The sequence below is a fragment of the Streptomyces sp. SolWspMP-5a-2 genome (assembly GCF_900091845.1).
Lineage (GTDB): Bacteria > Actinomycetota > Actinomycetes > Streptomycetales > Streptomycetaceae > Streptomyces > Streptomyces doudnae.
This window is the reverse complement of sequence record NZ_FMCI01000206.1, coordinates 1-56,717: the sequence shown is the minus strand read 5'-3', so window position 1 is coordinate 56,717 and position 56,717 is coordinate 1. Positions and strand designations below refer to the sequence as shown.

Sequence of the window (56,717 nt, the reverse complement as noted above, 5' to 3'; positions counted from 1 at the left end):
CGAGGAGGAAATCACGCCGGAAGTCCGTGTATACATCAACTGCCGAGCCGCGTTTATGGCCAGTTCACCACCCTTTCCGCCGGGGAACGGCGGTCGCCCGCACTCCGGATCAAGACTTTCGCGGTCTGGTCCGCACTCTCGGTGGCATGTACAGTCAGGCGCTGCCGCAGGGGTGAAAAGGCACTCCTGAGCGCTCGTCACCGGTTCAGGCCCGTGCCGTGCGGCCCGGTCGCCGCCGAGCCCGCGGGCGCGGAAGACGGACACGTCACGGAGTCCGGCACGCGTTCCCGGCGGACGGCGGTGGAAGTGCGAAGCGGAGAAGTACGGAAGTCGGCCCCTGACGCGGCGCATTCCGCGCGGGAGGCCGATGAGTTCAGCGAGGCGCCGTGCGGGGCGATCCACTGCCGCGCGCGGTGGCGGACCGCACATCGCGCGAAGGGGTGTCAGTGGGACGGTTCGACTTCGAGGTCTTCGGGACCGCCATCTCCCCCAGGTCCGACGACCACGACCCCCTGAAACTCGTCACCCGGAACGCCGACCTGGCGGAGGGCAACGGGCTGGACGGGCTGCTCATCTTCTACAACCACACGACCTTCGACCCCTGGATCACGGCCGGTACGATCCTGCACACCTCGCGCTCCCTCACCCCCATCGTCGCGCTCCAGCCCTACGCGACCCCGCCGTTCACCGCGGCCAAGACGATCCACAGTCTGGTGCGCCTGCACGGACGGCGCGTCGACGTGAACCTGATAACCGGCGCGGCCCGGGAGGAACTCGACCAGGTCGGCGAACCGCTGGACCACGACGGGCGCTACGAGCGCGCGATCGAGTACGCGGGCATCCTGCGGAGCCTGCTCTCGGCGGACCAGCCCCTGACCCATGAGGGCCGGTACTACCGGTACCGGAATCTGCGCGCCCACGCCCGGCTCGCCCCCGACCTGACGCCGCGTGTCTTCGTGGCGGGCTCCTCCCCCTCCAGCCGGAGGGCCGCGGCGGCCGTGGGCGACGTCGCCATCACCCACCCGGAACCCGTGGAGCGGTTCTCCTCGACGTTCCTCGACGGACCGGGACCGCGGCCGGGGATCGGCATCCGCGTCGGCATCGTGGCGCGGGAGACCGGGGACGAGGCGTGGTCGGCGGCGCGCGCCCGCTACCCGTCCGACCGCCGCGCCGAACTGCAGGTCGCGATGAAGCGGCGCTCGGAGTCCGACTGGAGCCGTCGGCTGGCCCGTCTCGCCGGGCCCGACGGCGTCCATGACGAGGTGTACTGGACCGGCGCCTACCGGTCGGGGAAGGGCTCCACCCCGCTGCTGGTCGGCGCGCACCGCGAGGTGGCCGACTACCTGGAGCGCTACCTCGCGCTCGGCGTCGGCACCGTCATCCTCGGCGGTGCGCTCGACGAGGAGGAACTCCGCAACATCTCCCGCGTCATGGCCGACCTGCGCGGTCGCTGAACCGGCCCGGTCGGCGCAGGGGGCCGGGCGCGACGCGTCATCGGAGCCCACGGACCGCCTGCCGCCTGGTACCCGCTACCTGCCCTGCCGCCTGCCGCCTGCCGCCGCACGAATCCACGGAGGAGCATCATGGTCCAGCGCGAAGATCTCCTGACACCGGACAACGATGTCGTGGCCCCGCCGCGGGAGGGCGCCAGAGCGCCGCTGATGTGGTCCCAGGAGATGTACTGGTACGCGTACCATCTGCCGCTGCCCGTCGTCGACAGTGCCAAGATCCAGTTGACGGTGCCGCTGCCGGATCCGGGACTCGCGGAGGACGTGGTCCTGGACGCCGTCCGGCGCCTGATGACCCGGCACGAGGCGCTGCGCACCCTCTATCCGACGGATCCGACCGGCACGCCCTACCAGTTGGTGGTCGACCGGTTCGACGATCCGGTGCCGCTGCGTCGGCGCGGGAACGAGCCCGAGGACGTCGAGGCCGTCTTCCACGATCTGTTCCTGTCGCCCATGGACCAGGCCACGGAGCTGCCCGTGCGCGTCGGCTGCACGCTGAACGGGGAACGCGTGGCCACGCTCGTGCTGCTGCTGAACCACATCTCCGCGGACGCGGCCAGCCTGCCCCTGCTGCGCGCGGACCTCAAGCGGTACCTGGGCCTCCCCGACGGACAACCGCCGACGGCACCCGAGCCCGCGGGGGCCACGGCGACGCAGCCGGCCACCGTGGCGCGACAGCAGCGGTCGGGGACACGTGACTCGGCGCAGCTCAAGGCCCTCCGGTACTGCCGCGGTGTTCTGGAGTCGGCTCCCGGCGTGCAGTTCCCCCGCTTCCGAACCGTCTCGGTCGTCGACCCGGCCAACGGCATCGAGAGCCACTACCGCCGGGTCTCCCTCCAGTCGTCGCAGCTCTTCGCCGCCTTCCGGAGGATGCGCGAGGGCACCGACTTCAGCGTGCCCGCGCAGATATCCGCCGCGTTCACCATGGCCGTCGCCGCGCTGTCCGGCAATCCCCGGACCGTCGTCAAGATGAACCTGTCCAACCGCTTCCGCGAGGTCAGGGACTCCGTCGGCTGTTTCTTCCAGGAAGCCCTGGTGTCGGTCGACCCGCTGCCCGGGGCGACCGTGCACGAGCTGATGGCCGCCACCAAGAAGCGGATCTTCGTGGGAGCACGGCACGCGCAGTACTCCTATCTGGCGTTCCGCGACCTGAAGGCGGAGGTGGAGTCCGAGCGCGGCCGTACCGTCCGGCTGGGGACGATCCTCAACTGCAGCGACCAGTTCGCCACCAGGCTGGCGAACCCGAACGTCCCGGAGGGGACGCCGGAGATCCGCCCCCGTCTGCTGAAGAACCTCGAGTGTCTGTGGCGCGACGAGTACACCGACCTCTGTCTCAAGAGCTTCGCGGCGGACGGGGAGGTGGTCCTGGATCTCGTCGCGCACAGGTCGGTGATCGAGCAGGACGAGATCGAGAGGATGCTCGTCGGGATGGAGCGGTTCCTGATCGCCCTGAGCGAGGAACCGCACCTGGCGGACGCCACCGTCGCGGAGGTCGTCGAGCGCTTCGGGTTCCCGGTCGCCTCCTACGGCGAGGAATGGGTGCACGTCGACCACAGTTGGGTGGACACGGCCAAGCTGGCCCGCGTCATCCGCTCGGTCGCGGGGGTCGGGGCCGCGTCGGTGGGCCTCGTGGAGCGTCCTTCCGGGGAGCCCGCTCTCGTCGCGCGTCTCGTCGCGGACCCGTCGATCCGGGCGGAGGTGGAGGCGCACGTGCTGGCCGTGGCGCGTGAGGAACTGGACGTGATGTGCCCGCACGCGTACGTGTGGTGCGACGCGCTTCCGGACGCCGACGCCTCTCCCCCGGCCGAAGAAGGCGAGCCCGCGGGTACCGGGACCCCGGCGGAGGCGGGGTCCGGATCCGACCGGCCCGGCGCCGAGGCCCGTGACCGGGCGTTCGCGGCGGCCGTGTCGCTGGCGCTCCGCGGCGCTCCGGTCGACCTGGACTCCTGCTACGTCCGCCAGGGCGGCACCGCGGTGATGGCACCCGCGGTGGTACGGCGGCTCGATCGACTGGGGTACACCGGCCCCACCCCGGACGACCTGCTGGGACCGTGGCCGCTGCGGGTCGTGGCGGGGCTCTGCGTGCCGGGCCGGGACAAGACCGCCGGCTGAGCCGACGGAGCCCTGCCGGGCACAGGATGTGGCACCTGGGGGCCGTCGCGCGTCAGGAGTTCGTGATCGCGCGCAGGTCGGCCGGGGTGAGGTGCCGTCCCTCCGCCTCGGCCACGAGCACCGACTCCGCCCCGCGCAGCAGGGCCTCGGTCGCGGGACGGCTCACGGCGCGGCCGTCGCCCCGGGCGAAGAAGCCGATGTGGTTCCGGTAGGGGCGGATGCCGAGGTACAGGTCCGTGGTGCCCGGCACCGGTCGCGCGATCCGGCGGAAGCGGGAGTGCGTCACCTCCGCCATCGGCTCCCCGATCCCGGGATCGGGGTCGGCCGACAGCGCTCTGCTGTTGGTGAGGTTGAGGAACAGGCGTGGGGCGGCGGGCTCGGTCCCTTCGCTCCGCAACCGCTGCCGCAGCGCGTCCAATGCCTCCGGGGCGTACGCCGCGTTGCGGTAGGCGGGCAGCAGGGCTCGGGCGGTCGCGTCCAGCACGGCTCCGAAGCTCCCGTCGTCCGTGTCGACGCCGACCGTGACGGACTGGGAGAGCGGGCCGACCATGCCCCGGGTGGCGCGTGCGAAGCGGTTGTGGACGTAGACGCCGAAGTGGTGCCGGGTCACCCCGTGCCGGGCCGTGAGCGCGGTGAGGACGGCGGCCGTCAGGACCGCGTGGACGGAGACGCGGCGGCGGGCGGCCGCCTCGCGCGCCGCCCGGTGCGCGGCGGGCGACTCGAAGACGGTCTCGTGGAAGGGGTGGCCGCCGGGCGGCACGGCGGTGTCGGCGTGGCCGTCCGTGAACAGCGGCGGCGCGGGCAGCGTCAGCGAGCGGCTCCAGTACTCCATCGCGCGCTCGGACCGGCGTCGGCCCTCGGGGCTCCGCTCCCAGGCGTGCTGCTGGGCCAGTTGCCACGGATCGGGCGTCAGCGCGCCCTCCCTGCCCCACAGCAGGGCGAGCAGCTCCTCCTTGAACAGGCTGAGCCCCCAGTCGTCCAGGGCGATCGGGCTGAAGAGCACGGCGACGCGACGGACCGTGTCGCCCTCGGTGAACAGCGCGATCCGCAGCGGCCGCGCGTCCAGGGTGAAGAGTTCCTCGCGCATCTCCCCGTAGAGGTGGCGGTGGACCCCGGCCGCACCGTCCTGCGGGACCGGCGCGACCTCGACGGGCAGGCGCCCGCTCCCGGCGACGGTCGCCAGGGGGACGCCCTCCGCGTCCGCGCCGAAGGTGGTGCGCAGCGTGTCGTGACGGGTCACCACCGTGCGCAGGCTGCGCAGGGTCTCCTCGACCCCGGGGCGCAGGGGCGCGGGCAGGGCGAGGTGCAGCGGCACGTAGACGTGCCGTCCCTCGGGGAGTTCGAGCATCATCCGCCGGAAGCGCTGCTGTCCCCAGGTCAGTCCGTGGGTGCCCCGGCCGGCGTCGTCGAAGGCGAGGTACCGGGTCGACGACCGGTGTGCGGCGTTCACGTCAGGGTTCCTCCTTCCGGTCCGCCTCCGGGAGCGTGTAGCCGCGTGCCTGGGTGGTGAAGAGTTTCCAGTAGCGGCCCCGCCGGTCCATGAGGGCGTCGTGGGTGCCCTGTTCGGAGACGCGGCCCTTCTCGAGGACCACGATGTGGTCGGCCATGTACACGGTGGAGAAGCGGTGGGTGACCAGCACGGTGACGCCGGACTCGCGTCCGCCGGTCTCCTGGGTGAACCGCTCGTACAGGTCGTGCTCGGCCTGGGGGTCGAGGGCGGCGGTGGGTTCGTCGAGCACCATCAGGGCCGCGTCGCGGCGGACGAAGGCGCGGGCGAGGGCGACGCGCTGCCACTGGCCCCGGGAGAGTTCGACGCCGCCGTGGACCCGGCCGAGCTGGGTGTCCCCGGCGTCCGGGAGGGCGGCGACGAAGCGGTCGGCGCCCGCGCGGCGCAGCGCGTCGTCCACCGCCTCCGGGGGCGCGCAGGTGTCGCCCGGGGCGCCGACGGCGACGCTCTCGCGGGCGGTCAGCTCGAAGGCGACGAAGTCCTGGAACGCTCCCGTACAGCGGTCGCGCCACGACTCCGGTGCGATCGCGGTGACGGGGACGCCGTCGACGGTCATGGTGCCCCCGGTCGGCTCGTGCATCCCGATGAGCAGGTTCACCAGCGTCGACTTGCCCGCGCCGTTGTCGCCCACGAGCGCCACGGTGGTGCCCGGCCGCAGGTCCAGGTCGATGCCGGTCAGGGCGGGCGTGGCGGCACCGGGGTAGGTGAAGGACACCGCGTCCAGGCGGATCCCGCCGGTCAGGGTGCGCGGGGCGCTCGCGCCGGAGCGCCGCGCCTCCCGCGCGTACGCGCGCAGCCAGAGGTAGTGGCTGAGGGCCTGGCACGCCTCGGAGACCTTGCCGAGGCTGTCGACGGTGATGCGGACCTGGGAGCGCAGCCTGCTCCCCAGGGTGAGGGCGAGCATCAGGTCGCCGAGGGTGGCGGAGCCCTGGAGCGCCAGGTGCAGGACGAGGGCGAGCGCGCCCAGGTAGCTGACGGTGAAGCAGGCCCATCCGGCCAGCCGCCAGCAGGAGGCCACCAGGTCGGCGCGGTAGAGGGTGCGGACCGACGCCGTCCACGCGCGGTCGGCCTCCTCGTCGAGGACGGCACCCGCGCCGGTGATCCGCGCCTCCTGGCTGGTCGCGGAGTCCACGCACAGGTGGTGCAGGCCGCGTTCCAGACGCTGGTGCTCGGCGCCCGCGTCCCTGGCCGCCCGGAGCACGGCCTGCGCGCGGTGCCCGGTCCACAGCGGCGGCAGGGTCAGCAGGGCGAGCAGGCCCATGAGGACGGAGACGTCCATGAGCAGCCAGACGGAGATCACCACGCTGGTGACGGTGGCGGCGGCGTCGGCCAGCCGCCAGGCGGAGGCGGAGAGCGCGGGGGTGCCGCGGCGCAGCACGCTGAGGCGGTTGAGGAGGCCGGGGGTCTCCAGGTGGTCGAGGGAGGGGATGGTGGCGACGGACGTCAGCACCTCCTCGCTGATCTTGACGTCCACCCGGTCGGAGAGGTCGACGAGGATGTTCGCCTGGACGCGTCCGCAGGCCGCGGTGAGGGCGTAGCCGACGGCGCCGGCGGCGACCGCGCCCACGAGTCCTGAGAGGGTGTCGAGGCCGACCGAGTCCACCAGCCAGCGCTGGCTCAGGCCGGTCAGGGCGACCGCCACCGTCTGGCTGAGCATCAGCGCCGTCAGCAGGAGCGTCATCGTGCGGTCGGTGCGCCAGGTCAGGCGGACGAGGTGGCCCAGGACGAAGACGCGTCCGGCGAGCGGCGCCGTGCGGGTGGTCCGTGGTTCGGTCATCGGTGGGGCCCAGCCAATCGTGAGAACCCGTCTGCCGGGTCGGGTCGACGCGGATGCGGTGCGGTGCGCTGTGCACGGGCGCGGGCGCGGGCGTGGAGGGGGCGGGCGCGGAGGGGGCGGGTGCCCGTGGCCGGGCGGTCCCGCCGCTCCCCCGGCCGGACGTCACGTCGTGGCACGGCGGCCGGGTCCGGGGCGGGACGCCGGGGTGTCGGGACACCGCCCACCGGAGACGGGTGGGCACACAACTGCGCGGCCCGTTGGGCTCGTCGGCCGGTCGGACGCCCCGGGCACGGGCGGTTGCCGGTGGTCGGCTCCCGGCGCCGGTGCCCCGCGCACGGTCCGTGCCCCCGGCGGACCGCCGCCCCGGCCGCGCCTCACGGCGTCGACCTCGCGGGATCGCGGTCCTGGCCGGTGGTCGCGCCGCGGCCCTGCGCGGGGAGGGTGGCGCGGTCCGCGCCGAACCGGGCGGCCTGGAGGCGGAACAGCCGTGCGTAGCCGCCGTCGGCCGCCATCAGGGCGTCGTGCCCGCCCTCCTCCACGACCCGGCCGTCCGCGATCCGCACGATGCGGTCGGCGCGGCGGATCGTGGACAGCCGGTGGGAGATGAGCACGACGGTGGTGCCGCGGGCCGCCGCGGTGATGCGGTCGTGGAACTCGGCCTCCGAGGTGACGTCCAGGTGGGCCGTGGGTTCGTCGAGGACGAGGAGGTCGCGGCCGTGGTCGATGGCGAACAGGGCGCGGGCGATGGCCAGTCGCTGCCACTGGCCCCCGGAGAGGTCGACGCCGTCGCGGAACTCCGAGGAGAGCCGGGTGGCCCGCCCCGCCGGGAGGCTGTCGGCCAGGTCGGCGGCGTCGGCGCGGCGCAGGGCGCGGTCGACGCCGTCGAGGTCCTGGCGGTGCTCGGGCGCGCCGAGCGCGACGTTGTCGGCGAGGCTCAGCGGATAGCGGTTGAACTCCTGGAAGACCACGCCGATCCGGCGCCGCCATGCCTCGGCGTCGAACCCGGCCAGGTCGGCGCCGTCGACGGTGACGCGGCCGGACGTCGGGGTGTACAGGCCGGTGAGAAGTTTGATGAGCGTGGTCTTGCCCGCTCCGCTGTCGCCGACGATCGCCAGCGTCTCACCGGCGCGGATGCGCAGGTCGATGCCGTCGAGGACGGGCTGTCGCGCGCCCGGGTACCGAAAGCGCACCCCCTCGAAGCGGATGTCGGCCGGGGCGGGTCCCGGCCGGGCCTTCCCCTCGGCGGCGCTCTGTGCGGTGTCGCCGACGGCAGCCGCGGCCCGCAGGGCGTCGAGGGCACGCACCGCCTCCAGGCCGTGCGTGATGTCGTAGGCCTCCATGCCCATCGAGCTGATGCGGAAGACGACGGTGACGGCGACCAGGCAGGTCACCAACTCCCCGGTGCTCAACTCGCCGTGCAGCGCCGCGAGTCCGGGGACGCCCATGCCGAGGGCGGCCGAGGAGAGCGCGAGCAGAATGGTGATCCACTGCCGGGACAGGACCGTGCGGCGGGTCAGCCAGACGTCGCTCGCCCAGGCCAGTGCCTCGCGGGTCCTGCGGCGGACCACGAAGCCGCCCAGGGCGAAGAGGCGGACCTCCTTCCCGGCCGCGCGGCCCGCGCTGATCTCCGACCAGTACCGCGTGCGGCGTGCCTCGGCCTCGCGCGCGTTGCTGACGGCGGCCAGGCCCATCCACTGCCGTCGCACGACGGCGCGGGCGGTGAGCGAGGCGGCCAGCAGCAGCACGGCGGTCACCGGGAAGAACCGTGCCAGCAGGGCGGTGGCGACGACGGCGGACAGGAGCCGGAAGGTCAGGGTGAGCTGGCCGACGGCTGCCGCTCCGGGTGAACGGCGCGCGGTGGGGCCGATGTCCGAGGCGCGGCTGATGTCGTCGGCCTCGGTCAGCGGGAGGGTGGCGTCGGCGGCCCGCAGGACGAGGCGGCGCGTCTCGCGCAGGGTCTCGCCGTCCAGGCGTCCGGCCACCAGCCGCTGGATGCTGTCCCGGAAGGCGACCGAGACCTCGTCGGCGAGCAGGAGCGCGCCGAGCACGGCCAGGGGCCAGCCGACGGAGGCGAGCGAGGCGCCGTGGCCGAGGACGGCCGCCGCCTCGGCGGCCAGCCAGCCGGTGGCGAGCGCGTTGACGGTCGGCCAGAGCATGGTCAGGGTGTGACTGGCGACGAGGGCCGCGGTGAGGCTGATCGGGCGGGCGCCGAGCGCCATCCGCAGCAACCGCGTCCGCTCGGCGGCGAGTCGGGCGGCACCGGCCAGTCTCCTGGTGGGCCCTGGGTGGGTCTTCCCGTCGGTGTTCGCGGCGACCACTCCTTGTCTGACCTTCGGTGAACGGAACCGCCGGGCCGTCCGGTCGCCCGGCTCGGCCTCCCGCGGTGCACGGTCGGCGCCCGGGGCCGAGGCGCCCGCGCTGTCCGTGGCGGGCGCGGCGTCCGTGGCGGGCGCGGCGTCTGTGAGGGGCGCGGTGTCGCAGGTGCCTGGGCCGACCACCGGCTCGTCCGTGGCGTCCGCACGGGCCGTCCGGTCCGGCGCGGGCGTGGCGCGCGGTGTGTGCTCCGGGGGCGGGTCCGGACGCGGGTGCCCGCTCATGAGCGGTCGGTCGGGTCGGGACCCGCCAGGTCCGTCGTCGCGAGGTACTCCTCCAGGGGCCGGTCGAGGCAGAGGTCCGCGGCGGCACGGGCCGCGGGCGATGAGCCCTGGACCGCGATGCCGAGGCGGGCGCCCGCGAGGAGACCCGCGTCGTTGTCCCCGTCCCCGAAGGCGACCACCCGGGAGAGGCCGTCCCGTTCGCCGAACCGGTCCGTGAGCAGGGCGGCCAGGCCGACGGCCTTGCCCCGTCCGGCCGCGGTGAGCAGGGTCGCGCCGAAGCCGCGGAGCGCGCGCCCTTCCGTGCCGGGCGGTTCCGGTGGCTTCTCGCCGAAGACCATCAGCCGGGTGCTCGGACCGGTCGGCGGCCCGATGCCTATCGCGTCGCGTGGGACGCCGTGGGCCACCGCGTACGCGACGGCCGCCCGGCGGGTCGAGGCGAGCAGACGGCCGTCGCAGGACGCGACGACGTCCGCGCACGCGCGCCGCACCCGGGCGACGGCGTCGGCCGGCAACGCGGCCACCGCCCGGTGCCGGTCCTGTCCGCGGTCGTACACGAGGTCCCCCTCCTCCAGAAGCACTTCGGGGTGGCAGAGGTCGAGCACGCGGTCGGCGTCCCGCCAGCGGCGGAAGGAGGGCAGCGAGCGTCCCGTGACGAGGACGGGCAGCAGTCCCCGGCCGCGCAGGCGCGCGATTCCGGCCACCGTCGCGCGCGGGATGCGTCCCTCGGCGTCGAGCAGGGTGCCGTCGAGGTCGAAGGCGGCGTAGCGCGGAACGCCGCTCTGGCGCGGCGCCGCCGGAGCGGGGTCCTCCGTCGCCGGTCCCGTGAGGTCCGGGAAGTCGGTGCTGATGGCGTGCCTCCCTGCTGGGTCCGGATCCGGTCGGTGCGGCGCCGGATCCTCACCCGGCGGGGAGAACTCCGGGCCGTCGCCCGGCACATTCGGCGGGCGCGGGGAAAACGCCGGAGAAACGGCGACAATCGGCCGACATTCGCGCGTCGAATGCACGCGCGGCCCGCGGTGCGCCATCGGCACAAAATGCCCCATTCATGCGTCCGCCCCGGATGATTCGGATCGGTGGATTCGGGCATCATACATGCTTGGTGGTGCCAACTTCCAGGCATTGCAACCCAGTTAGCGTGTACGTATCCTCGACTGCCTGGGTATGCATGAGGTGTGAGCGCGTGACAGCAGAGGTCGAATAAGAAACCATCGCGAGGACTTCATGAGCAGAAGCGACATAGACGACAAGGTTCGCCAGCAGGTGGGCTCCGCTCTGGGCAAGCCCGCCGATTTCCCGGGAGGCGACCTCCTGGCCGACCGCGGCCTCGATTCCCTGACCAGCATTCAGTTGACTCTCTCGCTGGAGGACGACTTCGACATCGTCTTCGCCGACGACGAGATCAGCCTGGAACACTTCGCCACCATCGACACGATCGTGCAGCTGCTGGAGACGAAGATCGACGGCTAGGACGCCCAATTCGCAGGTCAGGACCGTGTGTTCGCTGTCGGCACGGTGTCCCACGCGCGGCCCGCGGCGGCTCGCGCCCGTCGCCCGCTCCGCTTTCGGCGCGTCCGGTCCCGTGGAGGCGGAGCGGTCGGCGGTTGCGCGCGGGCGCCTTCCCGCCACCGCGGTATTCCTTCCGTGCGGGCCACATCTTTTGGCGTTCTTTCGCGTTCCGATTCGGCGTGCTGCGGGAACGGCCGTCCCATCTCGCCCGCGTCTTTTCCGCGTGACTCTCCCGCCGTCCGGGGGAGAAAGAAAGCTGGGCGCGCGGGAATAGGGGGCTGTCGCGGCACGGTCCACGACCGGCGAAGTCAGTAATCCTTCTCACGGTGCCGTGGGGCAGGGTGCACCGAAAGACCGGGCAACTGAGGGAGACACGTGACTGCGGAAAAGGATCCGTCCATCACCGGGCGCCCCGGGGACGACGTGTGGAGCTTTGTCGAACTGATCGCCACCCATCAGGGGATCGACGCGCCACCGGACGAACGCGCGGAACTCATCAGGCGTCCTGATTTCGACCACGGACGGCTCGTGGAACAGGCGATGCGGCACGGGCTGCTGGCCGCGCTCGCCGATCTCCTCAACCGCCACGGACTGCGGCGCGATCTGCCCGCGCGGCTGCGGGCGCCGGTGATGGCCGCCCTGCGCCACAACGAGTACCGCGCCCACTTCCTCACCACCGAGGCGGCGCGGCTCGCCGGGACGCTGGCCGAGGCGGGGCTCACCTGTGCCTTCACCAAGGGCGTGGTGCTCCAGAACAGCCTGTACGCGGTGCCCGGCATCCGGAACTTCAACGACGTCGACCTGATGATCGCGCCCGGTGACCGCGAGCCCGTGCGGGCCGCCCTGCTGGACGCCGGTTTCACCGCGGGCACCGACTTCGACCCGGGGACCAAGGAGCTGCGGCCCCTCTCCCGCGGCGACGCCCGGATGTACCAGATGTCCCCCGACCACTGGCCGCACTTCCACCGTCTGACCGGTGACCTGGGCGTGCCGGACGTCGCGGTGGACGTCGCCAACAGCCTCACCTGGCACGGCGGGCCGTGGCAGGTCCCGATGGACGGGGTGATGGCGGGCGTGGTGCCGGCCCGGGTCACCGACGAGGTCACGCTGCCCACGCTGTCGCCCGTGGACACCTTCCTCTTCCTCTGCCTGCACGTCTTCCGGGAGAGCTGGATCGTGCGCACCGCGCGCCGCAAGGACGTGTCGCTGGCCCAGTTCGTGGACGTCGTCCGCCACTGGACGCTCCAGCCCCCGGGGACGCGCGCCGAGATCGCCGCCGCCGTCGCCCGGCTCGGACTGGCCGACCCGATCGCCTGGATCTGCGGCCACACCGACACGCTCTTCGGCAGCGGGATCGTGGCGGAGCTGGGGCTGTCCGGCCACGCGCGGCCCGAGTGGCTGGCGAGCGCGGGCGCGGGGCCCGGACAGCGGCTCGTGTGGAGCGGGGACATCCGCGAACGGCTGCGGACGCCCGCGCCGTGCGACTTCACGGCCGCGGTGGCGTCGTAGCGTCCACGGTGCGTCCCGGCGGCGCCGGGCCGTCCGCCTGACGTGCTCACCGTCCCGGCGGCACGGCAGTGTCCGCCGGACCTCCGCACCCTCCCGGGGACGCCGGAAGGTCCACCCGGCCGCACCGAACCGGCGGCGCCGCTGAGGCCACCGCCCGTCCCCACCAGCCCCGCGGCACAGCGACGTCGGCCGGGCCGCAGCGTCCCGGCGGCACCGGAACGTCCACCCGGCCCCGCCACCCCCGCCGCACCGGAGCATCCACCGCGCCTCCCCGCCGGCCCCGCGCCGCCGCGACGTCGGCGCGTCTTCCGTGCCGTCCGTTCTCCGGTCCCCGGGCGTGTCACGTTCTGCCCTCCCCTACAGCAGGGTGACCGCGCGGTCCGCCCAGGAGAGCGTGCCGTTGGCGGTCCACAGGCGGTCGTTGGAGTAGTTGAGGGCGGCGGAGCGCAGGTCGCGGAAGGTGCGTTCGAGGGGCAGCGGCGACTCGGCGCCGTAGCCGGTGGCGAGCCCGGCGAGCTGCACCATCCGGTCCGCCGCCCTGAACGTCAGCTCGGACGCGGCGAGTTTGAGGGTGTTCAGATGGATCTGGACGGACGGCACGTCGAGTCGGCCTCCGCGGGCGCGGATCCGGCTCACCTCCTCGGTGACCTTGCCCAGGTACGCGCTGACCAGTTCCAGGTCGAGGCGTATCCGGGCGATCCGCTCCTGGACGAGCGGCGAGGCGGCGTCCGGGCCCCCGGCCGCCGTCCGCGCGCGGTGATCCAGCGGACGAGCCCCGCGAGGGCCGCGCGGGCGGCGCCCAGCCAGCAGGCGCTCCACGCCAGGTGTCCGACGGGGACCATGCTGTCGGCCGCCGCCTCCCGGAACCTGCCCCGCTCCCCGATCACGCACTCCGGTGCCACCCGCCCGGTGAGACGGAGCCCCACGCTGTCCGTGCCGCGCATGCCCATCGTCCGCCAGGCGCCGGTCTGTTCGACCTTCAGGTCCTCCCGTCCGGCGTAGAGCAGGGTCACCTCGTGGGCCGCCGCGTCGGGGCCGTCGCGCAGGGTGATGAGGAATCCGTCCGCGTGCAGTCCGCCGGTGACCACCGGTGCCTCGCGCTCGACGGCGAGGCCGTCCCCGGTGCGCAGGGCGTCCCGCGCGGTGAGCAGGTGGCCGCCCTTGCCCGCCTCCGTGGTGACCGAGGCGAGGTAGACCTCCCCGTCCGCGATCCGCGGCAGCAGTGAGGCCCGCAGTTCGGGTGTGGCGTGCCGGACGACGAGGTCGGTCTGCTGGCAGTGCATGGCCCAGTTCATCGCCGTGGAGAGGCAGCCGCCCGCGAACCGCTGGGCCAGCGAGGTCAGTTCGGCCAGGCCCGCGCCCATGCCCCCGTACTCCGCGGGGACGAGGAGGCCGAGGTAGCCGCGGCGGCGCAGCTCCGCGAAGCCCTCGGCCGGGAAGCGGCCGCGCGCGTCCACATCGGCCGCGTGCGCGCTGAGCACGGCCACCACGTCCGCCACGTCGCTCTCCGGCACCGGTTCCTCTTCTCTCTGGGTCATGGACGCGTCTCCGTCAGGCCGAGGCGGCGGACCGAGGTCACCGTGCCCGCCTCGTGCACGACCTCCACGGGCAGCGGATGGCTCAGGAAGCCGACCAGGCTCGCGGTCAGGCCGTACGCGCCGACGTTCGGCACGGCCAGCAGGTCGCCGGTCCTGGCGTCCCCGATGTCGGCGGACCGGTTCAGCACGTCGAGGGGCGTGCACAGCGGGCCGACCAGGGAGACCGGCGACGGTTCCGTGGGGAGCGGCCCACCGGCGGCGGGCGCGAGGCGGTAGGGGCGGGCGTCGGGTGCCCGCAGCCGTCCCAGGCCGGAGAGGCCGCCGAGGGTGTGCACGCCCGCGTCGAGGACCGCGAAGGTCCGCCCGCGGGTCTCCTTCACGTCGAGGACCTCGGTCACCAGGGTCCCGGCGGCGGCGACCAGGTAGCGCCCGGACTCGAAGGCGAGCCGCACGGCGTCCCCGGCGCCGGGGAAGTGGGCCGCGACCGCGCCGCGCACGGCCTCGGCGAGACCGGGATGGCGGCCCGCCTCGCCGGGTACCGCCTGGGGCGCGGCGAAGCCTCCCCCGAGGTCGAGCAGATCCGGGACGAAGCCGCTCTCCCGGCAGACGGCCGCCGACGTCCGCACCGCCTGCTCGAACTCGGCGAGCAGCCCCTTCTCGTCGGCGACGTTGGTGGCGAAGTAGGTGTGGGTGCCGATCGGGCGGGTGTGCTCGGCGGGCGTCAGCAGCGAGCGGATCGCCGCGCCGTCGGCGACGTCGACCCCGAAGGGCGAGGCGGCGCCCGTCATCCGCAGCGAGCCGCTCTCGCTGCCCGCCGGGCCGTTGAGGCGGACCAGGTAGGAGCAGACCGTGTCCGCCTCCCGGGCGAGGGTGTCGAGCCGGGCCCGGTCGGTCGGCGACTCGACGGAGAAGGTGCGCACCCCGGCGGCCAGCGCGGCGCGCAGCGCTCCGGTGGACTTGCCGGGTCCGGTGTAGAGGACGCGGTCCGGGGCGTGTCCTGCGGCACGGGCGGCGTGCAGTTCGCCGACCGAGCTCACCTCGGCCTCGCAGCCCTCGGCGCGCAGCGCCTCCACGACGCGCGGATGGGGGTTGGCCTTGAGCGAGTAGTAGACGCGCGCGCCGGACGGGACGTCGTCGCGCAGCGCGGTCGCGGCCCGGCGGACGGCCGCGAGGTCGTAGGCGTACAGCGGTGTGCCGTACCGGGCGGCGAGTTCTCTCAGAAACTGGTGGTCGGTCACCTTCCGCCTCTCTCTTGCAGTGCCGCCCGGTCGACCTTCCCGTTCGGGGTGAGCGGCAGACGGCTCAGGGTCAGGCACCGGTCGGGGCGTCCGGCCGGGCCGAGGCGCGCGGTGACGCCCTCGACGACCGTGTCCGGCTCGGCGGTGCCCGTGATCCAGAGGGTGAGCCGTTCGCCGGGCGGTTCCGGCGGCAGGCAGGCGGCCTGTGCGACGCCGGGGACGTCGAGGGCGGCGCTCTCGACCTCCTGGCAGCTCAGCCGCAGGCCCCGGCGCTTGAACAGGTCGTCGCGCCGTCCCTGGAAGTACAGCCGTCCCTGGGCGTCGAGCCGCCCGAAGTCGCCGGTGCGCAGGGCCCGTCCGGCTCCGTCCGGCGCGGGGACGAAGCGTTCGCGCTGGCGGGCCGCGGCCTCGTCGCCCCAGTAGCCGTCCATCACATGGGGTCCGGCGACGACGATCTCGCCGGTGGCGCCGGGCGGGACCGGCTCGCCGTCGGGGCCGAGCAGGAACAGCCGGGTGCCGGGCAGCGGGCGGCCGACCGTCCCGGGGTGGGTCAGGTCCTCGTCCGGTTCGGCGACCGTGATGCGCTTGCACTCGCTCATGCCGTACATGCAGATCAGCGCGGCTCCGGGGAACGCGGCGCGGACCCGGGCGGCGTCGGGTCCGACGAGGGCGGCCCCGGTGTTGGTCAGCAGCCGTACCGCCGTCGGGCGGCGGTCGCGGTCGGCGAGCTGCGCCAGGAGCAGCCCGAGGGTGGGGACGACGGGGACGACGGTGGCGCCGCTGCGCCGGATCTCGACCAGTTCGCGGGCGGAGGCCCGGCCCGGCGGGTACACCACCTCGGCTCCGGCGAGCACGGTGAGGAAGAGCTGGTAGAGGCCGTAGTCGAAGGAGACCGGCACCCGGCAGTGGACGATGTCGGCCGGTCCGTAGCCGACGCGTGCGGCGATCGCGCGCGCGGCCCAGACGACGGCGCGGTGCGGGCAGACGATGCCCTTGGGGCGGGCGGTGGTGCCTGAGGTGTAGAGGAGCATCGCCGGGTGGTCGGGGGGCACCTCGGGCAGGTCGGTGGCGGGCGGGGTCCCGGCCCAGTCCGGGGCGGTGACCGGGACGTCGGTCAGCGGGGCGATCCGGGCGACCCTCTCCGGGGCGGCGACGACCGCGGCGGGCCGCGCGTCGTCGAGCAGGTGGCGCAGTTGGTAGGCGGAGGCGTCCTCGGCGACCGGGACGACGACGACACCGCGGGAGAGCGCGCCGAACAGCAGCGCGGCGAAGTGCCGTCCGCCGGGCAGCGCGCACAGCAGCCGCTCGCCGTGCCCGGCGCCGAGGCCGTCGAGCCAGGCGGCGGCGCGCCGTGCCTGGTCGGCCAGTTCGGCGTACGTCCAGGCGCCCTCGTGGTCGCGCACGGCGGGGCGTCCCGGACGGGTGCGCGCGGTGTCCGCGAGGAGGTCGTGGACGCACCGCGCCCCGGTGTCCGGCGCCGCGACCCCGCTCACGGCCGCTCCAGGAGCGGCGCCCGCCCGGCGCCGGCCGCGAGCGCTCCGACGACTTCCCGGACGCTCTCGCGGACGGTCCTCGCCCCGTCCGCCGCCCAGCCCAGGTACCACCGCAGGGCCGCGAGGTCGGTCGCCGCGAGCTGGCGCACGTAGCGCGGGGTGGGGACGAAGTACAGCTCCAGGACCGGGACGACGGCGCGTAGTTCGGCCCGGGTGAGGGGTCGTCCGCCCGCGGCGCCGAGCAGCAGGTCGGTCCCGAGGCGGTGGTGGACCCGGAAGCTGCCCCGGCCCGCCCGCGCGAGGAACAGCAGGCCGCGGGCCAGGTCGTAGACGCGGGGCCGGACGTCGACGCCGTCCCAGTCGAGGAGGGAGACGAGGGTGCCGTCGTCGTCGAAGACGAGGTTGGAACCGGCGAGTTCGCCGTGGGTCAGGGTGGTGGGCAGCGCCTGGTAGGAGGCGAGGTCGAGTTCGGCGCGGGCGCGCCGGTGGGCGCCGCGGTAGGCGTCGGCGGTCTCCTCCCAGAGGGCGGCGCCGACGAGGTCGCGGACCAGGGCACCGAGCCGGTCGAGGGCCTCCGCGTCGGCGCCGAGCCAGAACTCCATGTCCTGGATCGGGTTCCCGCCGGCTTCCGGCAGTCCGTCGAGCGGCACCGCGTGGACGGCGGCGATCACCTCGGCGGCGGCGCGCAGGTCCGCGGCGTCCCCGTCGGCGGCGGGGCGTCCGGCCACGTAGCGGCGCAACTGCCACAGCGCGCCGTGCGCGGCGGCGGTGGGACGGCCGTCCGCGGTGCGCAGCAGCGGTTCGACCGGCACGCCGTGTGCCGCGGCCCGGAGCACGGCCGCGTCCTGGAAGGCCAGCCAGCTCTCCTGACCTGGTCTGCCGAGGCGTTTGAGGGTGTAGGGGCCGTCCGCCGCGGTGAAGCGCCAGACCTGGTTGGGGCTCTCGCGCACCAGCAGCTCGACGGACCGGGGTTCCAGGCCGTACGCCGTGCCGACGACCTCGGGCACGGTGGGACCCGGGTCCGGCCGCCAGGCGCTCATGCGCCGACCGTCGCGGTGCCCGAGGCGTCCATCGCCGCGACCAGGTCGTGCAGGCGTCCGTCGCAGTGCCGCGCCGGGTCCCACCGCAGCCGGAAGACCGGGCGGGTGCCGACGAGTGCGGCCAGGTCGGATCGCGCGGGCGCTGTCGGCCCGGGTGCCGGGTCGGCGGCCAGCCACCGGCTCCGGTAGTCGGGGTCGGGGTACAGCAGGTAGGGGGCGAGGGCGGTGACGGCGTCGGCGGCGTCCAGCCGGGTGAAGGCCGGTTCCGGGCAGGCGGCGCGTTCCAGGACGACGAGGACGTCGGGGCGGGTGACCGGGGTGAACGGGGCGCCCAGCAGGTCGTGCACCTCGCTGTTGCTGAGCCAGACCTTGTCCGCGCCGGGCGCGGGCCGCTCGGGTGCGGGGGCCGCGTCCGCGCGGAACGGGTTGATGGCCCGCACGGGCGCGTGGCCGCGCAGGGCGTCCAGGATGCCGAGCGCGGAGACGGCGCCCGCCCCGAGCCGGGTGGACATGGGCAGGCCGACGGCGTGGGGTCCGTCCGGTGCGGGGACGAGGAGGGCGCGGTCGGTGGCGACCACGCGGCCGCCCCCGCGGCCCAGCCACACGGCCGACGAGGTCTTTCCCGCACCGGCGTCGCCGACGAGGAACACCCCGCGCCCGCCCGGCCGTCGGGCCGCGGCGCCGTGGAACATGAGGCCGCCGTCGCCGAGGACCGCCTCGCGCACCAGCTCCCTGATCGTGCGGCCCGCGAGGAGGCCGAGGTGCGCCGGGTCCCGGGCGACCAGGGCCCAGGAGCGGAAGTCGCGGGTGATCAGCGTGTGCGGACGGGCGGTGGGCCGCGCCGCGACGAGGACGGTCTCGCCGTCGGCGCCGCGGTGTTCGTCGTACCACTCCCCCGTGAAGGCCTGGCGGCGGCCGGTCGGTGGGCCCGGGGGCAGTCCGGCGGACGGGTCGGGTCCGGGCAGGACCCACAGGTCGGCCACCGGCAGCGGCGCCGGGGGGACGAGGTCGGGTGCGACGGTGTGGTGCTGGCTGGCGAGGTGGTCGCGGACGCCCGGGTCGGTGGTGCGCACCCGCAGCCGCAGGCGGTACCAGCCCACGTCGAGGGGTGGGAGGGTGGTGCTCCGTTCCGCCCGGCCGGTCAGTGACGCGTAGAGACTCATGCAGTGCCCGATTCCTGGAGGCGGCGGAGGTTCAGACGAGGCCGGCGTCGGCGAGCTGGGCGCGGATGACCTCGAACTGCTCGACCGTCATCCGGCGCCTGGCGACGTCCGCCTCCGTCTGGTCCTTGCGGCCCAGGCCGAACCAGAGCTTCCCGGTGTGCGGGTCCATCCGGCGCGACACGCTCTTCTCCGCCGGTCCGCGCACCAGCAGCGAGACGGTGCGCGCCTGGGTGGTCGTCGCGTGGACCACCTCGTGGTGGATCGTGTACGAGTCACCGGCGCGTTCCGTGGTGCGGAAGCGGGGCTCGAAGGCGGGGGCCGCGCCCTCCTGGGAGGTGTCCTCGACTACCTGGTAGAGCATGTGGTCGTAGCCGCCGGTCAGCAGCCGTGTGGTGAAGGACCACCGGTGGTCGTGCGGGGCGGCGACCTCCATGTCCGACCAGACGTGCAGACGGATGCGGAAGTTGCGGTCCGGGGCGTCGTGCAGGACGAGTTTGTCGAAGAGGCGGTTGTGCTCGCACATGTCCCACAGGAGCGGGTCGGTTCGGACCCCGTCGACCAGGCGCCGCAGGGCGTCCTTGTCCGACGCGAGCGCCGCGAGGAAGGCGGAGTTGTTCTGGTGGGCCTTGTCCAGGTCGGACCAGTCGACGTGGTAGGCGGCGAGTTCGTCGAGCATGTCGCATTCCTCTCGTCGGGAAGGCTTCAGGAACGAGGAGACGGTGCGTCGTGCGCGCACAGGAGGATCTGGGTGGCCGAGTCCTCCGTGGGCGGGGTGCGGTCGAAGTCGCCGTACGCCCGGGTGAGGCGCAGGCCCGCGCGGGCCAGCAGGGGGCGCAGGTCGTCGGTCGTGTACATGCGGCTCGTGCGGTGGGCGTGCTCGGTCCTGCCGTCGGCCGTGAAGGTGTAGTCCATGTCGTCGGTGAGGATCCGGGTCGCGGGGTCGTAGCGGCGGCGGCCGCGGACCGCGATGTCGGCGCCGGTGGCGGGGTCGGGGTAGCGGAAACGGTCCTTGAGGACGCCGTCGGCCCGCGCGGCCTCGTGGGCGGGTGTCGCGACGTCGAGCGCGAAGACGCCGTGGGGCGCCAGATGGGCCGCGACGGCGGTGAAGCAGCTCACCGCGTCCGCGTCGTCGAGCAGGTGGCAGACGCTGCTGCACGCGAGCATCACCAGGGCGAAGCGCCGTCCGAGGTCGAAGGAGCGCATGTCCGCGACCCGGAAGGCGGGCGGTCCGGTGGGGCCGCGCTTGGCGAGGGCCTGCTCGATCATGCTGGGCGCCACGTCGAGGCCGACGACGTCGAGGCCGAGGCGGGCGAGCGGAAGGCTCAGCCTGCCGGTGCCCGCGGCGAGTTCGAGGACCGGGCCCCCGGTGTCGTGCGCGAGATCGCGCCAGAAGTCGATGTCGTGGGTGTAGGTGGCGTAGCGCCGGTCGTAGTGCGGACCCCGGTAGTAGATGTTGCTCACGTGCCGCAGCGCGCTGCCGTCGGTCTGCCGCTCGCTCACCGGGCCGCCACCACCTCGTCGAGCAGGTCCGCCAGCCGCTCCCGCGCGCCCAGGCCGGTGAGGCTCTGCCGGAGGGCGAAGGCGGGGACCTCGGCGGCGAGATTCCGTGCCCTCTCGGCCAGTTGCTCCTCGGACGGCGCGTCGAAGCGCGCGGTCAGCTCGCTGTCCTTGACCGGCGGGGTGAGGAGGTTGGCCTGTATCCGCCGCGCGGCCTCGCTCACGTCGAGCCGCCGCAGCGCGAACGCGTCGTCGTCGGTGAACGACGGGAACAGGACAGCCCGCAGGGGCGCCCGGGGCGTGACGCGGCAGCCGACCATGCGGGCGATCTCGTGCGGCATCAGCAGGTGCGCGTCGGTGCGGTGGTGGTTCGAGGGGTGGGAGGTGGCCGTGGGCAGGGTCAGGCCCAGCGGGGCGAGGGTGTCGAGGCGGACGGAGACGGAGCGCGGCCAGCCGTGTCCCGAGCGGCCGTCGCCGCCGTGGTGCAGGGAGAGGTCGTCGTTGCTGACGAAGTCCGCGCCGGCCGCCGCGGCGGCCAGGACGGTCGACGTCTTGCCGCTCCTCTTGTCGCCCGGGACCGCGATCCCGTGTCCGTGCCACGCGACCATTCCCGCGTGCAGGAACATCGCGGAGGGGTCGGATCGCGCCACGTCGAGGCGCAGCAGGGTCCTGATGTTGCGCACGACATGGACGGGCGCGTAGGCGGACTCGGTATCCGCGGTCAGATGGACCAAACGCCTTTCGGCATCGATTTTCCGCCAGACAAGAGTGTCATCATAATCGCCGTAATGCGCACCCCTTGTCTGGATTGCGCCCGACTCCATGGAAAGCACGACCCGCCAGAGATCCCGGGGTTTATCGACAGGTCTCACGTCGATGTATCCGGACAGATGACCCTCGATTACCGGCCATACCGCGGGCGGCACCTCCAGTACGACCGACCGCGCCGCCGCACCCGTGCACAGAACAATGACGGCAACTTCCGAACTCACCGATAAATCCCTTCGTGGGGGAGTCGGCGGTGCGCCGATGCCGAGATACCCTAGTCCATGCTCCCGCATGCTGGATAGCCTCGACCGGCTTCCCGACTTGGCGGTCTTGTTTGCCAAAGGAGGCAATGCGACACTCCTGGAAGTGCACCGGGCAGCCTCGGCGGGCAACGTTTATGCGCGAGCCGCGCATGAGTGTGGGGAGCTGATGGAATACACACATCTCGGACACACCGGACTGAGTGTCAGCCGACTTGGATTAGGCACCATGAACTTCGGTTCACACACCACGGAGTCGGACAGTCATGTAATGATGGATCGTGCACTCGGTCTGGGACTCAATTTCTTCGACACGGCCGACATCTATGGACGCAAGGCTGCTCCCGGCGGGACGGAGGCAGTCATCGGACGGTGGTTCGCCCGCGGCGGCGGCCGCCGGGACAAGGTGGTACTGGCCACCAAGGTGTACGGACGGACCGCCGAGGGACCCAACAACAAGGGGCTGTCCGCCCGCCGCCTCATCCAGGCGTGCGACGCCTCGCTGAAACGACTCCGCACCGACTGGATCGACGTCTACCAGATGCATCACGTCGATCGCTCCACCCCGTGGGAGGAGATATGGGAAGCCATCGGAACGCTCGTGGCCCAGGGCAAAGTGCGCTATGCCGGATCCTGTAATTTCGCGGGCTGGCATCTTGTCTCCGCACAGGCCGCGGCGGAGAACAGACACCACTACGGACTGGTCTCCGAGCAGTGCCACTACAACCTGCTCGCCCGGGACGCCGAACTCGACGTCATCCCGGCCGCGACGGAACTCGGTCTCGGGGTCCTGCCGTGGTCGCCCCTGCACGGCGGACTGCTGTCCGGTGTGCTCGGACGGGGTGCGGCAGGCTCCGCGGTCCGCTCCACGAGCGCCCGTGTCAGCGGTGAACTGGCGCGCAGGAGACGGGCGCTGGCGGGGTACGAGGCCCTGTGCGCGGAGCGGGGAGTGCACCCCGCGGTGATGGCGCTGGCCTGGCTGCTGGGGCGGCCCGGCGTGACGGCGCCCCTGGTCGGGCCGAGGACGGCGGAGCAGTTGGACCTGTCGGTCGGCGCCCTGGCGGTGACGCTCGACGGGGAGACCCTCGCACGGCTCGACGCGCTCTTCCCGCCGGTCGGGTCCGGCGGCCCGGCGCCCGGGGCGTGGCTGGACCGGTCCGGGTACGGGGAGCCGCCACCCGCCTGTTCCGGCTCGTCCGCCGCCGCTCCCCACGAGTACGCGCGCTCCTGAGAGGCGCGCGGGACCGGCACGGATCGCCCGGTACGCCGACGGCCCGACGGGCGGTACCCGCTGCCCGAAACACCGCCCGTGCGCGCCCCTTCCCGCAATTCCGGCCGTGCACACCCCTGCCCTTCCGCAATTCCCGCGCGCCCCTGCGGGACACCGGAAGGACCCGCCCGCGGGGACACCGTCCGGAGAGATCGGCAAATTTTTTCCCTCGACATCGTCAAGCATCATGAAACTGCAACAAGGAGGCCCGCCCATGCGTGGACTGGAAGGGAAAGTCGCCATCGTCACCGGCGGCGCCCAGGGCATCGGCCGGGCGGTGGTCGATCGGCTGGTGACGGAAGGCGTCACCGTCACGATCGCCGATATGCACCCCGAGTTCGGACCCGCCGCCGCGGCCGAGGTGAATTCGGGCGGCGGTCGCGCCTGGCACGCGCAGGTGGACGTGTCCGTGGAGGAACAGGTGGCCGCCGCCGTCGAGGAGACCATGCTGCGTTTCGGCCGTATCGATTACCTGGTGAACTGCGCGGCCGTCTTCATCATGCGCGGCGTGGAGGCGACGGTCGAGGAATGGCGCCGCAGCAATGACGTCAACATCATGGGGCAGGCGCTGTGCGTCAAACACGTGGCGAAGCACATGGCCGTCCAGGGCGGTGCCATCGTGAACATCGCCTCGATATCCGGCCACATCGCGCAGCCCGAATACGTCCTCTACAACTCCGCCAAGGCCGCCGTCGCCAACATGACCCGCTGTCTGGCCATGGACCTCGCCGACCAGGGCATCCGCGTCAATGCCGTCAATCCCGGGACGGTGTGGAACGCGAACAACGAGCGCTTCCACCGCGAGGTGCTGAAAATGTCCCGCGAGCAGGCCGAGGCGGACCCCGAGATCGGCGGACGGCACATGCTGAAGCGGGTGGCCGACCCCGAGGAGATCGCCGGCCCCATCGCGTTCCTCCTCTCCGACGACGCCAGTTTCATCACCGGAGAGAACCTCATGATCGACGGCGGTTACACGGCGATGTGACCCGCGGTCGACCGGCACGGCTTCCCCCTATTTTTCTTCACTGGTCGGAGAGGGTTCATGGGCGAAATCAGGGTTGCCCTCGCGGGTATAGGCTCCTGCGCTTCGAGTCTCGTGCAGACGGCCGAACTCGTCCGGCGGGACGGCACGGCGCTCGACGGCGTCATGTACGAGCTGATCGGCGGCTACCGGGTGGGCGACACGCGGTTCGTCGCCGCCTTCGACGTCGACACCGGGAAGATCGGCCTCGACCTGGCGAAGGCGGTCGTCACCCCGCCGGTCGCCGCGGTGCCGCACACCGACGTCGATCCGACGGGCGTCCTCGTGGAGCCGGGTCCGCTGCTCGACGGGATCGGCGGCAACCTCGTCGGTGTCGTCGAGCCGCATCCGGCGAGCCGGGAGACCACGGTCGACGACGTCGCCGAGCGGCTCACCGCGGTCGGCGCCGACGTGCTGGTCTGTCTCCTTCCGACCGGCGCGACCGAGGCCGTGCAGGCCTACGCCCGTGCCGCGGTGCGGGCCGGGGTCGCCTTCATCAACGCGACCCCCGAGCCGGTCGTCCACGAGCCCTCGCTCGCCGCGGAGTTCACCGACCGCGGGGTGCCGCTGCTCGGCGACGACCTCCGCAGCCACCTGGGCGCCACCACGCTGCACACGGCGCTGATCGAACTGCTCCAGTCGCGCGGCCTGCCCGTCGTCAACACCTACCAGCTCAACGTCGGCGGCAACACCGACTTCCTGAACCTCGCGGACCCCGCGCGCGCGGCCGGGAAGATGCGCACCAAACGCAGCGCGCTGCACGCCGCCGGCATCGACGCCAGCACCGTCTCGGCCGGTCCCAACGGCTTCGTGCGCTACCTCGGCGACGAGAAGGTCTGCATGATCCGCGTGGAGGCCAGCTCCATCCTCAACTCCAGTCTGACGCTGGACATCCGGATGCAGGTCGAGGACAGCCCCAACGCCACCGGCACCCTGGTCAACGCGGTGCGCGTCGCGAAGACAGCCGCCGAGCACGACCGCGCCGGATCGGTCGACGAGGCCTGCGCCTTCCTGTTCAAGAACCCGCGCGTCGGCGCCCCGGAGTCCGTGGGCCTACGGCAGTTCCGCGCGTACGTCGACAGCGTGACCCGGGACTGACCGCCGATGTTCGATCTCCACACGCACCACGAGCGCTGCGGGCACGCGCAGGGCACGCTCCGCGAGTACGTGCTGCGCGCGATCGACGCCGGGCTGGACACCCTGGGCCTCTCCGACCACACGCCGTTCTTCGGGGAGCCCGAGGACCGCCACCGTCCGTGGGTGGCCATGGCCAAGAGCGAGTTCCCGCGGTACGTGGCCGAGGCGCGGCGGCTGCGGGAGGAGTTCGCGGACCGCATCCGCGTCCTCATCGGCGTCGAGTCCGACTACTTCCCCGAGCACGCCGCGCTCTACCGCGACGCGCTGAGCGGCCACGAACTGGACTACGTCATCGGGTCGGTGCACGTCATGGACGGCGTCGACCTCTTCAGGCCCGAGCGCTGGGCGGGCCTGACCGAGGAGGACCTGCTGCGGTCCAAGGAGCGGTACTGCGACCTGGTGGCCCGCTCCGCGCGCAGCGGCCTGTTCGACATCCTCGGCCACATCGACGTCGTCAAGGCCGCGTGCCCGGTGATGTCGGAGCTGGCGACCCCCTCGACCGAGCGGATGCTGCGGACGATCGCCGAGTGCGACGTGGTGATCGAGGTCAACACCTCGGGCCGCACCAAGGCGTGCGGCGGCTGGTACCCCGACCTGGCCGTCCTGGAGATGGCCGCGCACCACGGCGTCAAGGTGACCTACGGGTCGGACGCCCACACCCCGGAGCGGCTCGGCGAGGACGCCGAGGAGGTCCGCCGCACGCTGCGCGACCTCGGCTACCGGCGCTGGTACGTCTTCGAGCGCCGCCGCCGCATAGCCCTCCCCCTCTGACCCCAACTCCCCCACATCGTCCCGAGCTTGGAGAAGACCCGGTGACCGAAACTTATGTCTCCATCGCGTCCGTACGGCAGAGCGGCGGTGGGGATGCGCAGTACGAACTCGTGGAGAGAAAGGGCGTCGGCCATCCGGACACGATGTGCGACGCGATAGCGGAGCGCGCCTCCCGGTACTACGCGCGGTACTGCGTCGAGCACTTCGGCCGGGTCGCGCACCACTGGTTCGACAAGGTGCTCCTCTTCGGCGGGGAGGCCACCATCGACTTCGGCGAGGGCGAGCTGACGAAGCCCTACACCGTGCTGTACGCGGGCAAGGGCGCCTACCGGTTCGGTGACCAGGAGATCCCGCTGGAGGAGATCCTCTTCCGGGCCGCCGCCGACACCCTCGCCGAGGTCACCACGGGGTTCGACCCGGAACGCCATCTCACCGTGCGGTGCGAGATCGTCGACCACCAGGGCTCGGGGCGCGGCCGCTCGCGCTACCGCCCGCTGGGACCCGAGGACCTGACGGAGATCGGTGACACCAGCCTGGTCTCCAACGACTGCAACCTGCTGCACGGCTACCACCCGCTGAGCACGCTCGAAGCGATGGTGTACGAGACCGAACAGCTCATCAACGGGGCCGCGTTCAAGGCCGCGAACCCCGACACCGGCTGGGACGTGAAGGTCTTCGGCAGCCGCCGCGGCAGCGAGTACCGCATGATCGTCAACATGCCGTTCCTGGCCCGCGACATCGACACGATGGAGACGTACCTGCGGCGCAAGGACGAGTGCCGGGCGCAGGTCGCCGCGTTCCTCGACACGGCCTTCGGCATGGTGCCCGACCTGCTGTTCAACCCCACGGACCGCAACAACCGGCCGTACCTGACCGCGCTCGGCTCGGTGGCGGACACCGGCGACGTCGGCGTCGTCGGCCGCGGCAACCGGCTCAACGGCCTGATCACACCGATGCGTTCCATGAGCATCGAGGCACCGGCGGGCAAGAACCCGCTCGACCACACCGGGAAGCTGTACGGCGTGCTGGCCCATCAACTCGCCCGCGAGATCGGCGAGATGCTGGGGATGCCGGTGGACACCCACATCTTCACCTCCAAGGAGGCCCGCCTCGACCAGCCGGACGAGGTGGTGGTCGAGGTGCACGGCGAGCTGGACGAGGAGCACCGGGCCCAGGCGCACGACCACGTGATCAAGCGGCTCGCGGCCATGGGCGACGTGACCCGCAGCCTCGTCTTCGACGGGATAACGATGTGGTGAGCGCCCTCGCTTCGGAGACGGCCGAGGCGGTCCGCGCGTGCGCCGCCGACCCCACGGCGGAGATCGAGACCTGGGTGCGGCCGTACGCGCCGTCGTGGGCCCCCGCCCAGCACCAGTTCCTCGTGATGCTCAAGCCCGAGCTGGTGCTCCCCGCGTCCGGCGACGGCGAACGGCCCCTCGCCCGGGTGCTCGGCGTCATGGCCGAACGCGGGGTGCGGGTCGGGGCGGTGCGGGTCCTGTCCGGCTCCTACGTCGCGCGGCACGCCGTGGTCGAGTCGCACTACCCGACCCTCAACCGCATCGCCCGGCTCGGTCCCGCCGGGCTGACCCCGGCGGCCGTCGCCCGGCTCGACGCGACCTACCCGGGGCATCGCGAAGGGGCGGGCCGGGTGGTCGGGGCCTACGAACTCCTCGCCGAGAGCCCCGACATGACCCCGTTCGCGCTGGAGCTGCTGACCCGGAACCTGCCGGTCAGCAAGCTCGGCACGGGCACCTACACGATCCGGGCCCGGGTGGACGGCGAGGACCTGGTCGTCCTCAACCCGTTCCACCCGCAGCAGGTCGCGCACTTCACCGCGGCGGGCGGCGCGATCGCCCTGCTGGAGTGCTGGTCGGACCAGCCGCTGCCGGAGATCCGGCGCACGCTCGTCGGCGCGACCGACCCGCTGGAGGCCGAACCCGGCTCGCTGAAGGGCATCCTGCTGCGCGAGGCGGCGGCGCTCGGCCTCGGTCGGATCTCGTCCCGGCACAACGCGGTGCACGTCTCTCCCGGCGCGGTCGAGGGGATGGCCACGATCGTCCGGTACTTCTCGGGCGGTGGCGTCGTCATCCGCCCGGAGGAGACCGCCTTCGGGCGACGGCTGCTCGCGGCCGGTCTCTCCGCCGCCCAGGTGGCCTGGGCGGCCGGCGACCCGTACATCGGGACGGGCAAGGACGCGGGGCCGCTGTTCGAGCTGACCGAGGACCTGGACTGGGCGGACGCGGAGCGCTTCGTCACGGGCCTGGAGCTGCCGTGACGGGACACGTGCGCATCTGGGTGATCGGCACCCCCGGCGCGGGGAAGTCCACCCTGGCGCGGCGGTTGGCGGCCTCGCTCGGCCTGCCGCACATCGAGCTGGACGACCCGTTCTGGGCGGCGGGCTGGCGGCAGGAGGACCCGGAGGTGTTCCTCGGCCGGGTCGCCCGGCTGCTCGACGCGGACGCGTGGGTCGTCGACGGCCAGTACGACACCGCGGTCGCCGCGCACGCCGACCGGGCCCACGCGGTGGTGTGGGTGGACCCGCCGCTGCGGGTGAGCCTGCCCCGGCTGGCCCGGCGGACCCTGGCCCGCGCGTGGCGCCGGGAACCGCTCTGGTCGGCTGGGAACACCGAGTCCTGGCGGCACGCGCTGGGCGGCGAGTCGGTCATCTGGTACGCGCTGCGGGTGCACCGCGCGCAGCGCAGGGCGAACCAGGAACTCTTCCGGCGTCTTGCTCCGCTGGGCGTCGAACTGATCCGGGTCCGCAGACCGGACGCGGAGGCCCTGGTCGCGACATTACGGACGGTGGACGCCAGGTGAAAGGAACCGCACGATGAGCGAACTGGCCCTGTACGGCGGGGAACCCGCGGTGCGCGAGCCCCTCGGGACGGCGACGTCCGTCAGCGAGGCCGACGTGGCGCGCGTCGCCGACGCGGCCCGCAGGGGCGAGATCTCCTACGACGCGAGCGAAGGGCTGGTCGCCGAGCTGGAGGGCGCGTTCGAGACCCGCCTCGGGCAGCGGTACGCGCTCGCGACCAGTTCGGGGACGGCGGCGCTGCACTCCGCCTTCTTCGGGCTGGGCCTGAAGCGCGGCGACGAGGTGCTGGCGCCCACGTACACCTACCTCGCCACCGTCATGCCGATCGTGGCGTGCAACGCGACGCCGGTCCTCGTCGACGCGGAACCGGACACGGGCAACATCGACCTGGCCGACGCGGAACGGCACGTCACCCCGCGGACCCGGGCGATGGTGGTGACGCACCTGTCGGGGCACCCGGTCGACATGGAGCGCGCGGTGCGGTTCGCGCGGCGGCACGGTCTGCGGCTGGTGGAGGACGCCTCGCAGGCGCACGGCGCGGCGAGCGCCGGGGCGGAGGTCGGCACCCGCGGCGACGTCGCGGCGTTCAGCCTCCAGGGGCGCAAGCTGGTCGCCGCGGGCGAGGGCGGCATGCTCGTCACCTCCGACACCGACGTGTACGAACGCGCCGTGATGCTGGGCCACTTCGCCGCCCGCTCGGAGCAGGAGGTGCGCACGCCGGGGCGGGTGCCGTTCGCGAAGCTCGGCTACGGCCTCAACTACCGGATGCATCCTCTGGGCGCCGCGCTGGCGCTGGGTCAGATGGAGCGTCTCGACCGGTCCCTCGAGCTGCGCGCGGCGACCTTCGCCGCCTACGACGCGATCCTGCGGGAGATCCCGGGCCTGGACCCCGCGCCGCGCCAGAGCCATGTCACCCGTCACGCGGGCTACAGCTACCAGCCGCTGTACGACCCGGCGGCGTGGGGCGGGCTGCCCCGTTCGGTGTTCGTCGGGGCGCTGCGCGCGGAGGGGGTTCCGGCCTCCGTGCCGTCGTCGCCGCCCCTGCACCGCGAGCCCTTCTTCACCTGCGCCGAGACGGGCGTCGAGACGTTCGCCGTCGATCCGGACCGGCATCTGTACCGGGCGGGCGAACTGCCGCGCGGCGAGGAGTACGTGGCGTCGGCGTGGCGGCTGCCGGTCCCCGCGCAGGCCCTGCCGGCGGACGTGCTCGCGGGGTTCGCGGAGGCGTTCCGCAAAGTGGCGGCCGGGGCGGAGGAACTGCGCAAGAAGGGCGCGGTCGGGACGTGAGGGCGGCGCGGAATTTCCCATGCTGACGTCGAGCCGCCATGATGTCGGGAAGGCGGGACGGGGTGAAGCCCCTCGCCGCGGGCGACAACCCGCGGTACGTGAACGCGTGACGGAACAGGCCGCGGACGACGCATTCTCCGGCGTTTCGATTCATGCTGCACACAAGGGGCACGGCATCGCGTCGTCGGCGCGGGCCGTTCCTCCGCGCTCGCTCCCCCGGCTTCCTTGCGGGGACCGCGGGAGTTCACGGTTCGGATTCGAGACAGATGGGTCGATCATGCGTGTACGGCGCTCCGCGCGCGGGCTGGTGCTCAATGACCGGGACGAGGTCCTCCTGTTGCGCGCGGAGGACACGGAGCCGGTCGATCCGGCCAACCCGCACCTCCTGCACTACTGGGTGACCCCCGGCGGTGGCGTGAAGGACGGCGAGAGCGTCGAGGCGGCGCTGGCAAGGGAGTTGCACGAGGAGACCGGCATCACGGAGGTGACGATCGGCCCGGAGCTGTGGCTCCGCGAGCTGGAGCTGCACCTGCCGAAGCAGGGGCGGGTGCTCAGCCACGAGCGGTATTTCCTCTGCCGCACCGAGGAGCGCGAGACTTCCCGCGCTTTCCTCACCGAGAACGAGCGCGGGGTCATCAAGGAGACCCGGTGGTGGCCGCTGGCGGAGTTGTCGGCCTCGGCCGAGGTGGTACGGCCGCCGGAGTTCGTCGCTCTCGCGCGGGCCGTGCTGGAACAAGGACCCCCCGAGGCTCCTGTCCGCATTTCCTAGGCATTCCGCGGAATCCGGTGCACACCGCGATTTCGACTCCGTGCGTGAATCCCCGTGCGAAAAACGCGCGGGGAACCGGCAATCGACATTTCGATAAGGTACAGACATGAGCTTCCGGCTCGCGGCGTATGCCGTGTGTGTAGAGAACGACCGCGTCCTGCTCGCCCGTCACGTGGGGTCCGACGGGGAGAGCACCTGGACCCTCCCGGGCGGCCGCGTGGAGCACACCGAGGATCCGTTCGACGCGGTGATCCGGGAGGTGGCGGAGGAGACCGGCTGCGAGTCGGTGGTCGAGCGGCTGCTCGGGGTCGACTCGCGGGTGATCCCGGCGGAGTTCGCGCGCGCGGGCGTGACGCACCAGAACATCGGCATCTTCTACCAGGTGCGGATCACGGGCGGTGAGATGCGGCCCGAGCCCAACGGCGAGACCGCGGAGTCCGTGTGGACGCCGTTCGAGGACGTGGCCGCGCTGGGCCGGTCGTCCCTGGTCGACGTCGGCATCGCGCTGGCCCGCACCACCCCGGCGACCGGCCACGTCCCGCAGGTCCCGGTCGGGGACCTGGTCCGGTACTGACCGTCCCGGCGGCGGTCGCGCCGGAACCGGGAGAGCCGCTCCCTACAGCTCGAACTCCAGGTGTTCGACGTCGGTGAAGCGGACCTCCTCCAGGCTCCCGGCGCGGCGGCCGCCGTCCTGGAAGTACACCTTCTTGAGCGCCTCGGCCGCGATCTCGCGGAGGCGGGCGTCACCCGCGCCCTGCTCCTGGGCGTCGAAGAGACGGGCGGCGTACTGCGGGGGCAGGGCGACGGTGAGGTGCCGGACGCGGTCCTGGTCCGTGGATCCGATCGGGGCGGTGTAGCCCATGCGGGCGCGGGCGTCCAGGACGATGCCGCTGACGGTCGCCGCCTTCTGCCGCGCCCTGGCCCTGACCTGCGGCTGCCACCGCTTCTTCACCTCGCGCTCCAGGCGCGCGGCAAGGTCCGGGCGCGGCTTCCTGATCTGGTCCTTGACGTACCGTTCGACGGTGCGCTGGGAGACCCGCAGCATCCGGGCGACCGCCCTGGTGCCGCCCAACTGCTTGACCAGGTAGCGCATCTGCGGGCCCGCGGTCTTGGGCGCGGGGCGCGTGAACGCCTTCTGCACGGCGGCGTCCAGGCCGTCCCCGAACATGCTCATGGCCTGTTCTCCTCGCTACTCGCCGTTGTCGGCGTCGGTGACGGTGCCGTCCTTGATGTAGCGGGCGAGGTTGAGTTCCGGCGCGTCGAACCGCTCCCGGACCTCCTCGCCCCACAGGACGGACTGGGTGCCCTCGTGCTTGACGAGGCCGGGGTTGACGCCGAGTCTGAAGCCGCCGGGCAGCGCCTTGCCCTCCCGGTAGGGCAGGAAGTCCAGCGGCGAGGTCCCGGCCGCGGCGTAGACGACGCAGTCGGACAGCACGGCGACCGGGTACTGCCCGGTGAACGCGGCATGCTTGACGATCTTGCGGTGCAGGTTGACGCGGGTGCGGGAGATGACGGCCGCGCGGATGTCCGGCCGCCACGTCGGACGGGCCAGCGCGCGCCAGGGCTCGCCGGGCCGCCAGCCCTCCCCGCGCGGGCGCTCGCGCAGCTTGCCGAGACCGCCCTTGACCGTCGCCTTGACGGCCGCGACGACGATCGCGAGTTCCGGGTCGCGGTCCCGGTGGCCGTCCATCGCGGCGAGGAACGCCTCCGGCGGCAGGTCGGCGGTGACGCCGAGGTCGGCCATCGTGGCGAGGTAGGCGTCGCGCAGGCGGTTGTACCAGCCGTCCAGATAGCGGCCGCTGTCGTGCCGCACCCACGCCTCCAGCGGACGCACCTCGTAGCCGAGTTCCACCGCGTACGCGACGGTCGGCGTGGCGTACCAGGCGGGTCCCTCGGGCCGCTCCCCCTTCGGGGTGAACGGGGAGGGCAGCAGGGAGCCGTCGAGCGTCACCCACTCCTTGCCCGCCTTCACGCGGGACAGGTCGACGTGGGACAGGTCCACCAGCCAGCTTCCGGGCAGCTTGGGGTCGAAGGCCGGGGCCTCGACGCGGGTCGCGGGGCCGAGTCCGACGGGCAGACCGTTGGCACCGGCCGCGAACGCCATGTTGACGTCGATGCCGACCAGGTGACGGAGGGTGCACTCGGCGTCGGTCATCGGCCGCGCCCAGTCGTACGCCTCCTCGAACAGCTTCTCGGCCGGGCCGCGCACGTGGAAGCGGGGCAGGTCCCGCAGGACGGGGTGGCCGTCGGGGGCCTCGCAGGGCGCCGGGTCGACCGGGTCCTTGCCGAGGCTGCCGGGGTTGTGCTCGGAGTGCCGCCTGCCGTCGGCGCCGGGGGCGGAGGCCCGGGTGGGCGGGTGGAGGGCGGTCATCAGTTCGAGGCCGGTCACGGCGGTGGAGCCGCGCGGTGTCATCACCCGCGACGCGTACACGCCCAGGACGCGGGCGAGCCCGCCCGGCGGAAGCTGCGCCGCCGCGCCCCAGTGCCGGGCGTCGAGCGCGTGCCAGGACGGGACGCAGAGCTGCACACAGGCCCGCTCCGAGCCGGTCGCGGGCCGGTAGATGCGCGCCCAGGGCCCGAAGCCCCGTTTCGTCAGCTTCCACTGCGCGCGCGCCAGTTGCCTGACGACCTTGTGGCTCTCCGGGAGGCGTCCGGCGAGCCGCTCCTCGTCGGTGAGGGCGGCCGGGAGGCCGTACCGCTCCAGGGCCGCCTCGGTGAGCACGAGCAGCGGGTCGGCGTCCTTGCCCGGCCCGGCGAGCCTCGGCTGTCCGAGCCCGGCCTCCCGCAGCGCCCACTCGACCAGGGCCGCGACGCTCCTGGCGGGCACCTCCAGGACCAGCCCGCCGGGGCAGAACGCCAGCACCTGTCCGTCCGGGTCGACGTCGACGACGGCGAGCGGCCCGTTGGGGAACCGCGGATCGGCCCCACCCGCGGAGGCACCGCCCGGGTCCGCCCCGCGCGCCCCCGGGCGCCGCGACGGCGAGGGCTCGGCGTCACGCGCGGGACGCGACGCGGTGTCGGGAGCGGGGGTGACGGGGTCGGCGGCGTCCGGAGCGGCGGCGCCCTGAGCGGGGACGGGGTCCTGGGGCTGCTCGGGGACGGTGGGCGCCGCGCTCCGGGCATCCGCGTCCGCGGCCTCCGCGGGGGCCGGGGGCCGGGGGGCGCGGGGGCGGGTGCCGGATACAGCTCGGCGAGCTGCCTGAGCAGCCGTGCGTACGCCTCACGTTCCGGGCCGCGCGGCTCGGTCGGCTTCTTGACCGACTCCCAGGCGGACACCGTGGCCCGCCGTACCTTCAGGGCGCCCGCGACGTCGTCCAGCGTCAGTCCGTGCGCGACCCGCAGCCGCTTGCGCTCCTCCGCCGACGGCAGCGCGGCCCGGGACGCGACCAGCGCGTCGACCGCGTCGAACATCTCGGACATGGATCACCTCCGGACGGCACTCTAACCCGCGAACCGTACGGTCCCCGTGCTTCGACCGCCCAGTTACCGTACGGATCGCTCCCGGCGTGCCGAAGGGCCCGTCAGCGCGTCGCCACCTCCGGCGCGGCCTCCACCGTCACGTCCAGGTAGTCGATGCCGCGCAGGCCGTTGTTGATCAGCGGGCGGGACTCGACGATCTCGAAGCGGGCGACCCGGTCGGCCAGGCGTTCCAGGAGCGCGGTCATCTCCAGGCGGGCGAGGTGCATGCCGACGCAGACGTGTTCGCCGCGTCCGAAGGCGAGGTGGTCCGAGGGGCGGCGGGTGATGTCGAAGCGGGTGGGGTCCGGGTAGTGGCGCTCGTCGCGGTTGGCGGAGGCGTAGAGCAGCGCGACCCGGGAGCCCGCGGCGAGGGGGACCCCGCCGACCTCGTGGTCCTCGGTGAGCACCCGGCTGAACTGCGGCACCGGAGTCTCAAGGCGCAGCGACTCGTTGATCGCGTGCGGGATCAACGAGCGGTCGGCGCGCAGCAGTTCCCACTGGTCCGGGTGGCGGGCGAAGAGCGAGACGGCGTTGGTGATGGCGAGGATCGTCGTGTCGAGGCTGGGGGTGACGTAGTCCAGCATCATCACGGGACACTTCCCATGGGGTATCTCGCCCCGGTCGGCGGCCTGGTAGAGCTGTGCCGCCCAGCCGTCGGGGGTGATCTTCCCCGGTACGGCGTCCGTCGTCGCGAAGGCCATGAACTCCTCGACGACGGGTCCGGCCGCGGCCGCGCGACCGTCGGCGGGGCCCTGGGTGTCCCAGATGGCCGCGGCCCACTCCAGCATCTTCTCGCGTCCGTGGTCGGGGAGCCCGACCAGGTCGGAGACGACGGTCATGGGGAGGTGTTCCGCCAGTTCGGAGACGACCTCGAAGCGGCCCATGCCGACGACTCTGTCGACGACCTCGTCGGCCTCGGCCGCGATCCGCGGGTCCACCTCGCGCATCCGGTCGGGACGCAGCGGACGCCCCAGCACCGCGCGCATCGCCGTGTGCTCGGGCGGGTCGCTGCACAGGGTGATGCCTTCGAGGCGGGCGTTGACGTCCGGGTCCACGAAGACGCCGCGCGCCGACGAGAACGTCCGCCAGTCCATGAGCGCGGACCGGACCTCCTCGTAGCGGGGCAGCGCGTAGAGGCCGTAGCGCGACAGGTGGACGACGGGACCCAGTTCCCGCAGCCGGCTGTAGAGGGCGTAGGGATCGGCGCGCGCCGACTCGGAGTAGAGGTCGACGTCGCTTGTGGGTATGTGGGGCAACGGTTCTCCAGGGGAGGGGCGGGGACGCCGCGGCTTCCGGCACCGGCAGCGCGCGGCCCCGGGCCGGCCCCGGAGATCTCTCGCGCCACAGCGGTCCCTCGCGTCGGTGAGGAGCGCGTGTCCCGGGATCCCGGGGCCGGGTCTCCTCTGTGCGGTCGGTCGCTCCTGCCCCGCGACCGCGCGGGTGAAACACCGGCCGCGTGATGCGCGCCGACCCGAACGGCCTTTCCTGGGGCGGACGGTGGGGGCATGAGCCGTCGCGGACCACTGAAGATCCGGGGACGCGGCACGGGAGGGCCCATCGCCTTCGCGCAGGACGGCGTCCGCGCCGCCGCCGCACGGCGGGACACGGTCGGTGACGCCGTCCTCGACGGGCCCAACCGATCCCCGTCCCGGGCGCGGGCGGAGACCGCCGCGCGCCCCAACGTCCGCCACCGGCACCGGCGTTGCCGCGCGCGGCCGTCCGTCGGGACGTCTCCACCGGCGATTGTCAGACCCCTCCCCTAGGGTGCCGACCATGACCTCGATCACCGACGGCGCACGGCCGGACGATCTCGTGGCGGCCCACTCGGCGCTGCTCGACAAGGCGACACCCACGCAAGCCCGCAAGGCGGTACGGGAGTTGGTGTCCGTCGTCGACGACGGCGCCGCGATGCGACTGGCCGCCCGCCTGGAGCCGGTCGCCAAGCTCGCCCCGGAGACGCTGCTGCGGCTGTGGCCGACGGCCACCGACCCGGACGCCTTCGCCGCGGACCTGCTCGCGCCCGCCTTCCGCCGGACCGGCCGCACCGACCTGACCCTGCGTCGGATGACCTCGCTGACCGGCCTGCGCCACCTCACCATGCTGCGCTCGCTGACGGTGGAACGCTCCAAGGAGATATCCGACCTCACGGACGTCGGCGCGCTCACCGAGCTGCGCACCCTCGACCTCAACGGCTGCGCGGGCGTCGAGGATCTGACCCCGCTCGGCGGCCTCACCCAGCTCACCCGCCTCAGCCTGCACCGCTGCCGTCCGGTCGCGGACATCACGCCCCTGCTCGCCCTCGGCCACCTGCGCGACCTCGACCTCAGCCTCACCCGCGTCACCTCCGCGGACGGCTTCGCCACCGCCTTCCCGCTGCTGGAGCGGCTCGACCTGCGCGGCTGCCGGTCCTTCAAGTCACCGGCGCAGCTCTCCCGTCTGACCCGTCTCACCCACCTCGACCTGAGCTGGACCGCCGTCCGCGACCTGTCCGGCCTGACGGACGTGCCCGCGCTCGCCGTCCTGCGCCTGGCGAGCTGCAAGCAGCTCCGTGACCTGAACGGCCTCGCCGCGGCGACCGCGCTCTCCGAACTGGTCGTCGAGGACTGCCCGCGCTTCGAGTCCTTCGCCGGGCTCGGCCGTCACCCCGGGCTCACGGCGCTCACCGTCAAGGGCTGTGCCGACCTGCGCGACCTGCGCGGCCTCTCCGTCCTGACGGACCTGACCGAGCTGCGGATCGCGGACTGCGAGCACCTCGCCTCCGCCGCGGGCGCCGGGACGCTTCCGTCGCTGGTGGAGATCACCTTCGAGGGCTGCCCCGAGCTGGGCGACTTCTCGCACCTGGCGCAGCTCGCCTCCCTCACCCGGCTCCGGCTGGACGGCCTGGACCTGGTCCGCGACCTCTCCCCCTTCGCGCCCCTCCCCCGGCTGCGCGAACTCGGCCTCACCCGCTGCACCGGGCTCCTCGACCTCACCGGCCTCGGCGCCCGCTCCACCGTGGAGAAGCTCTCCGTCAGCGCCACCGGAAGTCTCGGCTCACCGGGCGAGCTGCTGGACCCGTCCGCGCTGGCGGAGCTGGAGCTGAGCGATCTGCCCGCGCTGACCGACCTCGGCCGCCTCGACGGCCTGCAGTCGCTCGACTCGGTCGACGTGCGCGGCTGCCCCCGGCTCATCGACATCGGCGGGCTGGCCGGGACCCCGGTCCGCGAGCTGACCCTGCGCGGCCTGCCCTCCCTGATCTCCCTCGACGTCCTGGAGGAGTGCGCCGGTCTGCGCGCCCTGGACGTGGAGTCGCTCCCCCGGCTGAGCGGCTTCCCCGTGCTGCCGTCCCTGACCCGGCTGCGTCTGTACGGGCCGGACTGGCGGGACATGTCACCGCTGGCCGGGTTCACCGCGCTGGAGTCCCTGCGCCTGGCACACCTGGACGAGGTGACGGACATCAGCGCCCTGGTCGGCCTGCCCGACCTCTCGGGGCTGTTCTTCGGCAGCCTCCAGTCGCTCTCCGAACTCGGGCCGCTGCTCGACATGAAGGCGCTGGAGCGTCTCGACAAGTCCCTCCAGATGAACGGGGACATCCTGCGGGGCCGACGGGATCCCGTCCTGACGGAACTCGCGGAGCGCGGTCTCGCGATCGACCAGCGCTGACCCGACGGAACGGGGGCTCACTCCGGGTGAGTGGGGGCCGGGTGCGCGGGGGTCCGGGTGCAAGGGGGTCCGGGTGCGCAGGGGCCGGGCACGCGGAGGGGCCCCGCCGCGGCGGATGGTCCGCTGCGGCGGGGCCCCTGTGTCACGCGGGGGCCTGTCACGGCCCGGGAGAGGGCGTCCTCCGGCCGACCCGGGAGAGGGCGCCTTCCGGCCGGTCCTGGGCGGTCGGCCGGTGGCCCTCTCCCGGAGCCGCGTCAGGCCTTGTGCTGCATGGAGCTGCGGGCGGGGTTGCCCTGGTCGGCGGCCTTGGGGTCCTTCTCGTCCGCCTTGGCCCGGACGCCCTCCGCGATGCGCCGTCCGATGCCCTCGTCGATGTTGGTCCAGTAGGCGAAGGCGCGCTGGAGGACGGGCTCGCTGACGCCGTTGAGGAGATGGCCCACGACGTTGTCGACCAGCCGGTCGCGCGCGGCGTCGTCCAGGACGTCCCGCACCATGGTGCCCGCCTGCCCCCAGTCGTCGTCCTCGGGGTGGTCGACGTAGGCGGCGCGGACGATCGCGCCGTCCGCCTCCCAGCTCGGCGGGGTGCCGTAGCGGGCGGTGTCGGCCGCCGGGCCGCCCTTGGAGTTCGGCGCGTAGACCGGGTCGCTGGTCTTGCGGTACGCCATCGCCCCGTCCTTGGAGTACGTGTGGACGTCGACGACCGGGGCGTTCACCGGGAGCTGCTGGTAGTTGCCGCCGATGCGGTGGCGGTGGGCGTCGGCGTAGGAGAACAGCCGGGCCAGCAGCATGCGGTCGGGGCTCGGGCCGATGCCGGGGACGAGGTTGTTCGGCTGGAACGCCGCCTGCTCGATCTCGGCGTGGTTGTCGGTCGGGTTGCGGTCCAGGGTCATCCGGCCGACCGGGATGAGCGGGTAGTCGGCGTGCGGCCACACCTTGGTGAGGTCGAACGGGTTGAACCGGTAGCCCGCCGCGTCCGCGTACGGCATGACCTGCACGTGCAGGGTCCAGCTCGGGAAGGCCCCGTCCCGGATGTGCTCGAAGAGGTCACGCGTGTGGTAGTCGGTGTCGGCGGCCGCCATCTGGTCGGCCTCGTCCTGCGTGAAGCACTCGATGCCCTGGTCGGTCTTGAAGTGGTACTTCACCCAGAACCGCTCGCCCTCGGCGTTGATCCACATGTAGGTGTGCGAGGTGTAGCCGTTCATGTGGCGCCAGCTCCGCGGGATGCCCCGGTCCCCCATGAGCCAGGTGACCTGGTGGGCGGATTCCGGGGAGAGCGTCCAGAAGTCCCACTGCATGTCGTGGTCGCGCAGGTTGTTGTCGGCCCGGCGTTTCTGCGACCTGATGAAGTGCTGGAACTTCATCGGGTCCTTCACGAAGAAGACCGGCGTGTTGTTGCCGACCATGTCGTAGTTGCCCTCGCTGGTGTAGAACTTCACCGCGAAGCCGCGCGGGTCGCGCCAGGTGTCCGGGCTGCCGCGCTCACCGGCGACGGTCGAGAAGCGGGCGACCAGGTCGGTGCGGGTGCCCGGCTGGAACACGGCGGCCTTGGTGTAGGCGCTGACGTCCTCCGTCACCTCGAAGTGGCCGAAGGCGCCGCTGCCCTTGGCGTGCGGCTGGCGCTCGGGGATGCGCTCCCGGTTGAACTGGGCCATCTGCTCGATCAGGTAGGCGTCCTGGAGCAGGATCGGACCGCCGGGCCCGACGGTGAGCGAGTGCTCGTCGCTCTCCACGGGGGCACCCGAGTCCGTGGTGGTCGCTGGTCGGTTCTCCGTCATCTGGATCTTCCTTTCCGGTCCCTCGCGGCTTCCGATGATGGGTGGCCCGGAACGGCGGTGCTGAAACACATGTTCTGCCAGCGGACGGAACGGACGGATGATTCACGACAGCCGCGGCGAGCCGCCGGGATCCCGGAAGACCTCGCGGGACCGCGGGCGGGCAGGCTGTGACAGCGGGGGCACCCGTGACCTGCGGAGACGCGCGGCGGGCTGGGAGGGGCGGCGCCGGGCGTCTCCGCCGGGGAAGCGGCCACGCGGGAGCCGCCATGCGAGGGCGGCCACGTAGGAGCCGCCATGCGGGAGCGGCCATACGCGGGTGGCGATGCCGGACGCCCGCCGGACGATGCCGGGCCGCGCAGGCGCCCCGGCGGGCGGGGTCGGATCGAGCGGCGGGCCAGGTCCAGCGCGAGCCAGACGGCCTCACCGCCCGTGGAGCCCGCGCCACCCACCCGCTCTCACGCCACCCAGCGCACCGCAGCACGCCCAGCGCGCCACAGCAGGCCCAGCCCGCTCGCTACCCCGCCCAACGCGCCACAGCGCGCCCGACCCGCTCGCTACCCCGCCCAGCGCGACGCAGCGCGCCCAGCCTGCTCACACGTGCCCCAGAGCGCCGGGGCAGGCGCCCCACCTGCGCACCATCCGGGGCCCGCCCGAGCACCACCCGCCCATCCCCACCCGCCGGTCCCCTAAGCCGTGCCGTCGCCGCCCTCGCGCAGGGAGCGGACCATGCTCCGCAGGATCACCAGCGCGCCCGCCCGCTCGGCCTCCGTCAGACCCGCGAGCATTCTGACCTCGACGGACCTGACCGCGGCCGACGCCTCGTCCAGGCACCGTCTGCCGTGCGGGGTGAGCCGCGCGGGCAGGGCCTTGCCGACCGGGGCCTCTGCGGGCCTGGTCACGGATCCGTCCCGTTCCAGCGCCTGGAGCAGCACGTTCATCGACTGCCGGGTCACGAACGCGCCCCGCGCCAGCTCGGAGTTGGACAAGCCGGGCCGCTGGGCCAGCAGCTCGAGGCACGAGTAGTGCGTCACCGTCATCCCGAGCGGCTTCAGCACCTCCTCCATGGCGGCGCGCAGCGCGCTCGACGCCTCTTTCAGCAGGTACCCCAGTGACGTCTCCAGATCGACGCCGACACCGTTTTGACTCATGTCAGGATTCTGACATAGGTTGGTGCATGTCAGATAACTGACACGACTGAAGGAGCTGCACCATGCCCGCCACCGGCCCCGACTTCCTCTCGCTCCAGGCCCGCGACCTCGACGCGTCGCAGGCGTTCTACGAGCGCTACCTCGGTCTCGTCCGCTCGCAGGCCGGACCCCCGCACGCCGTCGTCTTCGAGACGAAGCCGATCGCGTTCGCCCTGCGGGACGTGGTCCCCGGCACCGATCTCGACTCCGCCCCGCAGCCCGGCGTCGGTGCCGCGATCTGGCTCCACGCCACCGACGTGCAGGCGATCCACGACGCGCTCGCCGCCGACGGCCACACGATCGTCTCCGCGCCGATCGACGGCCCCTTCGGCCGGACCTTCACCTTCGCCGACCCCGACGGCTACCGGATCACCCTGCACGACCGCACCTAATCCGCGGGGCCCCCCGGATCCCCGTCCCACTGGTTCGCGGCGGGAACGGCCGGTCTTCGCCCGCCCTCCCCCACCGAGCGCTGTCCGGCAGCCCGCTGCGCAACTGGTCGCGGTGATGGGCATCTCCGCCCTCGGGACACATCCGCGCGCCCTGTTCGGCGCTCAACTCCGGGAGTTCGTCACCCAATCACCGCCGTCCGCCCAACTGCCCCCGCACACGATCCAGCCCGCCCGGCTCGACTTCGACTCCTGGACGCGGTTACCGGCACCCGGGCGGTGGAGATCGCCGCCGTCCCCAGCCCCGTCACCGGGTGACTGCCGTCGAACCACCTCGCCGGCAGGCTCTGGTTCCTCAGCGGCGACAACCCGTACCTGTCGTGGGGCAGCAACGGCTCGCACTACCGCGCGTTCGACAGGGGACGCGCTCACCACAGACACCACCTTCACCCGGGAGGCGTCCATGTGGTGCATCTCGTTCGACTGACAGACCGGGGTGAGGACTTCACGTACAACGGGCGGGCCGTCACGACGGCCCGCCCGTTGTACGTCTGATCGGTCCGCGTCGTCGCGAGCGATCCACCCGGTGGCTCAGTGCGCCCCCTTGCGCGCCCCTTACGCGCCACCTGCGCTCGAAAATTGCTCCGTTCGGGAGCGTAGCCGTGTCCGGTGACGTTGAGTCAGAGCAGACGCCCCTGCTGTCCAGCTCGCAGGCACCGTCGCCCCGAGGCGTGACCCTCCGCTCATCCGTGAGCGCGATTCAGCTCTATGCAGAAAGCTTCAGGCATAATGATGGATGCTAAGAGCTAAGAACTTTCTGTGCATGGCCGAAGAGTTCGCGGGTACGTGCGCGGGGATGAGCGGAGCGCTGATGACACGCCAGATCGACCCCAGTCTCAACAGGCGCAAACTACGCCTGGCCCTACGCCACGCGCGGGAGAGCGCGGGCCTGACCCAGCGGGAGGCGGCCGAGCGGGTCGAGTGGTCGCAGTCGAAACTGATCAGGGTCGAAACCGGTACCGTCGGCGTCTCGGTGGTCGACCTCAAGGCGCTGCTGGCGCTGTACACGGTGGCGGACGCCGACACGGTGGAGGAGCTGACCGAGGCGGCCCGCGGCAGCAAGGGGGCGAGTTGGTGGTCCAAGTACCACGAGGTCCTCACCCCTCAGTTCGCCCAGTACCTCGGCTACGAGGGCGCTGCGGCCTCGCTCTCCACCTACCACCCGATCGTGGTGCCGGGGCATCTGCAGACCCGCGCCTACGCCGAGGCGCTGCTGGCCCCGCGGGACCTGGAGGCGGACAAGTTCCGTCAGATCGTGGACCTGCGCATGGAACGTCAGGACCGGATGTTCGACGGCTCCGGCCGACCGCGCTGCGTGTTCGTCCTGGACGAGGCCGCCGTGCGCCGGCAGATCGGGGGCAAGGAGGTCTTCGGCGAGCAACTGGGTCACCTGCTCGCCGTCGCCGAACTCGGCGAAGTCTCCGTGCGAGTGCTCCCGTTCGAGGCCGGGGCGCAGTACAGCACGCTGGGCAGCTTCGTCCTGCTCAGCTTCCCCGACGAGAAGGACCTGCTGTACCTGGAGCACGCCGCGGGCAGCATGACCGGCGGTGAGGACCTCCAACTGCTGGGCCGCTACCAGGAATGCTTCCGCACGATCACCGATCTGGCCCTCGACGAAGCCGCGTCGGCCGCACTGATCAGCCGTATCCAGCAGGACCTCGGAGTCCACTAACAACCGGGCCCGTCGCCGGTGACGGACGCCAGGGGGAAGGCCACCAGTGGTCTCCAGGTCGGTATGGCAGCGCCTGACGGAGTGGTTTCAGGCAGAGACAGGCACACCCGACGACGCACAACCGGAGGATGCCCCGCCGCACGACGGCATCGTGGCCCAGGCCATCCAGGACCCCTCGACCTCCCAGAACCTGATCGCGATAGAGCGGGCCCGCACGGCGAACACGCTCCAGTTGGAGGCGGCTCGCGACAGAACCATGCTGCGGCGGTTGGCTCTGCTCGGAGCGATAGGCATCGTCGCGTTGGTGATCGCCGTCCTGTGTATCGGGTTCGTGGTCGCCAAGGCGGCCAGCCTCAAGCTCTCCATACCGACGCCGGGCGCCACCACGTCGGTCAGCGTGGTGGGGGCGGGGCTGGTCGCCCTCATGGCGAAGTGGGGCCGCACGCGCTACCTGACCCGCCGGGGCGCGGGGCGCCCTAGCGGTGCGAACTCGCCTGCGAACCGCGAGGAAGAGGACCAGGATCCCGGAGTGACGCCGTAGGCGACGCCCCCGCGCGCCACAGACCGGCACTGATCGCGATGATCATGGCCACGACGATCCACACGACGCGTTTGAGGACAACGCTGTCAACCAGTGTCGACGCGACCGCCGCCGCGAAGGTCGCGACGGCTCCCACGGCGAAAGCGAACGTGATGGCCCTGCCCACGGCCGCTGACCGGCTGCGGGCGTTCCTGCCCCGATGCTGAACGGCCGACGCTTCCACCGGGCCCCCTCCCCTGCGCTGCTGGCTCGTCGAGAACGTCACGGGTTCTGTAACTCTCCTGCCCTCACAGCGTCCACGAACTCGGACCAGACGCAGGCGTCGAAGGTGACCACGGCCGCGGCAGGCCATTTCGAGTCGCGGGCCCGGACGCGGCCGGACTCCACCGCGACCTCCACGCACTCGTTCTCGTTGCCACTTCTGCTGCTCCTGCGCCACAAGGGTCTCCCCCCATGCACCACCTCAGATCCTCCAGATCCCCCGACCGTCCGGATGATGCACGGCAACTCTAGTGGGCGGATGCGCACCGTCGCAGAGCAACGGCCGGATCCCCCTCCGCCGTTCACGACAAAGAGCGCCCGAAAGGCTACCTTCGGTCACTGAAATCCAGGTTACGGCCGACTGAACCGGTCGGCCAGACGGGAACAGGCCGATAAAGAGGTTCCCCCGCGCCCGTCGTCGGCTCGGCACAACAGGCGCCCGCCATACGCCAGTTGCCACACACCGAGGCCCCACCGACCGGTCGGGCGAGGTCCGGGGGCCTCGCCCGGGGTCCGTGGGCCCGGGGTTGTGTGCCGTGGTGGTCAGGAGGCCGGCTGGGGCTCCTCCGCCGGTTCGGTCGGTTCCGCCGCCCGGCGGCGGGTGACGATCGCGCTGGCCGCGAACGTGGCGATCAGGCCGCAGACGACCAGACCGATGACGGCGATGTGCCCGGCGTTCACGGCGCCGCCGATCAGCAGGCCCGAGACGCCGAAGTCGGCGTCGGAGAACGTGGAGTTCTGGAGGCCGACGTCGCCGAGGAAGGGCAGGACGAGCAGAGGCAGGAAGGTGATCAGCAGGCCGTTGGTCATGGCGCCGAGGATGGCGCCGCGCCGTCCGCCGGTCGCGTTGCCGATGACACCGGAGGCGGCGCCCGTCATGAAGTGGGCGACGATGCCCGGGATGATGATGGTGCCGCCGACCGCGACCAGGACGCCCATGCCGATGAGGCCGCCGACGAAGCTGGCGAGGAACCCGACGAGGACGGCGTTGGGCGCGAAGGTGAAGACGATCGGGACGTCGAGCGCGGGGCGGGCGTTGGGGACGAGCTTCTCCGAGATGCCCTTGAAGGCGGGGATGATCTCGGCGAGGACCACGCGCACACCGGCGAGGATGATGAAGACGCCCGCGGCGAACTTGCCCGCCTGCATGACGGCCCACAGCAGGTACCACTGGCCGTCGCTCAGCTCGCGCTCGACGTAGCCGGGACCGGCGACCAGGGTCACCAGGAGGTAGATGAGGCCCATGGAGCTGGCGATGACGACGGTGGTGTCGCGCAGGAAGCCGAGGCCCTTGGGGATCTTCAGGTCCTCGGTGGACCTGCTGGGGTCACCGAGGTACTTGCCGACGAGTCCGCTGGTGGCGATGCCGAAGTTGCCGGTGTGTCCGAGCGCGACGGTGTCGTTCTTGGTGACCCGGCGCATCCAGGGCTGGACCAGGGCGGGCGACAGGGTGGTGATCAGGCCCTGCGCGAGCGAGCCCCAGAGGATGGCCTGCCAGCTGCTGAAGCCGTTGGCGATCAGGATGACGGCGATCATGGCCGCCAGGTACAGGGCGACGTGCCCCGACATGTAGATGAACTTGAACGTGGTGAGGCGGGCCAGCAGCACGTTGACGACCATGCCGAAGAAGAAGATCAGCGCGGCCTGCGAGCCGTAGTCGGTGAGGACCTTGCCGACGATGGCCTCGTTGTTGGGCACCACGCCCTGCACGCCGAACGCGTGCTGGAACATGTCGCCGAAGGGGGTCAGCGCGCCCGAGACCACACCGGCGCCGGCCGCGAGGACCAGGAAGCCGACGAACGCCTTGATCGTGCCCTTGATCGTGTCGGAGGCCGACTTGCGCTGGAGCAGCAGGCCCAGCAGGGCTATGAGTCCGACGATGACGGACGGCTCGCGGAAGACATCCAGGAGACTCTGAAGAACGCCGTTCACTGACAACGCCTCTCTTCGGGCACGACGGGGCCGCGTGCGGGTGCGGTGGGGACGGGTTCCGCGCGGCGCGTCGGCGCGGAGGGGAACCCGCGGCTGGGGTCAGCCGCGTGACGGCACGGCCGGGACGCCGGGTGCCGCGGGGGTGCGGCGGCCGGGGCGTCGGGCGCGTCCGGCCGTCGGGGGCGGGCTGCGCCGTCGGGACGGCCGCCCGCGAGCGGGAGGATCTTGGGGTGCGGGAGCGGCGAGAGAAACGTTTCTCTCGCTGAAGGGCAGGTCCTCAGACGCTGCCGTGGCGGGCCGCCGCGGACTTGACCGCGTCGCGCAGCTCGTCCATGTCGATGATGCTGTTGAGCACGACGACGTCGCCGAGGCCCTGGGCCGCGTCCTCCAGGTCCTTCGCCACGAAGAACACGTCGGCGCTGTCGGGACCGGCCGAGCTGATGTCGGAGTGCTCCACGGTGACGTCGTCCAGACCCAGCTCGCGCACGATCGTCTCGATGTTCATGCGCACCATGAAACTGCTGCCGAGTCCGGTGCTGCACATGGCCAGGAACTTCATTCGGACTCCTCGAATTCGGTGATCAGCTTGGTTACCTCGGGCGCCGAGCCCGCGTCGCGCAGGGCCTGACGGGTGTCCGCGTCCGAGAGGATGCGGGCGAGGGAGGCCATGGCGCGCATGTGCGCGTCGGCGTCCGCCGCGGCGAAGCAGAAGTAGAGGTCGACCGCGTGTTCCGGCAGGTCGAGCAGCGGGGCGGGCTCCCGCAGGCGGAGCATCGCGATGCCGGTGCGCACGACCCCGCGCTCGGGCCGCGCGTGGGCGAGGGCGATGCCGTGGCCGAGGTCGATGTAGGTGCCGCCGGCCTCGACCGAGTCCTGCATGGCCCGGACGTACTCGGGGGTGATGTCTCCGGCCTCCAGCAGCGGGGCGGCGACCTGGGTGATGGCTTCGCGCCAGGTCAGCGTGGCGCTGGTGAAGTGGATGTTCCGCTCGGGGAGGAGTCGGCTGAGCATGGGTGCTCCGTAGGGGTACGGGGTGGGGCGGTCGCGCGGTTATTCGGCGTCGGCCACGATGTCGAAGGAGAGTTCCGCCGTGTCCGGCAGCAGCTTCGAGGTGCCGAAGATGACGGGTTTTCGGCCCGGTTCGAAGACGCAGGAGGTGGCCAGCAGCAGAGGGGTCTCCTCGGCCACGCCCAGCAGCCCGGCTTCTCGCGCGTCGCACCGGTGCAGGGCGACGACGATCTCGTTGCGGACCAGGAGCACGTCGTGCCTGGCCCGCAGGTACGCGTACAGGGAGGTGTCCGTGAAGTCCGCCGTGAGGACGTCGGGGAACCGGTCCTCCTCGACGTACGACTCGGCCAGGTGGTGGACCACGCCGTTGACGCTGCGCAGGCGTTCGAGGCGGACGACCGGGGTGGCCGGGCTGACGCCGAGGGCGGCGCCGAGCCGCGCGCCCGCCCGTTCGCGCCGCTGCACGGTGACGCGGGAGGAGACCGTGTGTCCCTGCCGGGTGAGCTGGGTGTGGAAGCCCGTCACCTCGTTCACGAACCGTTCCCGGTGCTTGAGGTTGTAGCGCGGGTGGCTCACGAAGGTGCCGCGGCCGTGTTCACGGACGAGGTACCCGTCCTGGACGAGTTCGTCGACGGCCCTGCGCAGCGTGATGCGGCTCACGTCGTACTCGTCGCACAGGACACCCTCGGCGGGCAGTCGGTCGCCGACGGGCAGGTCCCGCACACGCCGCAGCAGATGGTCGCGCACCTGTGCGTACTTGTGCCCGGCCATCCACGACCTCCTTGTCGGGTTCTTTCATCATCGAGACATCATGATGACTACAGGACATTCGAAGCGTCAATAGTCGACACCTAAACGAAATCTGCCGGTGCGGGACGGCGGCTTGATCGCCCGCAGAGCCCGCCCGCACGGCTCTGGCCAGGTACATCACATCGACGCGGGGCCCCTGGTGTCCCGTCGCGGGGGTGGGTTACGTTTCCGGAAGTCATCATGACGTCATGCCCTCTTGAGGAGTTTCCGTGACCTTCGCAGCAACAGCGCCGACGCCACCGGCCGAGACCGACCCCGCGCACGGCCCGGCCCTCGACGCGGCCGACCGCCGGGCCGTCGCCACGGCGAGGGCGCTCGCGGTGGACGCGGTCGAGGCCGCGGGTTCGGGGCACCCCGGTACGGCACTGGCCCTGGCACCGGTGGCCCACCTGCTGTACCAGCGCCATCTCCGGCACGACCCGGCGGACCCCGGCTGGGAGGGCAGGGACCGGTTCGTCCTCTCCTGCGGGCACGCCAGCATCCTCCAGTACACGCAGCTCCATCTGACCGGCTACGGGCTGGAGTTGGACGATCTGCGCCGCTTCCGCCGCCTCGGGTCGCTCACCCCGGGGCACCCGGAGTACCGGCACACCGCGGGCGTCGAGACGACCACGGGACCGCTCGGCCAGGGGGTCGCGACCGCCGTCGGCATGGCGATGGCGCTCAAGCGCGACGAGGGGCGTCTCGCGGGCGCCGACACGTCACCGGAGGGCCCGGCGAACCGCACGGTGTGGGTGCTCTGCTCGGACGGCGACCTCCAGGAGGGGCTCTCCTACGAGGCCGGGGCGCTCGCCGGGCGGCACCGCCTGGACAACCTGGTCCTGGTCTGGGACGACAACGGCATCCAGATCGAGGGCGACACCGGCCTGACGACCAGTGAGGACACGGTCGCCAGGTTCCGCGCGCAGGGCTGGTCCACGCGGACCGTGGCGCTCGGCGCCGACGGCGACGTGGACGCCGACGCCCTCGACCTGGCGCTGAGGGCGGCCCGCGCCGAGACCGGCCGCCCCAGCTTCATCGCGCTGAGGTCGCGGATCGCCCACCCCGCGCCGCACGCGGTCGGCACGGCGGCCTCGCACGGCGCTCCGCTCGGCGCGTCCGAGGCCGCCGCGGTCAAGGAACTGCTGGGCGTGGAGGGGACGTTCACCGTTCCCGACGACGTCCTGCGGCACACCCGCCGGGCCCTCGCGCGCGGTGCGCGTCTGCACGCCGCGTGGGACGCCGAGCTGGCCCGCTGGGCGGACGCGCACCCGGAGGCGGCGCGGGCCCGCGCGCTCGCCGTCGCGGCGCCGGACCCGGACGCCGTCGCCGCGGCGCTGCCCGCGTTCGGGACCGGCTCCGGCGTCGCCCCGCGCGACGCCTCGGGGAAGGTCGTCCAGGCGCTGGCCGCCGCGCTGCCCCGGCTGTGGGGAGGCTCCGCGGACCTCGGGGACAGCAACCGGACCACCATCGCCTCCGGCGGTTCCTTCCTGCCCGCCGACGAGAACGACGGGCGCGGTCTGCACGGACGCAACATCCACTGGGGGGTGCGCGAGCACGCGATGGCGGCCGCCCTCAACGGCATCGCCCTGGTCGGCTACGACACGCCCTTCGCCGGGACGTTCCTGGTCTTCAGCGACTACCAGCGCCCCTCGCTGCGTCTGGCCGCCCTCATGCGGCTGCCGGTGGTCCACGTCTGGAGCCACGACTCGGTCGCCCTGGGCGCCGACGGCCCCACCCACCAGCCGGTGGAGCACCTGGCGTCGCTGCGCGCCATGCCCGGACTCGCCGTCGTCCGCCCGGCCGACGCCAACGAGACGGCCGCCGCCTGGCTCGCCGCGCTCGCCGGGCGGGGGCCGGTCGGTCTCGCGCTCGCCCGTCAGGCGCTCCCCGTCCTGCCGACGCCCGCGGCGGACGTACGGGCCGGAGTGGCGCGCGGCGCCTATGTCGTGACGGACGCTCAGGAGACACCGGACGTGGTCCTGTTGGCGTCCGGCAGCGAGGTGGCGGTGGCGCTCGCCGCGCGCGAGCAGCTCGCCGGGCGGGACATCCGCGCGCGGGTCGTGTCGGTGCCCTGCCTGGAATGGTTCACCGAACAGGACGCGCAGTACCGGGACTTCGTCGTCCCGCCGTCGGCCACGGCCCGCGTGGTCGTCGAGGCGGGCACCTCCTTCGGCTGGCACGGACTGCTCGGCGCGCACGGACAGGCGGTGACCGTCGACGACTTCGGCACCTCCGCTCCCCCGGACGACGCCATGGCCGCGGTCGGCATCACGGTGGACGCGGTGGTCGGGGCCGCCGTCGCCTCGCTGTCGTCCGCCCGCTCCTGACACCGGGACCCGGCCGGGCCGCACGACGCCGGGCCGCGCGTTCTCCCTCCTCCCGAACTCGACCGCTCCCGAAGGGAAATCCCCATGCCTGAACGCACTGTCACCGTAGGTCTGAGCAGCGGACTGCACGCCCGTCCGGCGACCGCGTTCGCCCGTGCCGCCGCCGAGCAGCCGGTGCCGGTGACCGTCGCGCGGGACGGCCGCCCGGCGGTCCCGGCCCGCAGCCTCCTGTCCGTGCTGGCGCTCGGTGCCGGGCACGGCGACACCGTGACGCTGGCGGCCGAGGGCGACGGCGCCGAGGCGGCGCTGGACGCGCTGGCCGGTCTGCTCACCCACGACCACGACGACTGACGTCACGTCACATCACGTCATGCGCGGTCCGCCCGCCATCGACGTCACGACAAGTGCGGCCCGCCCGGCGGTCGTTCGCCGTCGTGCGCGTTCGGCGGCGGCGTGGTCCGTCCCTCCCCCCAGAAGCGAGGTCCAGTGTGAACACGCGCCCGCAGGCCGTACCGTCCGACGTCCGGCTCGTCGTCCTCGACTGCGACGGCGTCCTGGTGGACACCGAGCGCATCGGCCCCGACATCGTGGCGGCCATGGCCACCGAGGCGGGGTGGCCGCTGACCGCCGACGAGGTGCGCGACCGGTTCCTCGGCCGCCCCGAGTCCTACCTGTACGAGGAGATACGCGCCCACGCGACGGTGCCGGTCGGGCCCCGGTGGCTGATCGAGTACCGTGCCCGGGTCCGCGACGCGTTCGCCGCGCGTCCGCGCACCATGCCGGGGGTGACGGAGCTGCTCGACCACCTCGACGCCCGGTCGGTGCCCTACTGCGTCGCCTCCAGCGGCAGCCACGAACGCATCGCGCACTCGCTGTCCCTGACGGGGCTTCAGAGCCGGTTCGACGGGCGGGTGTTCAGCGCGGACGACGTGCACGCGGGCAAGCCCGCGCCTGACCTGTTCCTGTACGCGGCGCGCGTCCTCGGCCATCCGCCGCGCGACTGCCTGGTCGTCGAGGACAGCCCGGCGGGCGTGGACGCCGCGCTCGCCGCCGCCATGCGGGTCGTCGGCTACGCCGGAGGGCCCACCCCGGCGTCCGCCCTGGCGCACGCGGACGCCGGGGTCGTCGAGGACCTGTCCCAGCTCATCGACCGGGGGCTGGTCGGAGGGTGACGGCTCCTCGCGGGACGCCGTCAGGCACCGCGCCGTCCGGCACCGCGCCGTCGGGGTCCGCACCGCCGACGCCCCCGGCTCCTCTCGGGGTCGGGGGCGTCGGCGCGTTCAAGGAGCGGTCGCGGTCAGTCGCGCGGGCGCTCGAAGGTCAGCAGCAGACCCTCCACGGCGCCGGGACCTATCCGGCCCTTGACGTCGGCGGCCGTGATCGCCTTCAGGCTCCAGCCGTCCTCGGCGTGCTTGTTGAGGACCTTCTCCAGCTTGTCGCTGTCCAGGGCGTCGCCGATCAGCGACTCCCGGAACGTGACGACCTTGTACTCGTGGGTCTGCGCGCTGCTCATGGTGCGGGTCCTCCTGCCGGCCGGGCCGGATGGGATGGGAAATGGCCAGGGCGAGGACATCATCCACGGTCGACGGGAGCGCGCGGACGCCGGGTGGCGGTTGCGGCACCCGGGAGGTGCGGGTCGGGGGCACGGACCGTGCACGGCAACGGCCTGTCGGCGGCGGCCCGTTGCCGGGAGGCGGGACCGCTGACGGTTACGCCGCGGGGGCGCGCAGGGTCTCGGCGTCGATGACCGCGCGGTAACGGACGTCACCGCTGACCACCTTGTCGTAGTACGCGTCGACCTGGTCCGCCGAGATCATCTCGATCGTCGCGGTGATCCCGTGCTCCGCGCAGAAGTCGAGCATCTCCTGCGTCTCGGCGAGTCCCCCGACCATCGATCCGGCCACCGCCCGCCGCAGCGTCAGCAGGGAGAACGCGGGCACGCTGAGCGCTTCGCTCGGAGCGCCCAGATTGACCATGACACCGCCCCGGCCGAGGGTGCCGAGGAAGCTGCCGAGCGGGATCCCGGCGCCGACCGTGTTGATCAGCAGGTCGAAGTGGTTCGCCAGGTCGTCGAAGACACCCGCGTCCTCGGTCGCGTGGTAGGCGTGCGCGCCGAAGGCGAGACCGTCCGCCTTCTTGCTGTCCGTCCTGCTCAGCACCGACACCTCGGCGCCGAGCGCGGCGGCGATCTTGACGGCGACGTGTCCGAGTCCGCCCATGCCGATCACGCCGACCTTGACGCCGGGGCCCGCCCCGTACCGCTTGAGCGGGGCGTAGGTGGTGATGCCCGCGCAGAGCAGCGGGGTGGTCGCGGCCAGGTCAACCCCGTCGGGGATCTTCAGGACGAAGTGGTCGCGGACGACGATCTGGCGGCTGTAGCCGCCGTAGGTGACCTCGCCGTGGTAGTCGCGCGAGGAGTAGGTCTGCACGACGCCCCGCTCGCAGAACTGCTCCTCGCCGTCGCGGCACGCCTCGCACGTCAGGCAGGAGTCGACGAAGCAGCCGACCCCCACGGTGTCGCCGACCCGGTGGTCCCGGACGTCCGCGCCCACCTCGGCGACGGTGCCGATGATCTCGTGGCCCGGGGTGATCGGGAACAGCGCGGCGCCCCATTCGTCGCGGACCTGGTGGATGTCCGAGTGGCAGATCCCGGCGTACCTGATGTCGATCCGGACGTCGTCCGGACGCAGGTCCCTGCGGTCGAGGGAGATCGTCTCGAACGGGGCTCCGGCCTTGCTCGCGGACAGCGCGGTCACGGTCGTGGTCATGGTCGTCGTCTCCTCGCACAGATTGCAATGCCCCCTTTAGTCCAGTATCAGGCGGTTCACCTCGCACGCACGACGGGCGACCGGGCCCGGGATGCGCCGTGGGCCCGGTCCGGGCGACGCTGGAGGGAACGGAACCGAGCAGAACGGAGGGGTCTCCATGGCGGGATCCGGCGGGAAGAAGCTCTCGAAGGGCGACCGGGTCGCCTGGAACAGCCACGGTCACGAGACGACGGGCCGGGTCGAGAAGAAGATCACGTCCCGTACCGAGGAGGCGGGCCGCACGGTCGACGCCGACCGGGACGACCCGCAGTACAAGGTGCGCAGCGAGCGGTCCGGCCGGTCCGCCGTCCACAAGCCGGGGTCGCTGCGCAAGAAGAAGTCCTGACCGTCGGAAGCGGCCACGACGCCGGGAGAGGTCCCGGAGGATCGAGCGGAGGTTCTGGCGGGGCCGGTCCGGGGCCGTCCCGTGCCCGGTGCGGAAGTCGGCACCGGACCTGCACCGGACCCGGACTTCCTCTCCCCGGCGCGATGCGGGATCCTGTCCGTCGGCATACACGCGTGGAGATGAGATTCAGTGGCCGGTGGGCAGCAGGAGCGGCACGGGGACGCGGACGACGGGTACGCGGGCGCTCCCCTCCCCGACTCCGTCTGGCAGAGGTTCCTCGACGACAGCGAGGGGGCCATCGGGGCGTCCGCGCCCAGGGAGCCGTCCGCGCGCGAGCGTGCCGCGGGGATACCCGCGCGGGCCCGGCGCGCGTCGGCGCCGGGGCCCGAACAGGCCGCCACCGTCGGGGAGTTGTGGGACGCGCGGGAGCCCGCGCCGACGCGGCGCTGGCGGGACCTCGACGCCCGTGCCCGGTGCCGCCGGGTCGGCGGGTTCGTCGCCGCCGGGGTGGTCGCCGTCGTCCTCGGGTACCTCTCGCTGGGGCAGGTCCGCCCGGCCGTGCCCGGTGGGTCGCCGGAGCAGGAGATGTCGCAGACGTCCGTCGACGTGCTGCCCGACGGGACGCCCACCGCGCCGCGCTTCTCGCCCGGCCCCGTGCGCACGCCCGTCCTGACGGTCCGCGACGACGGGGACACCGCGGCCGGTACCTGAGCCGGTCACCGGGTCCCGCGCCGGGAGGGCCGCGCCAGGGACCTGAGCAGGAGGCTGCGCCCGCGGTCGGGCACCGTCCACAGCGGGTGGCCCCGTACGCCCCACCGGGACAGCAGGGCGTTGGCGGCCAGGAAACCGGTGGTGGCGGCCCGTTCCATCAGCGCCACGGGCAGGTCGACGCGGACCAGGTCCCCGGCGAGGACCAGGCCGGGCGTGCCGGTGCGGACGCCGGGCCGGTCGCCGTGGCCGCCGACCGGGAAGAGCGGGCAGTCCGCGCGCCACTCGTGCCGCTCGTCGACGACGCGCGCGGCGCGGGTCTCGGGGTAGACCTGCCCGAGCCGGGCGGCGAGTTCCCCGGCCTCCCGGTCGCGGTCGGCGTCCGCGGGCCGTGCGTAGGCGTGGAGTTCGACGACGGAGCCGCCGGTGCGCCGGGACCAGCGGGCGGCCTCGCCCTCCCAGCGTTCGAGGACGCTGACGTTGTCCAGCGGGCCGTATCCGGCGGTGCCGAGGAAGCCGGGCCTGCCGGGGTCCACGGGCCGGTCGAGCCAGAGCCGGGAGACGAGGAAGGCGGGGGCGGTGCGCAGCCGGTCGATCCGCTCGTGCCAGGCGGGGTCCGCGAGGCCGGGGGAACGGGCGGCGAGGGCGCGCAGTCCGGCGGTGTCGAGGGCCAGGACGACACTGTCGTGCCGGGTCTCCTCGCGGTCCGTGGCGACGGTGAAGGCGCCGTCCCCGGTCGGCGCGACGTGCTCGACGGACGTGCCCGTGCGCAGGTCGGCGCCGAGGCTTCGCAGGTGGGCGCCGAGGGGGTCCCAGAGGGCGGCCGGGTAGGGCTCGTCGGGGACGTCGAACAGCAGTCCCTCGGCGGAACCGAGGAAGTAGATGTGGAACATCAGGACCATCTCGGCGGCCGACAGCAGCCGGGGGTCGGCGAAGAAGCTGCGGGAGAAGACCTCGAACGCGAGATGGCGCGCGGCCCGCGGGAACCGCAGCGAGTCGAGGAAGTCGTGCGCGCTGACGTCGTCGAGCCGGTGGTACAGGTCGGGGACGCGGACGTCGAGGAGCGCGAGGGCGGGGACGGGGTTCATCCGCAGCACTTCCCGGGCGGGCAGGGACGGGCTGAGCGCGGCGAACCCGAGCGCGCTGAGCGGCGGGGTCCGCGGGACGCGGCGGAAGCTGTCGTGGGCGCCGTCGCGGTGGCGCAGCGGGTAGTCGGGCAGGGCGGTGAGGCGGCGCATCCCGGGGTCGGTGCGGCGCAGCAGGCCGCGCAGGTTGTAGTACTGGCGGAAGAAGGCGTGGAATCCGCGGCTCATCGTCGCCGTCGAGCCGTCGCGCAGCCGGGTGCTCCAGCCGCCGACCCGGCCGCCGAGGTGGTGCTCACGTTCGTAGAGGGTGACGGCGACGCCGCGTTCGGCGAGCGCGGTGGCGGCGGCGAGTCCGGCGATCCCGCCGCCGATCACGGCGGTGGTCCGGCGCCTGCCCCCCGTGTCGGGGGTTCCGGGCGGGGCGGGCAGCAGGACCGCGCACCGGTCGCGTCCCGGCCGCGCGGCGCTCATCGGGGGCCCGCCGGGCGGTCGGCGCGGCGGGCGACGACGGTGTGGGTGATGCCGGTCTGCCAGCCGGGCAGCGGCAGGGCGCGCACCCGGTCGAACCCGGCGGCGCGCACCCGGTCGGTGAAGGCGGCGGCGGTGTCGAACTCCACGACGCTGCGCCACAGATGGCGGTAGAGGGGGCCGTCGCCGAGCGCGGTGGCGACGGGCAGGACCAGGCCGCGGGAGACCGCCGTCCAGAGCGCGCGGTGGGCCCATCGGCCGCTGAGGGTGTACTCGTGCGCGGCGAGCCGTCCGCCGGGGGCGAGGAGGCCGTGGACCCGGGCGAGGACGGCGTCCGGGTCGGTGACGTTGCGGAACAGGTAGGCGGCGAACACCGCGTCGAAGGGCCCACTGACCCCGGCCCCGGCCCCGGTCCCAATCCCGGCCCCGGTCCCGGTAGCAGTCCCCGTCCCGGTAGCGGTCCCCGCCCCGGTCCCGGTCGCAATCCCCGCCCCGGTTCCGCCCTCGTCCGGGCCCCCGGTTCCGCCCTGGCCCCCGTTCCCGCTCCCGGCTCCGGCCCCGGCGCCCGTGAGGTCCTCCGCGGAGGCGTGGACGAAGGTGACGCGCCCCGGCCAGCGTTTGGCGCGGGCGCGTTCGAGCATGCCCGCGGAGGCGTCGACGGCCGTGATCTCGGCGCCGGGCAGGACGGCGGCCAGGGCGGCGGTGGACGCGCCGGTGCCGCAGCCGAGGTCGAGCACCCGCAGGCCCTCGGGGCTTGGTCCGAGGCCGAGCCTGCGGGCGGAGCGGCGCAGGTGGGCGTGGTAGCCGGGGTTGGCGGCCACCAGCGTGTCGTAGCCGTGCGCGGCACGGTCGAACGCGGCGGCCAGTTCCGCGTCGTGCAGACGGGTCATGCGGTCTCCAGGTGGGGGCGGGGTCAGGGGGCGGGTCGGCGGGGCAGCCTGGCGACCTCGGCGGCGGCGCGCAGCATGGGCCGCACCGGGGTGCGCAGGCCGATGCCGATCTCCTCGCCGAGGCGGGTTCCGCCGTCCAGGAAGCGCAGCAGCCGGGTCGCGGGGACGCGGCTGAACAGGCCGGTGAAGAAGGCGGGGCCGTCCACGAGGCCGCTGTGGAGGGCGTGCAGCAGGACGGCGTCCATGGCGCGGGCCCGGGTCGGGTGGGCTCGCGGGGGCAGCGGGCCGCGGCCCCGGCGCAGGGCCTCGGCGACGGCCGCGGTCTGCCGCTGGAGACCGGCGAAGGTGTAGCCGGTGGCGGGCCGGGTCGCTCCCCCGGCGGCGCCGATCCGGAAGACCGAGGGCGCCGTCCGGCGGGCGAAGACCGCGTCGGTCATGGGGATGACCCCGGTCTCGGTGCCGACGACCTCGAAGGCGTCCAGGCCCAGCACGGTCGCGGTGTAGTGGCGCAGGGCGCGGTCGTAGGCGGGGCCGGTCAGCGGCGCGCGGGAGAACTCGGTGTACTCCACCAGCGCCTCGTGCGGGCCGCTCGGCAGGACGTAGCCGAAGGAGAGGCCGTGGGCGGGCTGCGGGGTGCGGAAGTCCATGAGGTCCACCCGGTCGGCGTCGAAGGCCGGGCGGCGGGTGCGCACGAACCAGCCGCGGAAGTGCTGGAGCAGCGTCGTCCGGGCGGGCGGCGGGCTGGTCAGGGGGCGGGAGTCGAAGACCCAGCGGGCCCGGACGGC

Annotated in this window: 52 protein-coding genes; 24 read left to right on the top strand and 28 right to left on the bottom strand. The window is 73.1% G+C overall.

The genetic code is table 11. The features are described 5' to 3' along the window. Positions 1-446: 446 nt before the first annotated feature. Both GA0115242_RS21265 and GA0115242_RS21260 read left to right on the top strand, forming a co-directional pair. Positions 447-1,454 carry an LLM class flavin-dependent oxidoreductase gene (locus tag GA0115242_RS21265; RefSeq protein WP_161353219.1) on the top strand — a complete coding sequence of 336 codons (1,008 nt, stop codon included), beginning with the start codon at positions 447-449 and terminating at the stop codon, positions 1,452-1,454. A gap of 129 nt (positions 1,455-1,583) precedes the next feature. Further along, entirely contained in the window at positions 1,584-3,620 is a 2,037-nt protein-coding gene (locus GA0115242_RS21260; protein WP_093830830.1) for a condensation domain-containing protein, read from the top strand. Between the two features lie 52 nt (positions 3,621-3,672). On the opposite strand, the gene GA0115242_RS21255 is transcribed toward GA0115242_RS21260, so the two are convergent. From GA0115242_RS21255 to GA0115242_RS21240, 4 genes are all read right to left on the bottom strand, one after another. Further along, positions 3,673-5,070: a condensation domain-containing protein gene (locus GA0115242_RS21255; protein WP_093830828.1), complete on the bottom strand. Its 1,398-nt coding sequence runs from the start codon at positions 5,068-5,070 to the stop codon at positions 3,673-3,675. Between the two features lies 1 nt (position 5,071). Next, on the bottom strand, positions 5,072-6,904 hold the full coding sequence (locus GA0115242_RS21250; RefSeq protein WP_093830826.1) for an ABC transporter ATP-binding protein: 1,833 nt from the start codon (positions 6,902-6,904) through the stop codon (positions 5,072-5,074). A 374-nt stretch (positions 6,905-7,278) separates the two neighbouring features. Further along, entirely contained in the window at positions 7,279-9,501 is a 2,223-nt protein-coding gene (locus GA0115242_RS21245; protein ID WP_093830824.1) for an ABC transporter ATP-binding protein, read from the bottom strand. Then, a complete protein-coding gene (locus GA0115242_RS21240) occupies positions 9,498-10,436 on the bottom strand; it encodes an HAD family hydrolase (protein WP_107461448.1) in 939 nt (312 codons plus the stop codon). The genes GA0115242_RS21245 and GA0115242_RS21240 overlap by 4 nt, the downstream gene beginning before the upstream one ends. Before the next feature lie 286 nt (positions 10,437-10,722). On the opposite strand from GA0115242_RS21240, the gene GA0115242_RS21235 reads away from it, so the two are divergent. After that, positions 10,723-10,968 carry an acyl carrier protein gene (locus GA0115242_RS21235; protein WP_093830820.1) on the top strand — a complete coding sequence of 82 codons (246 nt, stop codon included), beginning with the start codon at positions 10,723-10,725 and terminating at the stop codon, positions 10,966-10,968. Between the two features lie 414 nt (positions 10,969-11,382). Then, on the top strand, positions 11,383-12,516 hold the full coding sequence (locus GA0115242_RS21230; RefSeq protein WP_141721698.1) for a nucleotidyltransferase family protein: 1,134 nt from the start codon (positions 11,383-11,385) through the stop codon (positions 12,514-12,516). A 357-nt stretch (positions 12,517-12,873) separates the two neighbouring features. Here GA0115242_RS21230 and GA0115242_RS41775 read toward each other — a convergent pair whose 3' ends face one another. From GA0115242_RS41775 to GA0115242_RS40810, 9 genes are read right to left on the bottom strand one after another with little or no spacing between them, the layout of a single operon-like run. After that, on the bottom strand, positions 12,874-13,215 hold the full coding sequence (locus GA0115242_RS41775; protein WP_256089493.1) for an acyl-CoA dehydrogenase family protein: 342 nt from the start codon (positions 13,213-13,215) through the stop codon (positions 12,874-12,876). Further along, entirely contained in the window at positions 13,149-14,054 is a 906-nt protein-coding gene (locus tag GA0115242_RS21225) for an acyl-CoA dehydrogenase family protein (protein ID WP_256089491.1), read from the bottom strand. The genes GA0115242_RS41775 and GA0115242_RS21225 overlap by 67 nt, the downstream gene beginning before the upstream one ends. Then, entirely contained in the window at positions 14,051-15,292 is a 1,242-nt protein-coding gene (locus GA0115242_RS21220; protein ID WP_161353215.1) for a type III PLP-dependent enzyme, read from the bottom strand. The genes GA0115242_RS21225 and GA0115242_RS21220 overlap by 4 nt, the downstream gene beginning before the upstream one ends. Further along, positions 15,289-16,785 carry a class I adenylate-forming enzyme family protein gene (locus tag GA0115242_RS21215; protein ID WP_093830814.1) on the bottom strand — a complete coding sequence of 499 codons (1,497 nt, stop codon included), beginning with the start codon at positions 16,783-16,785 and terminating at the stop codon, positions 15,289-15,291. Before GA0115242_RS21215 ends, GA0115242_RS21220 begins: the two co-directional genes overlap by 4 nt. Then, on the bottom strand, positions 16,782-17,825 hold the full coding sequence (locus tag GA0115242_RS21210) for a phosphotransferase enzyme family protein (RefSeq protein WP_093830812.1): 1,044 nt from the start codon (positions 17,823-17,825) through the stop codon (positions 16,782-16,784). The genes GA0115242_RS21215 and GA0115242_RS21210 overlap by 4 nt, the downstream gene beginning before the upstream one ends. Next, positions 17,822-18,988: a hypothetical protein gene (locus GA0115242_RS21205; RefSeq protein ID WP_093830810.1), complete on the bottom strand. Its 1,167-nt coding sequence runs from the start codon at positions 18,986-18,988 to the stop codon at positions 17,822-17,824. The genes GA0115242_RS21210 and GA0115242_RS21205 overlap by 4 nt, the downstream gene beginning before the upstream one ends. 31 nt (positions 18,989-19,019) lie before the next feature. Next, on the bottom strand, positions 19,020-19,664 hold the full coding sequence (locus tag GA0115242_RS21200) for a hypothetical protein (RefSeq protein WP_093830808.1): 645 nt from the start codon (positions 19,662-19,664) through the stop codon (positions 19,020-19,022). A gap of 26 nt (positions 19,665-19,690) precedes the next feature. Then, positions 19,691-20,488, bottom strand: coding sequence for a class I SAM-dependent DNA methyltransferase (locus GA0115242_RS40815; protein WP_161353213.1), 798 nt, complete (start codon positions 20,486-20,488; stop codon positions 19,691-19,693). Beyond that, positions 20,485-21,219, bottom strand: a complete 735-nt coding sequence (locus tag GA0115242_RS40810; RefSeq protein ID WP_161353211.1) for a hypothetical protein — start codon at positions 21,217-21,219, stop codon at positions 20,485-20,487. The genes GA0115242_RS40815 and GA0115242_RS40810 overlap by 4 nt, the downstream gene beginning before the upstream one ends. Positions 21,220-21,682: 463 nt before the next feature. On the opposite strand from GA0115242_RS40810, the gene GA0115242_RS21190 reads away from it, so the two are divergent. The 10 genes from GA0115242_RS21190 to GA0115242_RS21145 all read left to right on the top strand — a co-directional run bounded on the left by GA0115242_RS21190 (position 21,683) and on the right by GA0115242_RS21145 (position 31,157). Continuing rightward, a complete protein-coding gene (locus GA0115242_RS21190; RefSeq protein ID WP_093830806.1) occupies positions 21,683-22,744 on the top strand; it encodes an aldo/keto reductase in 1,062 nt (353 codons plus the stop codon). Between the two features lie 253 nt (positions 22,745-22,997). Further along, the gene (locus tag GA0115242_RS21185; protein WP_093830804.1) at positions 22,998-23,768 is read left to right on the top strand and encodes an SDR family NAD(P)-dependent oxidoreductase; all 771 of its coding nucleotides are present in this window, start codon (positions 22,998-23,000) and stop codon (positions 23,766-23,768) included. A gap of 57 nt (positions 23,769-23,825) precedes the next feature. After that, on the top strand, positions 23,826-24,902 hold the full coding sequence (locus GA0115242_RS21180) for an inositol-3-phosphate synthase (RefSeq protein WP_093830802.1): 1,077 nt from the start codon (positions 23,826-23,828) through the stop codon (positions 24,900-24,902). Between the two features lie 6 nt (positions 24,903-24,908). After that, the gene (locus GA0115242_RS21175; protein WP_093830800.1) at positions 24,909-25,712 is read left to right on the top strand and encodes a histidinol-phosphatase; all 804 of its coding nucleotides are present in this window, start codon (positions 24,909-24,911) and stop codon (positions 25,710-25,712) included. A 41-nt stretch (positions 25,713-25,753) separates the two neighbouring features. Then, positions 25,754-26,971, top strand: coding sequence for a methionine adenosyltransferase (locus tag GA0115242_RS21170; RefSeq protein ID WP_202555585.1), 1,218 nt, complete (start codon positions 25,754-25,756; stop codon positions 26,969-26,971). Next, positions 26,968-27,987 carry a hypothetical protein gene (locus GA0115242_RS21165; protein WP_141721694.1) on the top strand — a complete coding sequence of 340 codons (1,020 nt, stop codon included), beginning with the start codon at positions 26,968-26,970 and terminating at the stop codon, positions 27,985-27,987. The genes GA0115242_RS21170 and GA0115242_RS21165 overlap by 4 nt, the downstream gene beginning before the upstream one ends. Continuing rightward, positions 27,984-28,529 (top strand): AAA family ATPase, encoded by a 546-nt coding sequence (locus GA0115242_RS21160; protein ID WP_093830796.1) that lies wholly within the window; start codon positions 27,984-27,986, stop codon positions 28,527-28,529. Before GA0115242_RS21165 ends, GA0115242_RS21160 begins: the two co-directional genes overlap by 4 nt. A 13-nt stretch (positions 28,530-28,542) precedes the next feature. Then, the gene (locus GA0115242_RS21155) at positions 28,543-29,814 is read left to right on the top strand and encodes a DegT/DnrJ/EryC1/StrS family aminotransferase (RefSeq protein WP_093830794.1); all 1,272 of its coding nucleotides are present in this window, start codon (positions 28,543-28,545) and stop codon (positions 29,812-29,814) included. 277 nt (positions 29,815-30,091) lie between these two features. Beyond that, entirely contained in the window at positions 30,092-30,583 is a 492-nt protein-coding gene (locus tag GA0115242_RS21150) for an NUDIX hydrolase (RefSeq protein WP_161353209.1), read from the top strand. Between the two features lie 106 nt (positions 30,584-30,689). After that, positions 30,690-31,157 carry an NUDIX hydrolase gene (locus GA0115242_RS21145; RefSeq protein WP_093830790.1) on the top strand — a complete coding sequence of 156 codons (468 nt, stop codon included), beginning with the start codon at positions 30,690-30,692 and terminating at the stop codon, positions 31,155-31,157. Between the two features lie 42 nt (positions 31,158-31,199). Here the strand turns inward: GA0115242_RS21145 and GA0115242_RS21140 are convergent, their stop codons facing one another. From GA0115242_RS21140 to GA0115242_RS21130, 3 genes are all read right to left on the bottom strand, one after another. After that, entirely contained in the window at positions 31,200-31,757 is a 558-nt protein-coding gene (locus GA0115242_RS21140; RefSeq protein WP_093830788.1) for a telomere-protecting terminal protein Tpg, read from the bottom strand. Positions 31,758-31,772: 15 nt separating this feature from the next. Beyond that, on the bottom strand, positions 31,773-33,446 hold the full coding sequence (locus GA0115242_RS21135; RefSeq protein ID WP_256089490.1) for a telomere-associated protein Tap: 1,674 nt from the start codon (positions 33,444-33,446) through the stop codon (positions 31,773-31,775). 658 nt (positions 33,447-34,104) lie between these two features. Next, positions 34,105-35,298 carry a cytochrome P450 gene (locus GA0115242_RS21130; protein WP_093830786.1) on the bottom strand — a complete coding sequence of 398 codons (1,194 nt, stop codon included), beginning with the start codon at positions 35,296-35,298 and terminating at the stop codon, positions 34,105-34,107. Between the two features lie 517 nt (positions 35,299-35,815). Between GA0115242_RS21130 and GA0115242_RS21125 the strand changes: the two genes are divergently transcribed. Further along, positions 35,816-37,684, top strand: coding sequence for a leucine-rich repeat domain-containing protein (locus GA0115242_RS21125; protein WP_093830784.1), 1,869 nt, complete (start codon positions 35,816-35,818; stop codon positions 37,682-37,684). A 254-nt stretch (positions 37,685-37,938) separates the two neighbouring features. Here the strand turns inward: GA0115242_RS21125 and GA0115242_RS21120 are convergent, their stop codons facing one another. Together GA0115242_RS21120 and GA0115242_RS21115 are read right to left on the bottom strand one after the other, a co-directional pair. After that, positions 37,939-39,459: a catalase gene (locus GA0115242_RS21120; RefSeq protein WP_093830782.1), complete on the bottom strand. Its 1,521-nt coding sequence runs from the start codon at positions 39,457-39,459 to the stop codon at positions 37,939-37,941. 686 nt (positions 39,460-40,145) lie between these two features. Then, entirely contained in the window at positions 40,146-40,607 is a 462-nt protein-coding gene (locus GA0115242_RS21115; protein WP_093830780.1) for a MarR family winged helix-turn-helix transcriptional regulator, read from the bottom strand. A gap of 62 nt (positions 40,608-40,669) precedes the next feature. Here GA0115242_RS21115 and GA0115242_RS21110 point away from each other — a divergent pair, with 62 nt between their 5' ends. From GA0115242_RS21110 to GA0115242_RS40805, 4 genes are all read left to right on the top strand, one after another. Beyond that, positions 40,670-41,038, top strand: coding sequence for a VOC family protein (locus GA0115242_RS21110; RefSeq protein ID WP_093830778.1), 369 nt, complete (start codon positions 40,670-40,672; stop codon positions 41,036-41,038). An 868-nt stretch (positions 41,039-41,906) separates the two neighbouring features. Beyond that, positions 41,907-42,767, top strand: a complete 861-nt coding sequence (locus tag GA0115242_RS21105; protein ID WP_093830776.1) for a helix-turn-helix domain-containing protein — start codon at positions 41,907-41,909, stop codon at positions 42,765-42,767. Between the two features lie 151 nt (positions 42,768-42,918). Then, positions 42,919-43,308 (top strand): hypothetical protein, encoded by a 390-nt coding sequence (locus tag GA0115242_RS21100; protein ID WP_141721692.1) that lies wholly within the window; start codon positions 42,919-42,921, stop codon positions 43,306-43,308. A gap of 44 nt (positions 43,309-43,352) precedes the next feature. Then, positions 43,353-43,514, top strand: a complete 162-nt coding sequence (locus tag GA0115242_RS40805) for a hypothetical protein (protein ID WP_161353207.1) — start codon at positions 43,353-43,355, stop codon at positions 43,512-43,514. 55 nt (positions 43,515-43,569) lie between these two features. On the opposite strand, the gene GA0115242_RS21095 is transcribed toward GA0115242_RS40805, so the two are convergent. The 5 genes from GA0115242_RS21095 to GA0115242_RS21075 all read right to left on the bottom strand — a co-directional run bounded on the left by GA0115242_RS21095 (position 43,570) and on the right by GA0115242_RS21075 (position 47,280). Beyond that, positions 43,570-43,767 (bottom strand): DUF397 domain-containing protein, encoded by a 198-nt coding sequence (locus GA0115242_RS21095; protein WP_346013516.1) that lies wholly within the window; start codon positions 43,765-43,767, stop codon positions 43,570-43,572. A gap of 345 nt (positions 43,768-44,112) precedes the next feature. After that, positions 44,113-45,501, bottom strand: coding sequence for a PTS ascorbate transporter subunit IIC (locus GA0115242_RS21090; RefSeq protein ID WP_093830770.1), 1,389 nt, complete (start codon positions 45,499-45,501; stop codon positions 44,113-44,115). A gap of 277 nt (positions 45,502-45,778) precedes the next feature. Next, positions 45,779-46,060 carry a PTS sugar transporter subunit IIB gene (locus GA0115242_RS21085; RefSeq protein ID WP_093830768.1) on the bottom strand — a complete coding sequence of 94 codons (282 nt, stop codon included), beginning with the start codon at positions 46,058-46,060 and terminating at the stop codon, positions 45,779-45,781. Continuing rightward, the gene (locus tag GA0115242_RS21080; RefSeq protein ID WP_093830766.1) at positions 46,057-46,512 is read right to left on the bottom strand and encodes a PTS sugar transporter subunit IIA; all 456 of its coding nucleotides are present in this window, start codon (positions 46,510-46,512) and stop codon (positions 46,057-46,059) included. Before GA0115242_RS21080 ends, GA0115242_RS21085 begins: the two co-directional genes overlap by 4 nt. 39 nt (positions 46,513-46,551) lie before the next feature. Next, entirely contained in the window at positions 46,552-47,280 is a 729-nt protein-coding gene (locus tag GA0115242_RS21075; RefSeq protein ID WP_093830764.1) for a GntR family transcriptional regulator, read from the bottom strand. Positions 47,281-47,528: 248 nt separating this feature from the next. On the opposite strand from GA0115242_RS21075, the gene GA0115242_RS21070 reads away from it, so the two are divergent. From GA0115242_RS21070 to GA0115242_RS21060, 3 genes are all read left to right on the top strand, one after another. Then, positions 47,529-49,628 (top strand): transketolase family protein, encoded by a 2,100-nt coding sequence (locus tag GA0115242_RS21070; protein ID WP_093830762.1) that lies wholly within the window; start codon positions 47,529-47,531, stop codon positions 49,626-49,628. Positions 49,629-49,712: 84 nt separating this feature from the next. Then, positions 49,713-49,979, top strand: coding sequence for an HPr family phosphocarrier protein (locus tag GA0115242_RS21065; RefSeq protein WP_093830760.1), 267 nt, complete (start codon positions 49,713-49,715; stop codon positions 49,977-49,979). Positions 49,980-50,116: 137 nt separating this feature from the next. Then, positions 50,117-50,800 carry an HAD family hydrolase gene (locus GA0115242_RS21060; protein WP_093830758.1) on the top strand — a complete coding sequence of 228 codons (684 nt, stop codon included), beginning with the start codon at positions 50,117-50,119 and terminating at the stop codon, positions 50,798-50,800. A gap of 125 nt (positions 50,801-50,925) precedes the next feature. On the opposite strand, the gene GA0115242_RS21055 is transcribed toward GA0115242_RS21060, so the two are convergent. Further along, entirely contained in the window at positions 50,926-51,141 is a 216-nt protein-coding gene (locus GA0115242_RS21055) for a DUF4177 domain-containing protein (RefSeq protein WP_093830756.1), read from the bottom strand. 196 nt (positions 51,142-51,337) lie between these two features. Continuing rightward, positions 51,338-52,396: an NAD(P)-dependent alcohol dehydrogenase gene (locus GA0115242_RS21050; RefSeq protein WP_093830754.1), complete on the bottom strand. Its 1,059-nt coding sequence runs from the start codon at positions 52,394-52,396 to the stop codon at positions 51,338-51,340. 157 nt (positions 52,397-52,553) lie between these two features. Between GA0115242_RS21050 and GA0115242_RS21045 the strand changes: the two genes are divergently transcribed. Both GA0115242_RS21045 and GA0115242_RS21040 read left to right on the top strand, forming a co-directional pair. Continuing rightward, positions 52,554-52,781 (top strand): DUF2945 domain-containing protein, encoded by a 228-nt coding sequence (locus GA0115242_RS21045; protein ID WP_093830752.1) that lies wholly within the window; start codon positions 52,554-52,556, stop codon positions 52,779-52,781. A gap of 189 nt (positions 52,782-52,970) precedes the next feature. Continuing rightward, positions 52,971-53,492 (top strand): hypothetical protein, encoded by a 522-nt coding sequence (locus GA0115242_RS21040; RefSeq protein ID WP_176729870.1) that lies wholly within the window; start codon positions 52,971-52,973, stop codon positions 53,490-53,492. Between the two features lie 5 nt (positions 53,493-53,497). On the opposite strand, the gene GA0115242_RS21035 is transcribed toward GA0115242_RS21040, so the two are convergent. The 3 genes from GA0115242_RS21035 to GA0115242_RS21025 all read right to left on the bottom strand — a co-directional run. After that, complete coding sequence (locus tag GA0115242_RS21035) at positions 53,498-55,045, bottom strand: FAD-dependent oxidoreductase (protein WP_093830750.1); 1,548 nt, start codon at positions 55,043-55,045, stop codon at positions 53,498-53,500. Next, positions 55,042-55,932 carry a methyltransferase domain-containing protein gene (locus GA0115242_RS21030; RefSeq protein WP_093830748.1) on the bottom strand — a complete coding sequence of 297 codons (891 nt, stop codon included), beginning with the start codon at positions 55,930-55,932 and terminating at the stop codon, positions 55,042-55,044. The genes GA0115242_RS21035 and GA0115242_RS21030 overlap by 4 nt, the downstream gene beginning before the upstream one ends. 23 nt (positions 55,933-55,955) lie before the next feature. After that, on the bottom strand, positions 55,956-56,717 hold a 762-nt coding region (locus tag GA0115242_RS21025), incomplete at its 5' end, for a lycopene cyclase family protein (RefSeq protein ID WP_237549191.1).

Bases quoted from the DNA above. Each gene is read 5' to 3' on its own strand.
- GA0115242_RS21045 (WP_093830752.1), top strand. From the start codon at position 52,554: ATGGCGGGATCCGGCGGGAAGAAGCTCTCGAAGGGCGACCGGGTCGCC.
- GA0115242_RS21055 (WP_093830756.1), bottom strand. From the start codon at position 51,141: ATGAGCAGCGCGCAGACCCACGAGTACAAGGTCGTCACGTTCCGGGAG.
- GA0115242_RS21175 (WP_093830800.1), top strand. From the start codon at position 24,909: ATGTTCGATCTCCACACGCACCACGAGCGCTGCGGGCACGCGCAGGGC.
- GA0115242_RS21190 (WP_093830806.1), top strand. From the start codon at position 21,683: ATGGAATACACACATCTCGGACACACCGGACTGAGTGTCAGCCGACTT.
- GA0115242_RS21200 (WP_093830808.1), bottom strand. From the start codon at position 19,664: ATGCTCGACGAACTCGCCGCCTACCACGTCGACTGGTCCGACCTGGAC.
- GA0115242_RS21105 (WP_093830776.1), top strand. From the start codon at position 41,907: ATGACACGCCAGATCGACCCCAGTCTCAACAGGCGCAAACTACGCCTG.
- GA0115242_RS21180 (WP_093830802.1), top strand. From the start codon at position 23,826: ATGGGCGAAATCAGGGTTGCCCTCGCGGGTATAGGCTCCTGCGCTTCG.
- GA0115242_RS21125 (WP_093830784.1), top strand. From the start codon at position 35,816: ATGACCTCGATCACCGACGGCGCACGGCCGGACGATCTCGTGGCGGCC.
- GA0115242_RS21150 (WP_161353209.1), top strand. From the start codon at position 30,092: ATGCGTGTACGGCGCTCCGCGCGCGGGCTGGTGCTCAATGACCGGGAC.
- GA0115242_RS21050 (WP_093830754.1), bottom strand. From the start codon at position 52,396: ATGACCACGACCGTGACCGCGCTGTCCGCGAGCAAGGCCGGAGCCCCG.
- GA0115242_RS21115 (WP_093830780.1), bottom strand. From the start codon at position 40,607: ATGAGTCAAAACGGTGTCGGCGTCGATCTGGAGACGTCACTGGGGTAC.
- GA0115242_RS21085 (WP_093830768.1), bottom strand. From the start codon at position 46,060: ATGAAGTTCCTGGCCATGTGCAGCACCGGACTCGGCAGCAGTTTCATG.
- GA0115242_RS40805 (WP_161353207.1), top strand. From the start codon at position 43,353: ATGGCCACGACGATCCACACGACGCGTTTGAGGACAACGCTGTCAACC.
- GA0115242_RS21250 (WP_093830826.1), bottom strand. From the start codon at position 6,904: ATGACCGAACCACGGACCACCCGCACGGCGCCGCTCGCCGGACGCGTC.
- GA0115242_RS21225 (WP_256089491.1), bottom strand. From the start codon at position 14,054: ATGACCCAGAGAGAAGAGGAACCGGTGCCGGAGAGCGACGTGGCGGAC.
- GA0115242_RS21235 (WP_093830820.1), top strand. From the start codon at position 10,723: ATGAGCAGAAGCGACATAGACGACAAGGTTCGCCAGCAGGTGGGCTCC.
- GA0115242_RS21210 (WP_093830812.1), bottom strand. From the start codon at position 17,825: ATGAGCGCCTGGCGGCCGGACCCGGGTCCCACCGTGCCCGAGGTCGTC.
- GA0115242_RS21205 (WP_093830810.1), bottom strand. From the start codon at position 18,988: ATGAGTCTCTACGCGTCACTGACCGGCCGGGCGGAACGGAGCACCACC.
- GA0115242_RS21185 (WP_093830804.1), top strand. From the start codon at position 22,998: ATGCGTGGACTGGAAGGGAAAGTCGCCATCGTCACCGGCGGCGCCCAG.
- GA0115242_RS21155 (WP_093830794.1), top strand. From the start codon at position 28,543: ATGAGCGAACTGGCCCTGTACGGCGGGGAACCCGCGGTGCGCGAGCCC.
- GA0115242_RS21030 (WP_093830748.1), bottom strand. From the start codon at position 55,932: ATGACCCGTCTGCACGACGCGGAACTGGCCGCCGCGTTCGACCGTGCC.
- GA0115242_RS21075 (WP_093830764.1), bottom strand. From the start codon at position 47,280: ATGGCCGGGCACAAGTACGCACAGGTGCGCGACCATCTGCTGCGGCGT.
- GA0115242_RS21120 (WP_093830782.1), bottom strand. From the start codon at position 39,459: ATGACGGAGAACCGACCAGCGACCACCACGGACTCGGGTGCCCCCGTG.
- GA0115242_RS21145 (WP_093830790.1), top strand. From the start codon at position 30,690: ATGAGCTTCCGGCTCGCGGCGTATGCCGTGTGTGTAGAGAACGACCGC.
- GA0115242_RS21035 (WP_093830750.1), bottom strand. From the start codon at position 55,045: ATGAGCGCCGCGCGGCCGGGACGCGACCGGTGCGCGGTCCTGCTGCCC.
- GA0115242_RS21110 (WP_093830778.1), top strand. From the start codon at position 40,670: ATGCCCGCCACCGGCCCCGACTTCCTCTCGCTCCAGGCCCGCGACCTC.
- GA0115242_RS21260 (WP_093830830.1), top strand. From the start codon at position 1,584: ATGGTCCAGCGCGAAGATCTCCTGACACCGGACAACGATGTCGTGGCC.
- GA0115242_RS21065 (WP_093830760.1), top strand. From the start codon at position 49,713: ATGCCTGAACGCACTGTCACCGTAGGTCTGAGCAGCGGACTGCACGCC.
- GA0115242_RS21245 (WP_093830824.1), bottom strand. From the start codon at position 9,501: ATGAGCGGGCACCCGCGTCCGGACCCGCCCCCGGAGCACACACCGCGC.
- GA0115242_RS21140 (WP_093830788.1), bottom strand. From the start codon at position 31,757: ATGAGCATGTTCGGGGACGGCCTGGACGCCGCCGTGCAGAAGGCGTTC.
- GA0115242_RS21080 (WP_093830766.1), bottom strand. From the start codon at position 46,512: ATGCTCAGCCGACTCCTCCCCGAGCGGAACATCCACTTCACCAGCGCC.